The 56,653-nt window shown below is 62.4% G+C and carries 55 protein-coding genes, 1 tRNA gene and 3 riboswitches (2 of these 59 only partly in view); of the genes, 33 read left to right on the top strand and 23 right to left on the bottom strand.

The window, feature by feature from the left end; translation table 11 throughout:
• Nucleotides 1–880, bottom strand: partial view of an Atu2307/SP_0267 family LLM class monooxygenase gene (locus tag OK351_RS13455; protein WP_265159822.1) — the 5' portion only. Its footprint begins 176 nt before the window's first position; only the first 880 of its 1,056 coding nucleotides appear in the window; the start codon lies at nucleotides 878–880; the stop codon falls past the left edge of the window.
• 201 nt (nucleotides 881–1,081) lie between these two features.
• On the opposite strand from OK351_RS13455, the gene OK351_RS13450 reads away from it, so the two are divergent.
• The gene (locus OK351_RS13450; protein ID WP_265159820.1) at nucleotides 1,082–2,767 is read left to right on the top strand and encodes a threonine/serine exporter family protein; all 1,686 of its coding nucleotides are present in this window, start codon (nucleotides 1,082–1,084) and stop codon (nucleotides 2,765–2,767) included.
• Here the strand turns inward: OK351_RS13450 and OK351_RS13445 are convergent.
• The gene (locus OK351_RS13445) at nucleotides 2,764–3,537 is read right to left on the bottom strand and encodes a uracil-DNA glycosylase (protein ID WP_265159818.1); all 774 of its coding nucleotides are present in this window, start codon (nucleotides 3,535–3,537) and stop codon (nucleotides 2,764–2,766) included. The genes OK351_RS13450 and OK351_RS13445 overlap by 4 nt on opposite strands.
• Nucleotides 3,538–3,688: 151 nt before the next feature.
• On the opposite strand from OK351_RS13445, the gene OK351_RS13440 reads away from it, so the two are divergent.
• The 3 genes from OK351_RS13440 (at nucleotide 3,689) to groL (ending at nucleotide 6,566) form a co-directional block, all read left to right on the top strand.
• Entirely contained in the window at nucleotides 3,689–3,988 is a 300-nt protein-coding gene (locus tag OK351_RS13440) for a DUF3263 domain-containing protein (RefSeq protein WP_371931449.1), read from the top strand.
• A gap of 45 nt (nucleotides 3,989–4,033) precedes the next feature.
• A complete protein-coding gene (locus OK351_RS13435; protein WP_265159816.1) occupies nucleotides 4,034–4,633 on the top strand; it encodes a LytR C-terminal domain-containing protein in 600 nt (199 codons plus the stop codon).
• Nucleotides 4,634–4,928: 295 nt separating this feature from the next.
• Nucleotides 4,929–6,566 carry a chaperonin GroEL gene (groL, locus tag OK351_RS13430; protein ID WP_265159813.1) on the top strand — a complete coding sequence of 546 codons (1,638 nt, stop codon included), beginning with the start codon at nucleotides 4,929–4,931 and terminating at the stop codon, nucleotides 6,564–6,566.
• Nucleotides 6,567–6,654: 88 nt separating this feature from the next.
• On the opposite strand, the gene OK351_RS13425 is transcribed toward groL, so the two are convergent.
• The 5 genes from OK351_RS13425 to OK351_RS13405 form a co-directional block, all read right to left on the bottom strand.
• Nucleotides 6,655–7,551: a DUF4031 domain-containing protein gene (locus tag OK351_RS13425; RefSeq protein WP_265159811.1), complete on the bottom strand. Its 897-nt coding sequence runs from the start codon at nucleotides 7,549–7,551 to the stop codon at nucleotides 6,655–6,657.
• A 33-nt stretch (nucleotides 7,552–7,584) separates the two neighbouring features.
• Entirely contained in the window at nucleotides 7,585–7,875 is a 291-nt protein-coding gene (locus OK351_RS13420; RefSeq protein WP_265159809.1) for a WXG100 family type VII secretion target, read from the bottom strand.
• Nucleotides 7,876–7,979: 104 nt separating this feature from the next.
• The gene (locus tag OK351_RS13415; protein ID WP_265159807.1) at nucleotides 7,980–9,485 is read right to left on the bottom strand and encodes a sensor histidine kinase; all 1,506 of its coding nucleotides are present in this window, start codon (nucleotides 9,483–9,485) and stop codon (nucleotides 7,980–7,982) included.
• A gap of 36 nt (nucleotides 9,486–9,521) precedes the next feature.
• The gene (locus tag OK351_RS13410; protein WP_265159805.1) at nucleotides 9,522–10,229 is read right to left on the bottom strand and encodes a response regulator transcription factor; all 708 of its coding nucleotides are present in this window, start codon (nucleotides 10,227–10,229) and stop codon (nucleotides 9,522–9,524) included.
• A gap of 66 nt (nucleotides 10,230–10,295) precedes the next feature.
• Nucleotides 10,296–10,514, bottom strand: a complete 219-nt coding sequence (locus OK351_RS13405; RefSeq protein WP_265159803.1) for a hypothetical protein — start codon at nucleotides 10,512–10,514, stop codon at nucleotides 10,296–10,298.
• 240 nt (nucleotides 10,515–10,754) lie between these two features.
• Here OK351_RS13405 and OK351_RS13400 point away from each other — a divergent pair, with 240 nt between their 5' ends.
• Complete coding sequence (locus OK351_RS13400) at nucleotides 10,755–11,138, top strand: cold-shock protein (protein ID WP_265159801.1); 384 nt, start codon at nucleotides 10,755–10,757, stop codon at nucleotides 11,136–11,138.
• Between the two features lie 3 nt (nucleotides 11,139–11,141).
• Nucleotides 11,142–11,729 carry a DUF3027 domain-containing protein gene (locus OK351_RS13395; RefSeq protein WP_265159799.1) on the top strand — a complete coding sequence of 196 codons (588 nt, stop codon included), beginning with the start codon at nucleotides 11,142–11,144 and terminating at the stop codon, nucleotides 11,727–11,729.
• Nucleotides 11,730–11,807: 78 nt separating this feature from the next.
• Here the strand turns inward: OK351_RS13395 and serC are convergent, their stop codons facing one another.
• A complete protein-coding gene (gene serC, locus OK351_RS13390) occupies nucleotides 11,808–12,929 on the bottom strand; it encodes a phosphoserine transaminase (protein WP_265159797.1) in 1,122 nt (373 codons plus the stop codon).
• 261 nt (nucleotides 12,930–13,190) lie between these two features.
• Here serC and OK351_RS13385 point away from each other — a divergent pair, with 261 nt between their 5' ends.
• The 4 genes from OK351_RS13385 to OK351_RS13370 all read left to right on the top strand — a co-directional run bounded on the left by OK351_RS13385 (nucleotide 13,191) and on the right by OK351_RS13370 (nucleotide 17,036).
• Nucleotides 13,191–13,889: an iron-dependent transcriptional repressor DtxR gene (locus OK351_RS13385; RefSeq protein WP_265159794.1), complete on the top strand. Its 699-nt coding sequence runs from the start codon at nucleotides 13,191–13,193 to the stop codon at nucleotides 13,887–13,889.
• Nucleotides 13,890–13,961: 72 nt separating this feature from the next.
• A riboswitch (cyclic di-AMP (ydaO/yuaA leader) is annotated at nucleotides 13,962–14,152 on the top strand.
• A gap of 5 nt (nucleotides 14,153–14,157) precedes the next feature.
• A complete protein-coding gene (locus OK351_RS13380; protein ID WP_265159792.1) occupies nucleotides 14,158–15,162 on the top strand; it encodes a M23 family metallopeptidase in 1,005 nt (334 codons plus the stop codon).
• 125 nt (nucleotides 15,163–15,287) lie between these two features.
• Nucleotides 15,288–15,459: riboswitch (cyclic di-AMP (ydaO/yuaA leader) on the top strand.
• 4 nt (nucleotides 15,460–15,463) lie between these two features.
• Nucleotides 15,464–16,312, top strand: coding sequence for a C40 family peptidase (locus OK351_RS13375; protein WP_265159790.1), 849 nt, complete (start codon nucleotides 15,464–15,466; stop codon nucleotides 16,310–16,312).
• Nucleotides 16,313–16,541: 229 nt separating this feature from the next.
• Complete coding sequence (locus OK351_RS13370) at nucleotides 16,542–17,036, top strand: HNH endonuclease (protein WP_265159787.1); 495 nt, start codon at nucleotides 16,542–16,544, stop codon at nucleotides 17,034–17,036.
• 142 nt (nucleotides 17,037–17,178) lie between these two features.
• Here the strand turns inward: OK351_RS13370 and OK351_RS13365 are convergent, their stop codons facing one another.
• A complete protein-coding gene (locus OK351_RS13365; RefSeq protein WP_265159785.1) occupies nucleotides 17,179–17,595 on the bottom strand; it encodes an NUDIX hydrolase in 417 nt (138 codons plus the stop codon).
• Between the two features lie 185 nt (nucleotides 17,596–17,780).
• Between OK351_RS13365 and OK351_RS13360 the strand changes: the two genes are divergently transcribed.
• Nucleotides 17,781–19,010, top strand: a complete 1,230-nt coding sequence (locus OK351_RS13360) for an ROK family transcriptional regulator (protein WP_265159784.1) — start codon at nucleotides 17,781–17,783, stop codon at nucleotides 19,008–19,010.
• A gap of 72 nt (nucleotides 19,011–19,082) precedes the next feature.
• Here the strand turns inward: OK351_RS13360 and OK351_RS13355 are convergent.
• Nucleotides 19,083–19,156, bottom strand: a tRNA-Arg gene (locus tag OK351_RS13355).
• 83 nt (nucleotides 19,157–19,239) lie between these two features.
• Complete coding sequence (locus OK351_RS13350) at nucleotides 19,240–19,890, bottom strand: hypothetical protein (RefSeq protein WP_265159782.1); 651 nt, start codon at nucleotides 19,888–19,890, stop codon at nucleotides 19,240–19,242.
• A 62-nt stretch (nucleotides 19,891–19,952) separates the two neighbouring features.
• Here OK351_RS13350 and pcrA point away from each other — a divergent pair, with 62 nt between their 5' ends.
• From pcrA to sucD, 3 genes are all read left to right on the top strand, one after another.
• Entirely contained in the window at nucleotides 19,953–22,325 is a 2,373-nt protein-coding gene (gene pcrA, locus OK351_RS13345) for a DNA helicase PcrA (protein WP_265159780.1), read from the top strand.
• Between the two features lie 232 nt (nucleotides 22,326–22,557).
• Nucleotides 22,558–23,730 (top strand): ADP-forming succinate--CoA ligase subunit beta, encoded by a 1,173-nt coding sequence (gene sucC / locus OK351_RS13340; RefSeq protein ID WP_265159778.1) that lies wholly within the window; start codon nucleotides 22,558–22,560, stop codon nucleotides 23,728–23,730.
• Nucleotides 23,731–23,746: 16 nt separating this feature from the next.
• Nucleotides 23,747–24,649 carry a succinate--CoA ligase subunit alpha gene (sucD, locus tag OK351_RS13335; RefSeq protein ID WP_265159775.1) on the top strand — a complete coding sequence of 301 codons (903 nt, stop codon included), beginning with the start codon at nucleotides 23,747–23,749 and terminating at the stop codon, nucleotides 24,647–24,649.
• 101 nt (nucleotides 24,650–24,750) lie between these two features.
• Here sucD and OK351_RS13330 read toward each other — a convergent pair whose 3' ends face one another.
• The 6 genes from OK351_RS13330 to OK351_RS13305 all read right to left on the bottom strand — a co-directional run bounded on the left by OK351_RS13330 (nucleotide 24,751) and on the right by OK351_RS13305 (nucleotide 32,490).
• A complete protein-coding gene (locus OK351_RS13330) occupies nucleotides 24,751–25,035 on the bottom strand; it encodes a hypothetical protein (protein WP_265159773.1) in 285 nt (94 codons plus the stop codon).
• Nucleotides 25,036–25,205: 170 nt separating this feature from the next.
• Entirely contained in the window at nucleotides 25,206–28,538 is a 3,333-nt protein-coding gene (locus tag OK351_RS13325; protein WP_265159771.1) for a DEAD/DEAH box helicase, read from the bottom strand.
• Between the two features lie 126 nt (nucleotides 28,539–28,664).
• Nucleotides 28,665–29,768 (bottom strand): VIT1/CCC1 transporter family protein, encoded by a 1,104-nt coding sequence (locus OK351_RS13320; protein WP_265159848.1) that lies wholly within the window; start codon nucleotides 29,766–29,768, stop codon nucleotides 28,665–28,667.
• A 38-nt stretch (nucleotides 29,769–29,806) separates the two neighbouring features.
• Entirely contained in the window at nucleotides 29,807–30,121 is a 315-nt protein-coding gene (locus OK351_RS13315; RefSeq protein WP_265159769.1) for a hypothetical protein, read from the bottom strand.
• 18 nt (nucleotides 30,122–30,139) lie between these two features.
• Nucleotides 30,140–30,253, bottom strand: a riboswitch (SAM riboswitch).
• A 14-nt stretch (nucleotides 30,254–30,267) separates the two neighbouring features.
• Nucleotides 30,268–30,855 carry a DinB family protein gene (locus OK351_RS13310; RefSeq protein ID WP_265159767.1) on the bottom strand — a complete coding sequence of 196 codons (588 nt, stop codon included), beginning with the start codon at nucleotides 30,853–30,855 and terminating at the stop codon, nucleotides 30,268–30,270.
• 111 nt (nucleotides 30,856–30,966) lie between these two features.
• Nucleotides 30,967–32,490, bottom strand: coding sequence for a sodium:solute symporter family protein (locus tag OK351_RS13305; protein WP_265159765.1), 1,524 nt, complete (start codon nucleotides 32,488–32,490; stop codon nucleotides 30,967–30,969).
• 178 nt (nucleotides 32,491–32,668) lie between these two features.
• Between OK351_RS13305 and OK351_RS13300 the strand changes: the two genes are divergently transcribed.
• The 3 genes from OK351_RS13300 (at nucleotide 32,669) to OK351_RS13290 (ending at nucleotide 35,374) form a co-directional block, all read left to right on the top strand.
• On the top strand, nucleotides 32,669–33,232 hold the full coding sequence (locus OK351_RS13300) for a helix-turn-helix domain-containing protein (protein ID WP_265159763.1): 564 nt from the start codon (nucleotides 32,669–32,671) through the stop codon (nucleotides 33,230–33,232).
• 78 nt (nucleotides 33,233–33,310) lie between these two features.
• Nucleotides 33,311–33,727, top strand: coding sequence for a hypothetical protein (locus OK351_RS13295; protein WP_265159761.1), 417 nt, complete (start codon nucleotides 33,311–33,313; stop codon nucleotides 33,725–33,727).
• 105 nt (nucleotides 33,728–33,832) lie between these two features.
• Nucleotides 33,833–35,374: an APC family permease gene (locus OK351_RS13290; RefSeq protein WP_265159759.1), complete on the top strand. Its 1,542-nt coding sequence runs from the start codon at nucleotides 33,833–33,835 to the stop codon at nucleotides 35,372–35,374.
• Nucleotides 35,375–35,455: 81 nt separating this feature from the next.
• Here the strand turns inward: OK351_RS13290 and OK351_RS13285 are convergent, their stop codons facing one another.
• Nucleotides 35,456–36,946, bottom strand: coding sequence for a PucR family transcriptional regulator (locus OK351_RS13285; RefSeq protein WP_265159756.1), 1,491 nt, complete (start codon nucleotides 36,944–36,946; stop codon nucleotides 35,456–35,458).
• Nucleotides 36,947–37,027: 81 nt separating this feature from the next.
• On the opposite strand from OK351_RS13285, the gene OK351_RS13280 reads away from it, so the two are divergent.
• The 3 genes from OK351_RS13280 to OK351_RS13270 all read left to right on the top strand — a co-directional run bounded on the left by OK351_RS13280 (nucleotide 37,028) and on the right by OK351_RS13270 (nucleotide 41,209).
• The gene (locus OK351_RS13280) at nucleotides 37,028–38,377 is read left to right on the top strand and encodes an aminotransferase class III-fold pyridoxal phosphate-dependent enzyme (protein ID WP_265159754.1); all 1,350 of its coding nucleotides are present in this window, start codon (nucleotides 37,028–37,030) and stop codon (nucleotides 38,375–38,377) included.
• A 175-nt stretch (nucleotides 38,378–38,552) separates the two neighbouring features.
• A complete protein-coding gene (gene speB, locus OK351_RS13275) occupies nucleotides 38,553–39,536 on the top strand; it encodes an agmatinase (protein ID WP_265159751.1) in 984 nt (327 codons plus the stop codon).
• A gap of 2 nt (nucleotides 39,537–39,538) precedes the next feature.
• Nucleotides 39,539–41,209, top strand: a complete 1,671-nt coding sequence (locus tag OK351_RS13270) for a thiamine pyrophosphate-binding protein (protein WP_265159748.1) — start codon at nucleotides 39,539–39,541, stop codon at nucleotides 41,207–41,209.
• A gap of 84 nt (nucleotides 41,210–41,293) precedes the next feature.
• Here the strand turns inward: OK351_RS13270 and OK351_RS13265 are convergent, their stop codons facing one another.
• Both OK351_RS13265 and OK351_RS13260 read right to left on the bottom strand, forming a co-directional pair.
• Nucleotides 41,294–41,521, bottom strand: coding sequence for a hypothetical protein (locus tag OK351_RS13265; RefSeq protein WP_265159746.1), 228 nt, complete (start codon nucleotides 41,519–41,521; stop codon nucleotides 41,294–41,296).
• A 46-nt stretch (nucleotides 41,522–41,567) separates the two neighbouring features.
• Entirely contained in the window at nucleotides 41,568–42,452 is an 885-nt protein-coding gene (locus tag OK351_RS13260) for an inositol monophosphatase family protein (protein ID WP_265159744.1), read from the bottom strand.
• A 117-nt stretch (nucleotides 42,453–42,569) separates the two neighbouring features.
• Between OK351_RS13260 and OK351_RS13255 the strand changes: the two genes are divergently transcribed.
• The 7 genes from OK351_RS13255 to OK351_RS13225 all read left to right on the top strand — a co-directional run bounded on the left by OK351_RS13255 (nucleotide 42,570) and on the right by OK351_RS13225 (nucleotide 50,205).
• Nucleotides 42,570–43,055 (top strand): MarR family winged helix-turn-helix transcriptional regulator, encoded by a 486-nt coding sequence (locus OK351_RS13255; protein ID WP_265159742.1) that lies wholly within the window; start codon nucleotides 42,570–42,572, stop codon nucleotides 43,053–43,055.
• Between the two features lie 11 nt (nucleotides 43,056–43,066).
• On the top strand, nucleotides 43,067–44,605 hold the full coding sequence (locus OK351_RS13250) for an MFS transporter (protein ID WP_265159740.1): 1,539 nt from the start codon (nucleotides 43,067–43,069) through the stop codon (nucleotides 44,603–44,605).
• A gap of 47 nt (nucleotides 44,606–44,652) precedes the next feature.
• Entirely contained in the window at nucleotides 44,653–45,387 is a 735-nt protein-coding gene (locus tag OK351_RS13245) for a GntR family transcriptional regulator (RefSeq protein ID WP_265159738.1), read from the top strand.
• 95 nt (nucleotides 45,388–45,482) lie between these two features.
• Complete coding sequence (locus OK351_RS13240) at nucleotides 45,483–46,628, top strand: CaiB/BaiF CoA transferase family protein (RefSeq protein ID WP_265159736.1); 1,146 nt, start codon at nucleotides 45,483–45,485, stop codon at nucleotides 46,626–46,628.
• A gap of 41 nt (nucleotides 46,629–46,669) precedes the next feature.
• Entirely contained in the window at nucleotides 46,670–47,851 is a 1,182-nt protein-coding gene (locus OK351_RS13235) for an acyl-CoA dehydrogenase family protein (RefSeq protein ID WP_265159734.1), read from the top strand.
• Between the two features lie 25 nt (nucleotides 47,852–47,876).
• On the top strand, nucleotides 47,877–49,334 hold the full coding sequence (locus OK351_RS13230) for an aldehyde dehydrogenase family protein (protein ID WP_265159731.1): 1,458 nt from the start codon (nucleotides 47,877–47,879) through the stop codon (nucleotides 49,332–49,334).
• A 16-nt stretch (nucleotides 49,335–49,350) separates the two neighbouring features.
• Entirely contained in the window at nucleotides 49,351–50,205 is an 855-nt protein-coding gene (locus OK351_RS13225; protein WP_265159729.1) for a 3-hydroxyacyl-CoA dehydrogenase family protein, read from the top strand.
• A 106-nt stretch (nucleotides 50,206–50,311) separates the two neighbouring features.
• Here OK351_RS13225 and OK351_RS13220 read toward each other — a convergent pair whose 3' ends face one another.
• Complete coding sequence (locus OK351_RS13220) at nucleotides 50,312–50,746, bottom strand: pyridoxamine 5'-phosphate oxidase family protein (RefSeq protein WP_265159727.1); 435 nt, start codon at nucleotides 50,744–50,746, stop codon at nucleotides 50,312–50,314.
• 98 nt (nucleotides 50,747–50,844) lie between these two features.
• Between OK351_RS13220 and OK351_RS13215 the strand changes: the two genes are divergently transcribed.
• The 3 genes from OK351_RS13215 to OK351_RS13205 all read left to right on the top strand — a co-directional run bounded on the left by OK351_RS13215 (nucleotide 50,845) and on the right by OK351_RS13205 (nucleotide 53,317).
• On the top strand, nucleotides 50,845–51,921 hold the full coding sequence (locus OK351_RS13215) for an App1 family protein (protein WP_265159724.1): 1,077 nt from the start codon (nucleotides 50,845–50,847) through the stop codon (nucleotides 51,919–51,921).
• Nucleotides 51,922–51,924: 3 nt separating this feature from the next.
• Nucleotides 51,925–52,395: an acyl-CoA thioesterase gene (locus OK351_RS13210; RefSeq protein ID WP_265159722.1), complete on the top strand. Its 471-nt coding sequence runs from the start codon at nucleotides 51,925–51,927 to the stop codon at nucleotides 52,393–52,395.
• A gap of 67 nt (nucleotides 52,396–52,462) precedes the next feature.
• Entirely contained in the window at nucleotides 52,463–53,317 is an 855-nt protein-coding gene (locus tag OK351_RS13205) for a siderophore-interacting protein (protein WP_265159719.1), read from the top strand.
• Nucleotides 53,318–53,711: 394 nt separating this feature from the next.
• Here the strand turns inward: OK351_RS13205 and OK351_RS13200 are convergent, their stop codons facing one another.
• Both OK351_RS13200 and OK351_RS13195 read right to left on the bottom strand, forming a co-directional pair.
• Entirely contained in the window at nucleotides 53,712–54,524 is an 813-nt protein-coding gene (locus OK351_RS13200) for a DNA-3-methyladenine glycosylase family protein (RefSeq protein ID WP_265159716.1), read from the bottom strand.
• Between the two features lie 38 nt (nucleotides 54,525–54,562).
• On the bottom strand, nucleotides 54,563–55,156 hold the full coding sequence (locus OK351_RS13195) for a DNA-3-methyladenine glycosylase I (protein WP_265159713.1): 594 nt from the start codon (nucleotides 55,154–55,156) through the stop codon (nucleotides 54,563–54,565).
• A gap of 81 nt (nucleotides 55,157–55,237) precedes the next feature.
• Between OK351_RS13195 and OK351_RS13190 the strand changes: the two genes are divergently transcribed.
• The 3 genes from OK351_RS13190 to OK351_RS13180 all read left to right on the top strand — a co-directional run.
• On the top strand, nucleotides 55,238–55,612 hold the full coding sequence (locus OK351_RS13190) for an ArsR/SmtB family transcription factor (protein ID WP_265159711.1): 375 nt from the start codon (nucleotides 55,238–55,240) through the stop codon (nucleotides 55,610–55,612).
• Nucleotides 55,613–55,614: 2 nt separating this feature from the next.
• Nucleotides 55,615–56,535 (top strand): cation diffusion facilitator family transporter, encoded by a 921-nt coding sequence (locus OK351_RS13185; RefSeq protein WP_265159709.1) that lies wholly within the window; start codon nucleotides 55,615–55,617, stop codon nucleotides 56,533–56,535.
• A 114-nt stretch (nucleotides 56,536–56,649) separates the two neighbouring features.
• A protein-coding gene (locus OK351_RS13180) for an ABC transporter ATP-binding protein (protein WP_265159707.1) crosses the window boundary here: on the top strand, nucleotides 56,650–56,653 show its 5' end (the start). It continues 746 nt past the right edge of the window; the window shows 4 of its 750 coding nt (coding positions 1–4); it begins with the start codon at nucleotides 56,650–56,652; its stop codon lies beyond the right edge, outside the window.

The following is a 56,653-nucleotide window of genomic DNA, read 5'->3' as shown; positions in this document are numbered from 1 at the left end:
CCATCATGGCACCTTCCGGGCCCATGGAGGCCTGCAAACGCATTTTGGACGCTGCCGGCCAGCCGCGTTCGGCACCGAGCCTGTTCATGGTGCGTTGGTAGTGCGGCCACAACAGTTCCAGCGCCTCCTCATCGGACTCGGACACCAACCCATGGAAATGCGCGCCCACCGGCTGGGGATCATTGCCGAAGGAAGCCATGGCCTTGTGGTAGAGCGTCACCAGGGACTTGAAGGCTGAAGGCTGCCCGCCGATGATCGCCAAGAACAGCGGCAGCCCGTGCCGGGCCGCACGAATCACCGATTCCGGGCTGCCACCCACACCGACCCAGGTGCGCAGCTCGGAGGTTTCCAAGGTGGGGTAGACCTGTTGGTTTCGCAACGCCGGACGCAATTCCCCTGACCAGGTCACCGGCGTCCCATGGCGGAGCCGAGCCAAGAGCTCGAGCTTTTCCTCGAACAGTTCCTCGTAGTCACTCAGGTTGAATCCGAACAGCGGGAAGGACTCGACGAATGATCCCCGCCCGGCAATGATTTCAGCGCGCCCATTGGAGATGGCTTGCAGGGTGGCAAAGCGTTGGTATACGCGGACCGGGTCATCACTGGAAAGCACGGTCACCGCAGTGCCCAGCTTGATTCGTTCGGTTGCCTGGGCCAAGGCGCCCAAGGCCACTTCAGGTGCGCTGATGGCGTAGTCATCTCGATGGTGTTCGCCGAGCCCGAAAAAATCCAGGCCCGAGGTCTCGGCATGTTGGCCTTCGGTAATCACGTTACGGATCACCTGGGCCTGGGTGAGGAGTTTGCCATGGGCGTCCTCGGTGATGTCACCGAAAGTTTCCACCCCGATTTCCAAGGGAGCCGCGCCGGGAAGCTGCGTTGTCATCCGTTCCACCTTTCCAAAAGGAATAAATGCATTTACATCTAACTACCTCAACTTCGGGGCGCTGCCGATTCATTCCCCGCGCCGTGTTCGGGATATCACAGCAACGCCGGAAAATCCCGATCATGGATCCAGCCTAAGCCCGGATCAGGGGTATATCGTGAAGTCATAGCAATGAATCTTCGCGCGAAGGAGGATGGATCGGTGGTTCAGCAGGACCCGGACGCCCAGCCGCGGCAAGACGCCAACCCTGGGCTTGATCCAGATCCCAAGGTTTCCAGCCTTCCGCGCATCACCACCAACGAAATCCGTCTGGGGACCGCGCTGGAGGCCAGTGAGCCTAGCCAGGCCCTGACGTCATCGTGGCCGCTACCTGATGCGCCTGTGGTTGAAGACTCGGCGGTCCACACGGTGGCCGCAGCCGAGGTGGGCGATCTGGAATCACGTACCGGACAGGTCGTGACCGAGGACGGGCTGACGGTGGTGCCCACGCGCGCCAACCCGGTGGCGCGCCGACTGCTGGCCAAGATGTGGGTTTCCGACGCCCCGCCAACGCAGGCCCTGCCCGTGGTGGACCGGCTGCGGGGCACCCCCTACGCCAATCCGAGGGTCAACCAGGATACCGAACTGCTGGCACGGCCGACCCTGGAATTCGCCCTCGACCTGGCTGAAACACTCTTTCGATACGGTGCCGGGGCGTTGGAAGCCGAAACCAGCGTCATCGCCGTCACTGCGGCCCTGGGACTGAACCACGTGGATGTCGACGTCACCAACCAGTCGATCCACCTGAATTACAACCCGCGCGAAGGCGAGGGGGTTTCGGTGCTACGTGTGGTGCGTTCCTCGACAGCGAACTTTGCCGGGTTGGCCCTGGTACATGAACTGGTCTCGGACATCATCTCCGGCGGGGTGAACACCACCCAGGCCTCAACGAGACTGAAGGCCATCATGCGCAAGCCCAGGCCGTTCCCGCGGTGGTTCGTGGCTACCGCCCGTGGCGTGTTCGCCGCGGCGTTCGTGCTGTTCATCGGAGGCTCGGCGCTGGGTGCACTGATTGCCTTCGGGTCTTCCTGGCTGGTATCACAAATCATGAAATTCGGTAGCCGCTGGCGGGTCCCGGAATTCTTCACCGTGGCCGCCTCGACCTGTGTGGTCACCGCGGTGGCATTGCTGGGCTTTGCCGCCCAGACGCCGATCGATCCGGCGTTGGTGGTGGCCGGCGGCATCCTGCTGCTACTGCCTTCGGTCAGGTTCGTTTCCGCACTGCAGGACGCGATCAACGGGTTCCCGGTGACCGCGGTAGGCCGGATCTTCTCCGCCGGCTTGATATACGTGGCGATCCTTTCCGGGATCTCCGTGGCGCTGGTGGCCAGTTCCTTGCTGGGCGGCACCGAAGTGGATGTGCAGCAGATCCAGCAGATCGGTTACCCGCAGTGGTTCATGATCCTGCTGGTGGCAGTGGCGATCGCAGCCGGTGCCGTCTCGGAGCAAACCGCCAAGAAGCTGGTTTTGCCTACCGTGCTGATCGCGGTCGTCGGCTATCTGGTGATGCTCGGGTGCCAGCAATTGGGGCTGGGGGAGCGGGGTACCCCAGCGGTGGTGGCCACGGTCATCGGATTCGCTGCGCGGTTCACTGCCGAGAAGTTCCGCTCGCCGCAGTTGGTGATCGCCTCGCCGGCGGTCTACTTCATGCTCCCGGGCCTGATGGTTTTCCGCTCAATGTACGGGATCGTCCTGGAAACCGACACCATGGCCCTGGCCTTGGTGGAGATGTTCAACGCCTTTGCCATCATGTTCTCAATCGCCGGGGGTGTGGTACTCGGGGATACGCTGTGCCGCCCGTTGATCGCCAGCGCCCGGCGCGAACGCAAGCGGATCCGCCGTCGTTAGGCGGAGGGCAACCGCCAGCGCACCCTGTCGCGGCCCAAGGCCTCCAGCTCATGATTGATGGTGCTGAACGGCCGGGACCCGAAGAACCCCCGGGAGGCCGACAGCGGCGAGGGGTGGGCACTGCGCAGGATTACCATATTCGACATTGCTCCGACCAGCTTTTGTGCCTGGTTCCCCCACAGCAGCGCCACCACCGGCGGGGTGCTGCGGTTTAGCCGGTCGATTACCGCCGTGCTGATAGCGGTCCAGCCGATTTTCTGGTGTGACCCGGGCAACCCGGCGCTCACCGAGAACACCTGGTTGAGCAGCATCACACCCTGATCCTGCCAAGAACCCAGATCGCCGTGCTCGGCTGGGGGGATTCCCGTATCGCCGTGCAGTTCCCGATAGATATTGCCCAGGCTGCGCGGCAACGGGCGCACCTGTGCTCCGGTGGCGAAACTCAGGCCAATGGCATGTCCCGGGGTGGGGTACGGATCCTGGCCGATGATCAACACTTTGACCTGGTCCACCGGCAGTTGCAGGGCCCGTAGCATCAGGGCGGGATCGGGAAGGATCCGTTCACCGCCGAGCGAGCGCGCTGACAGGTCCCGGGCGATCTGCTGCAACGTGGAGCTGAGCGGGAGCAACGTGGCAACCCAGCTCGGGTCGATCAATCCGGCATCGGCCATGGACCGCGGACCGTGGAAAAAAGGGAAGTCCTCGGGCGAGTAGCCGGGAACGGCAGCTTCGGGCATCGGGTCGAAGAGGGCAGGCTGTTCGGTGCTCATATCACCCATTGTTCCGGTTCTCACTGCGGGACGCGATGCAGCAGCACGAATCGAGGCCGGAAAATGGTTAGAATTACCTTTGGTGTACTGCCCCGGACTTGCCGCACGGCATGAACCGGGCATGTCGTTCAAGTAGCGGGAATTGAGGTGGATGGGCGTGGCAGAGCAGGGAATACTGGCGGATTTCGTAATGAACCCGGACAGTGAACTGGACGAGCGTTCACAACAGATCCTGGCCATGGAACGGCTGTGGTGGAAGTACGCCGGGGCCAAGGAACAGGCGATTACCAAGCAGTTTTCGGTTTCACCGGCAAACTACTACCAGTTGCTGAACCAGCTGATCGAAACCGATGCGGCGTTGGCCTACGATCCCATGCTGGTCAAGCGGTTGCGTAGACTACGGACTACCAAACGTCGTGTCCGCACCGGTAACGACAGTGCCAAGTACTGACTGGTACGTTGCCGGCGACCGGTAAGACATCGAACAAGGACGAGAATGACCAACTACCCACGTGACGAATTCGATCGCGTTCCGGAGTTCAATACCCGCGTCGGCTCACACCACGCAAACGGCTGGGCGCAGGCTGCTGCCTCCGAGGGCAAGGGTGGAAAATTCCGTTGGGTTGCCATGGCGGCCGTACTGGTGCTCTTGGTTGGTGCCGTGTCCTACTTCTTCTTCGGCCCGAATGGCCAGATTCAGCTCCTGGGGTCCTCCCCGAGCGAGGCGGTTGCGGTCAGCGAAAGTGCCGAATCCGCGTCCCCGACCCCGACCGTGTCGCCTACGCCGTCGAGCACCATCGACGATGCCGAGGTGCTATTCGGTCAACTGGTCGGTGTCTACAACGGGGCCGGTATTGCCGGTATTGCCAGCCAAACCCAGGAAGTGCTCCTGGAGAACGATTTCGTCAACAGCTACACCGACGACTGGGTGCGCATGGAACAGGTTTCAGCGGTCTATTTCACGGCTGAAACCTACCGTACTACGGCGGAAAAAGTCGCCGAGGTGTTGAATATCGACGAGGTCTACCAGACCAGCAACATTCCCAACCGCATTACCGTGGTCTTGGGCGCCGACGACCCGCTGGCAGCCGAATAGGAATCTTCGGAAAAACTTCTTCGCTCACAGCCAACCGGCTTGCACTCGAGGTGCGAGAGTGCCAATATTTGTATTAGCACTCTAACGCGTCGACTGCTAACGACGGCTGGCCGGAACTATTGGTCCCGGCAACAGTGAATTAGCGAATCGCCGCGTGGCAGAGTAAGAAACACCTCAGATAGCGAGAGCAAGTACATACTGCGGCCCGATGCCGCCGGTGGAACCCTCGTCCGTCGCGGGCGCTGTCTGGCGGTTGCATTTTCGCAAGATAGTCCCGAAAGGACCATTAGCCACTATGGCCAAGATGATTGCATTTGACGAGGAAGCACGCCGCGGACTCGAGCGCGGCCTGAACACCCTGGCTGACGCCGTAAAGGTCACCCTGGGCCCGCGCGGTCGCAACGTTGTCCTGGAGAAGAAGTGGGGTGCCCCCACCATCACCAACGACGGTGTCTCGATCGCCAAGGAAATCGAACTCGAGGATCCGTACGAGAAGATCGGCGCCGAGCTGGTCAAGGAAGTCGCCAAGAAGACCGATGACGTCGCCGGTGACGGTACCACCACCGCAACCGTGTTGGCACAGGCCCTGGTGAAGGAGGGCCTGCGCAACGTTGCCGCTGGCGCCGACCCGATCGCCTTGCGCCGTGGCATCGACAAGGCAGTTGAAGCTGTTACCGCTGAGCTGTTCGCGGCTGCCAAGAAGGTCGAGTCCAAGGAGCAGATCGCTGCGACCGCCTCGATCTCCGCGGGTGACAACGAGATCGGTGCACTGATCGCCGAAGCCCTGGACAAGGTTGGCGAGCAGGGTGTCATCACCGTCGAGGAATCCAACACCTTTGGCCTGGAGCTGGAGCTGGCCGAGGGTATGCGCTTTGACAAGGGATACATCTCCGCTTACTTCGTTACTGACGCCGAGCGCCAGGAAACCGTCCTGGAAGACCCGTACATCCTGGTCGTGAACTCCAAGATCTCCAATGTCAAGGACATGGTTGGTCTGCTGGAGAAGGTCATGCAGTCGAACAAGCCGCTGCTGATCATCGCCGAAGATGTCGAGGGCGAGGCCCTGGCCACCCTGATCCTGAACAAGATCCGTGGCCTGTTCAAGTCCGTGGCCGTCAAGGCCCCGGGGTTCGGTGACCGCCGCAAGGCCATGCTGGCCGATATCGCCATCCTCACCGGTGGACAGGTTGTCTCCGAGGAAGTTGGCCTGTCGCTGGACAACGTAGGCCTGGAAGTCCTGGGTACCGCCCGCAAGGTGGTTATCACCAAGGACGAGACCACCATCGTCGAAGGCGGCGGCGAAGCCGACGCCATCGAGGGTCGCAAGAACCAGATCGCAGCCGAGATCAAGAACACCGACTCGGACTACGACCGCGAGAAGCTGCAGGAGCGCCACGCCAAGCTCTCCGGCGGTGTCGCCGTGCTGAAGGCCGGCGCCGCCACCGAGGTGGAGCTCAAGGAGCGCAAGCACCGCATCGAGGATGCCGTGCGTAACGCCAAGGCCGCCGTGGAGGAAGGCATCGTCGCCGGTGGCGGCGTGGCCCTGATCCAGGCCGGTGCCGCCGCATTCGCCAAGCTGGAATTGGCAGGCGACGAGGCCACCGGTGCGAACATCGTTCGTGTTGGCATCGAAGCCCCACTGAAGCAGATCGCACTGAACGCCGGCATGGAGCCAGGCGTTGTCGCCGACAAGGTCAAGGGACTGGCCGCCGGCCACGGCCTGAACGCCGCCACCGGTGAGTACGTCGACCTGCTGGAAGCCGGCGTCAACGACCCGGTGAAGGTGACCCGTTCGGCACTGCAGAATGCCGCATCGATCGCCGGCCTGTTCCTGACCACCGAGGCCGTTGTGGCAGACAAGCCGGCTCCAGCCGGTGCTGCCCCGGCCGGTGGCGATGACATGGGCGGCATGGGGGGCATGGGCGGCTTCTAGCCTTCCCGGTCTTCCACCGCATACGGCGGGCCCGCACCACCCCTTCCCGGAGGTGGTGTGGGCCCGCCGCACGTTTTAAGTGCGCGGTCTAAGCCCGCTGCAGCCAGTTGGCCAGCTGCTCCAATTCACGTTGCACATTGCCCCTGGCCGCGTCTTCCCAGCTCTGCTGGCCGGCTGTCGTGGCATAGATCCGGTCCTTGGCGACCAAGCCCTCGAGTATCCGTATACGCCCTCGGGCGAAGTCGCCGCGAGGCACATGGGAGTATTCCTCGGCGATGGCCTGGGCATAGCGTTGGTAGGCCGGGGCCGGGCGGGCCAGCACTTCCAGATCGGCATCGGAGAACAACTGACCCAACCGGTCGTCGACCGCCGGATCGTGGTGTCTGGTCATCAGTACCAGCCGGCTGACTTCCTCGCGCATCCCAGCGCTCGTATTCCCGTAGAGACGATGGCGGGCCAGACGAGCCGAGTCCTCCTCGTCGGTGGCGGTGCCCCGGTAAACCGCATCATGGAACCACGCCGTCAATTCCAGGATGCGGCGCTCATCGGGATCGAAGTCCTTGCCGGTGAGAAGATCCAGCGCTTCAAGCACCGAGAGCAGATGCACCCTGTCATGGTACTTGCGGTGCGGTTCACTCCAGGCGTTCAGCAGCTCCTTGCCCAGTTCGGGCACCGGCAGGGTGCGGGCAAAGCGGCGTCGTAGGATCCCGTCCAGTTTTTCCGGCCGGAACCGGCCAGGGATCCGGAGCCCCGAGGCAATCAGCCGGCGCACCAGTTCCCCGGCAGACACCGGTTGGGCGCCGGCGGCCAGCAATTGCTGGTAACGGGCCTGCGGGACATCGTAGTGGTCCCGGTCGAAGGCGCGCTCGGGCAACTCCTGGTGCCGGGCGAAAGCGTGCAATTCCTCTAGCGAACTGTCCGAAACCACATGCGAGAACAGGGTCCCGCGGGCTGGCCACAGCGGTGGGTCGATCAGGATGCTCATCTACCCAGCGTACCGAAACGTGCCGGCCGGGCCTCAGTAACGGAACATCGAGGCATTCACGTTCTCCACTTCCTCGTACTGTGCCGAGGCGTGCTGCAGCGCCGCGGCAATCGAGGACAACGATTCCTCGATACGGACATGGGTGGTGCGCCATTCGGCCACGATGCTCTGGAAGGAGGCCGCGGCGGTGCCTTGCCAAGTACCTTCCAGCTGGCTCAGGTTCGCGGCCATGGCGGTCACCTCGCTACGCAACCGGTCGATGGTTCCCATCACCGCTTGGGCCTTGACCTGCATATCACCGGTGTCGGTGGAAAAGGTGCTCATGATCTTCCTTGGCCTTTCACTTGGTACGGGTGGTAGGACCAAGCTAGGACACGGACGGTGTTGCCGGGACGTGACAGCCACAGACTGTGGAAAGCCCGTTACCTTCAGTCGTGTTGTTCCTGCAACGGGATGTAGGGCAGGTGCACCGCCAGCGTGGCACCGCCTCCGGGGGTGTCACGCAACTGCACATCACCATCGTGCTGGGCCACGATCGCGGCCACAATTGCCAGCCCCAAGCCGGAACCGCCCGTTTCACGCTGCCGGGAACTGTCCGAACGGTAAAAGCGCTCAAAAATCCGTTTGGCGTCTTCTTCGGGGATTCCCGGTCCGTGATCACGGATTTCTATGACCGCATCGATCTTGTCGCCGACCAGGGACTTGACTCCTACGGCGACTTCCAGATCTGAATCCTCCGGGGTGTAGCGCAAGGCGTTGGTCAGCAAATTGGCGATCACCTGGCGGATGCGCGCATCATCGCCGCGGGTACTCGCCGGGGAAGGGACCGAGGAATGCAGCCCAACCAACGTGACGTTGCGTTCGGGAGCACGTACCCGGGTATCTTCCACCGCATCCTGCCCCAACACCAGCAGGTCCACCGGTGCCATCTCCAGTGGACGTTGCTCATCGAGCCGGGCCAGCATCAGCAGATCCTCGACCAGCTGCGCCATCCGCTTGGATTCAGCCTCGATCCGTCCCATGGCGGAGTCAAGGGCATCGGGGTCGGCCAACCCGCCGTAGCGGTAGAACTCGGAGTAGCCCTGGATGGTGACCAGCGGGGTACGCAATTCGTGGGAGGCATCCTGGACAAACCGGCGCATCTTGCGTTCGGAACGTTCCCGGTCCTTGAACGCCGCCTCGATCTGGGCGAGCATCGCATTGAGCGAACGAGACAGCCGGCCCACTTCGGTTTCGGGAGGATAGTCGGCCACACGCTGGGTCAAATCCCCTTCGGCGATCTTCGCCGCCGTACGCTCCACCCGGACCAGCGGCAGGAAGGCGCGGGTAGTGACACCATAGGCGATGATCGACATCAGCAGGGTTGCCAGCATCCCAGTGGACAGCACCAGCACCGTGGATTGGGAGACGGTGTTCTGCACCGTATCCAGGGGGAGGGCAAGGAACAAGTTGGTTTCGGAGCGGGGCATCGGGACCACCATGGCCCGCCAGCCGATGCTCGTCGGATACTGTCCCGGGACGGTGATTGGCTGCCACGGGGTCTGGCTCAGTTCGTCCATTTCCACCGGGGAGAGCAACGGGAAATCGGTTCCCGCCGGGGCCGCACGGCCGCGCGGCATGATGAAAACGATCTTGCCATTCTTGTCACGGATATCGGCATAGGCTCGGTTCATCCCCAGCAGGGTCGTATCCAGGCCTTCATCGGAAGTCGTTTCCTGGTGCAATGAATACCGGTAGGCTTCATTTAGCCCATAGGACAAGGTAGGGGCGGCGGCCCGCAACTGCTCATCGGTCTGTTTGGTCAGCGACAGGCGCAAGGACTGCGCCGAACCCACCGCAGTGGCCACCACGCCCAGCATCATCAGTCCGCACATGAGCATGACAAGTTTGGTGCGCAACGACGTACGCCGCCAAGTAAGTCTCAGTGCCCGCATAGATCGACTCTACCGTTCCAAGCAATTGGCGACAGGTTAGCGACGCTCGGGGGTGCGCATCAGGTAACCCACACCACGTTTGGTTTGGATTAGTGCCGGCCATTCGGGACGGTCAACCTTTCGGCGCAGGTAGGAGATGTAGGATTCCACGATCGAGGCGTCCCCGTTGAAGTCGTATTCCCAGACATGGTCCAGGATCTGTGACTTGGAAAGTACTCGGTTCGGGTTCATCATCAGGTAACGCAGCAGCTTGAACTCGGTCGGGGAGAGATCGATGATCTCACCGGCACGGCGGACCTCATGGGCATCGTCGTCCAGCTCCAGATCGGCTACCACGATAGTGGCATTCTCGTCCTCGCCGGAGTGGGTGCGACGTAACACCGCGCGGATCCGGGCCACCACTTCATCCAGGCTAAAGGGCTTGGTGACGTAGTCATCGCCGCCGACAGTCAGTCCGGCTACCTTGTCGCTGGTGTCATCTCGGGCGGTCAGGAACAGGACCGGGAAGTGGCGTCCGGCTGCGCGCAACTTGCGCGTAATCGTAAAACCGTCCATATCCGGCAGCATCACATCCAGGACGGCGAGGTCCGGTTCACCGGCTTCCACAGCGGCCAGGGCTTCTCGACCATTGGCTGCGGCAACGACCTCAAACCCGGCAAAACGCAGGGAGGTCGAAAGCAGTTCGCGGATATTCGGTTCGTCGTCGACAACCAGCAATTTGGCTTCTGGGGTTTTTGCGTTCATGGGCACCAGTCTGCACAGCTTGTCTGGGAGTTAGCTGGAAGTCAACTGCAAGGCATGAAGTCTTGCTCAGTCGCGGCGGCGCTGCCTGATGTTGTAGGTCACCACGACTCCACCGAGGATAAAGGCCGCCGGCAGACCGTACAGGCTCACGGCCATGACAAGGGTCGGGATGGTGATCTCCTGGAAATACATCACCAGCATGGTGATCAGCGCAACGGACGAGATGGCGGCGACTGTGATGGCGATTCGGGAAATCCAGGACACGGCAATGGAAGTGGTACTCACGGAGAACAACGATACCGTGTACACCTTCGGATGGCTGTGGAGGGTTAAAAGATGAAGTAGGACCCCAGACAATGACATAATCTAGGTAATTCGACTTGAATCGCATCCGCCGATTGAGCGCCCGGTAGAACAACGGTCTTTCCCGGTCAGATGCTCCGCGGTGCGAAAAGGCAGGACACGAACGCCGCCAACGGTTGTTGGGGGCGTATAGGCTGAGTAAAAAGAACGAGGTAAATGATCGTGCCTAGTGGCAAGGTTAAGTGGTACGAAAAGTCCAAGGGCTTTGGCTTCATCACCGCCGATGACGGCAAGGAGATCTACGTTAACGCCTCGGCGTTGCCGGAAGGCGTGTTCGATCTGCGCCCGGGGACACGGCTTGAATTCGGGATTGCCGAAGGCCGGCGTGGTCCGCAGGCGCTGAGCCTGCGTGTAGTGGATGAAGCCCCGTCGGTGGCCCGGGCGAAGCGTAAAAAGCCCGAGGCCCAGGCGGTCTTAATTGAGGATCTGATCAAGCTCTTGGATCAGGTTTCCAATTCCTTGCGCAATGGGCGCTATCCTGAACAGGCATACGGCAAGAAGGTTGCCACTGTGCTTCGCGCAGTGGCCGATGATCTGGACGCATAACATATGGCTCGTAAACCAAAGCTCGACACGGTGCTCGCCGAGGCCGTTGACACCGCACGGCAGGCCCTGGCCGAAATTGCCGTGGACTCGGAGATCGGTGACTATTGCGGCGCTTCGGTTGAAGGTGAGCGACTTGTCACCCACCGATTTATCTCCCACCGTGACGGATACCGCGGCTGGACCTGGTTTGTCACCTTGGCCCGTATTCCGCGGGCCAAGGCCAAGGACGCAACGGTTTGCGAGCTGGGGATCATCCCCGGTGAGGATGCCCTGCTGGCCCCCGCTTGGGTTCCGTGGGCCGACCGATTGGCGCAGGATGAAATCGACGCGGCGCAACGTGAAGGCGAGCAAACGGATACTGCCAGCGATTCGCCGGCCGTAACCGAGGACGCCTTGGCTGCGGACGAACCAGCGGGTACCGAGCAACCCACGGGAAGCGAACCGGCCCCGGCAGCTGCGGAAGAGGATGTTGACTCGCAGGAACCTGAGGAGAACCCCCGACGGCCGGTGCGCCGTCGCCGTACGGCCCAGCGCACTGCTGCCCGCCGGCGGGCAGCAGCCCGGAATCGTGGCGGCGGCTCCAAGGAATGACCATCCACGTCTCGTGGGCGTATTAAATGACTGCGGGGAAGCGCTTGGCGCTTCCCCGCAGTCATTTAACCTTGTGGACTACAGTTGGTCGATCACGTAGTCGATGCAGTTCAGCAGGGCCTGGACATCCTCGGGATCAATCGCCACGAAGGTGGCGATACGTAGCTGGTTGCGTCCGAGCTTGCGGTACGGTTCGACATCCACCACGCCGTTTGCGCGCAGGGCCTTGGCGATGGCCGAGGCATCGATCTGCTCTGCGAAATCGATGGTGGCAATGACATTGGAACGGTGTTCGGGACTGACCACGTATGGCGTGGTGATGTCCTTGGCCTCGGCCCAGCTGTAGACCTTTCCGGCACTTTTCGCGGTACGCTCGGCAGCCCAGTTCAGTCCGCCGTTAGCGTTCAGCCACTTGATCTGTTCGTCAAACAGGACCAAGGTGGACAGCGCAGGGGTGTTGTAGGTCTGGTTCTTCAGCGAATTGTCCAGTGCCGTCTTCAGGTTTAGGAAGTCCGGGATCCAGCGATCACTTGCCGCAATCTCCTCGATGCGGGCAATGGCTGCGGGGGAGACCATGGCAATCCACAGGCCACCGTCGGCGGCGAAATTCTTCTGTGGAGCGAAGTAGTAGACGTCCACCTCGTTCAGGTCCACGTCCAAGCCGCCGGCGGCACTTGTGGCGTCGATGACGAGCAACGCATCGTCGTTGGCCCCAGGCACCCGCTTGACCGGTGCTGCCACACCGGTGGAGGTTTCGTTCTGTGCCCAGGCGTATACATCGACATCCGTCTCGGCCACCGGCTGCGGCAGTGAGCCTGGCTCGGCGGAGATGATCGAAGACGGTGCCAGGAATGGTGCCTTGTCGGTGGCCTTTGCGAACTTCGAGCTGAATTCGCCGAAGGACAGATGCTGGGCCTTATTGCGGACCAGACCGAAGGCCGCTGCATCCCAGAATGCGGTGGAGCCGCCCACGCCAAGCAGGACTTCGTAGCCGTCCGGAGCATTGAACAGGTCCTTCAAGCCGTTCTGGACCGACGCGACCAGGTTCTTCACCGGCGCCTGGCGGTGCGACGTGCCCAGGAGCTTCGGACCGGCGTCAACCAGAGCCTGGATCTGTTCGGGGCGGACCTTGGAAGGTCCGGCGCCGAAACGGCCGTCTACGGGCAGAATGGACTGTGGGATGGTGATGCCGGTGCTCATCGCGCTCCTTTTGTAGCGTTTGAATTGAAAGCGCATTCGGCGACGGCCCATCACGGGCTGTACAGGAATAAAAAGGCGTGCCGAAGACGTTCACTTATTATCTTCGCAAACCCACCGGCGAAGAAGGAAAACCGTGTCATCAGTTACGGGGCACAGATAAAAGTGTTGTGCGCTAGTTGTGGGCCGTACACAGTAGAGTGGGTAATTGACGTCTCGTAATTTGCTAGTGATTAATATTTGTTACTTTCAGGAGTGGCTAACGTGTCTGACCTTATCGATACAACTGAGATGTACCTGCGCACCATTCTTGAATTGCAAGAAGAGGAAATTGTTGCGCTGCGTGCGCGCATCGCAGAACGGCTGGGGCACTCGGGCCCAACGGTTTCGCAGACCGTGGCACGTATGGAACGTGATGGCCTCGTTGTGGTCTCCACCGACCGCCATCTCGCGTTGACCGAGAAAGGTCACGAGCTGGCCACGGGCGTGATGCGCAAGCACCGCCTGGCCGAGCGCCTGCTGTCCGACATGATTGGTCTGGACTGGGAATATGTTCACGAGGAAGCCTGCCGCTGGGAACACGTGATGAGCGAGCGTGTCGAGCAGCGCCTGTACGAACTGCTGGGCAAGCCAACCGTCTCACCGTACGGCAACCCGATCCCCGGGTTGGAGGTTCTGGGCGGACCGACTGTGGCCGAGATCTCATATGACGTAGAAAACCTTGACAATGCACTGGAGGCGGGCAACTCCGGCCCGATGGCCATTGAACGCCTGGCTGAGCCGATCCAGACTGACCCGATCCTCCTGGGGCAACTGAATGAAGGCGGAATCAAGCCCGGAGCAGTGGTTACTTTGGAACGAGCCGATGATTACATGGTGGTTCGTGTCGAAGGAATCGAGGGTGCATTGGAGCTTCCAGTCGAGGTTAGTAGCCATATTTTCGTACGCTCCGGCAGAAGATAACGAAATTGTAACTTTAACGTTTGACCTGTAGTGTGAACTGCTGGTGGTACCTAAATCGTGCCGCCAGCAGTTGCTGTTTAAACACCGAATATTGCCTACAGCGGCGCTGCTTCGGTAATCAGCTAGGGCAATAGCGGGGGACCCAGACTTTGGCGCATTGAGCGTCTTGGGGTGAAGTCGTGCCTCCTTGCAGTGGCGCGACCGGATATTTCTCAGGATCCGAACCCGACAGCTAACTCCGCAGGTGAATGACGTGAGAGGGAAAGATTTGGCAAACACCAAGCCAACCGGACGGCGTTGTGCCGAGGGCGTCGAGCTAGACCCGACTCTCGAGGTTCTACGCGATACCACCAGCCGCTCAGCTGGTCGTCGTGCCCGTCGTTCGGCACTCGAAACCGAGCAGGCTCCGATGGCCGAACGCCATCACGCGGGCCGTCGCTATGAAGAGATCCAGCGTTACGGTATCGCTCCGGAGCAGGCCGATCTGGCTGCGCGGTTCGCCGATAATGTCATCCCTCTCGCACCAAGCGCTGGCAGTGCAGCTCCCGAACAAGTCGAAGACAAGCTGTTCGAAGCCCTGCATGCACCCCGGCAGCCCAAGAGCCGATTGGGCTTCACCCATAAGGTGGCTGCCGTCGCCGCGGTCTCGGGACTCACCCTGGCCGCGATCACCCCGCACTTCTCCGGCGATGAGGTTGAATCCTTCGCCGCTGAAGCCCAGCGCACCGCCACCAGCGCGGTTGTGGACGTCAAAGCCCCGGGAAACGGCGAAGTGGAGGTCGTACGCGCGGCGCTGACCTCGGATCGCTCGGAACAGGTCGTGAAGGAAGAGCGCTTCTCGGAGGTGCTTACCGCCTCCGGTGGAGATATTTCCACGATTGCCTCCCCAGGCTTGCTGGATCGTCCGCTGGACTCGAACCGGATCACCTCCCCGTTCGGCCACCGTAAGAATCCGACCGGCGCGGGATACATGAACCACAGTGGCATTGATTACGGTGTTGCCTGCGGCACCCCGGTCAAGGCTGCCGCCTCGGGAACGGTGACTGTTTCGGGCTGGGCAGGGCACTCGGGCAAGCGTGTGACGATTTCGCACGGTAACGGACTCGAAACCGGATATAGTCACAATTCAAGTCTCATTGCCAAGGTTGGCCAGAAGGTTGAACGCGGCGAGGTAATCGCTCTCAGTGGCACTACCGGCAACTCAACCGGTTGTCACGTGCACTTTGAAGTGATCACCAACGGCCAGTTCCAGAACCCTGCTGGCTGGCTATAACGATCTTTGTCACCATATCGTGATCAAAATGTGACAATTGAAAAAAGTTCATGTAGGCTCGTCATCGTGCTTCAGGGCGATCTTGAAGTGCAATTGCGTGTAAACCGAACACTGCCAGCATGCAATGACTAGATATACACAACTCGTATGGCAGTGGCGGGGGAACCAAATATCGGGTGGTTGGCTTAGGCCAAAAACCCTTGGGGTGAAGTGTGAAGAGAAGGAAACTTCGAATCCACCGAGGTAACTCCACTTCGAACCCGACAGCTCACCTCGCAGGTATCAAGGAGAGGCAATAATTGTGACTAAGCGTCAATCGCAGGGGCGTCACCGCGCCCCATCGGCACGCACCAACCCGCTAGAAGCCATTTCGCAGGCCGTGTCCTCGAACGCCGGCTCTGTTGGCCGCCAGGCAGCAGTTGTTGCCGCCGCTTCCGGTTTGATCGTAACCCTGGGTGTACCGGGCCAGGCCAGCGCTCCACGTGACGTGTCCGCTGCACCGGTTGATGTCATCAACCCAGAACGCGTAGCCGTCCAGGCTGTTGCGGTTTCCGCGAAGAAGGCTGACAAGTTCGAAATCGAACGGGCAACCTTCACCGCCGAGCCCAAGCCGGAACCAGAGCCGGTTGTCATCGCAGTTTCCAATAACGTGACCCCGGTGTCCAATAATGCGCCCCAGGTGTCCAGCGATGACAACGCTCCGATGACTCGTGAGTCCCGTAACCAGACTCAGAGCAACACCACGCAGAGCACCAACACCACCGCACCGAAGACCACCAAGAAGGAAACCACCACCCAGGTCAAGGGGCTGTCCGGGATCGCCGCGACTGCAACCAAGTACCAGGGAACCCCATATGTATGGGGCGGCAACTCCCCATCCGGGTGGGACTGCTCAGGTTTCGTCCAGTACGTCTACAAGCAGCACGGCATCAACATCGCTCGCGGAACCTCGGCGATTCTCGGCTCCGGCCAGTTCGTGCGCACCAGCAACCCGCAGCCAGGTGACCTGGTGTTCCAGCGTGGCGGTAGCCACGTGGGGATCTACTTGGGCGGCGGCACCATGATCGGTGCCCAGAACCCTCGCACCGGCACCAACATCCACCCGGTGACCCAGAACCCGCTCTACGGGTACTACACCCTGGCTCGCTAAGACCCAGTCTTCCAATCGACCGTTGCCCTGCGTTTGCAGGGTAACGGTCGATTGACTTTTAAGCGGTAAACGACAGACGCAATTCGGGTGAAGAATCGACTAAGCGCCCAGAAAACCCTCCCCAATCAACATCTGATCGCATAGGCTTACCAGCAAGAGGACTGACCAACGGCAGTCCGCGGGGTATCAGGTACATACTGCGCGGGCGGCCCCGGGGGAAAGTGCATGAATGCGTACGTTGGTGTTAAACGCAGGATACGAGCCGCTATCGGTGGTGTCATTCCGCCGCGCGTTACTGCTGGTTCTGGCGGAGAAGGCCACGATCATTTCGGCAGACGACAACAAACCCGTACGAAGCGCACAGAACAGCCTGCCGCGTCCCACGGTGATCGTTCTCAACCGGTATGTGCGGCGTCCCCACCGTGTTTTGAACCATGTAACCCGACGTGGGGTCCTGCGCAGGGACTCCTACAGGTGCGCTTACTGCGACAAACCGGCTACCACAATTGACCATGTAGTTCCGCGCTGCAAGGGCGGCGAAAACAGCTGGGAAAACCTCGTCGCGGCTTGTTACCCTTGCAACAGCCGCAAGGCCGACAAGACGCTATCCCAGCTGGGATGGCGGCTGCGAGTCACCCCGCGGTGTCCGCGGACCAGTACACTCTTCCTGGCCGGGTTGGAACAGATGGAAGAAGACTGGGGCCAGTACCTGTACGCAGGATAATCCGGCAAGGCTACGACCTGGGAGCAGTTGGGAAACCGGTCCGCGCCGTGCGGGAAGCCCCGAGGCTGCCCGGAAACGGAACCCAATAATTCGCCAGCGATCGCCCGGCATACCTATCCATCGAATGGGGGATTGCCACGAACTAACTGCGTGCGGCGATCCGGTCAATAACACCGGGTAAGACGTGTTCGCGCAGTAGTGGGGCGATGTCATCGCGTTGCAGGGCGGCCTGCGGAGTGATCCACAACAGCTCCTCTAGCTCCGCTTTGGGACTCGGTGTCGTATTCAGCTGTCCGATAAACAGGTAAGCCAGCAAACCGGTCATTGGTTCATTGGCTGCCAGACCTTCCCAACTGCCTGCGGGAATGAGGTCGCCCGGCATATAGGAAATCCCCAATTCCTCCTCAATTTCGCGCACAATTGCTTGCTGTGGGCTTTCGCCAACCTCAATCTTTCCGCCCGGTTGCATGAAGCACGAAGTGCCCTGTTTGCGGACCAGTAGAATCTCGTCATTTTCGTTGGTGAGACACGCAGCAGCCACGGTTAAAAAGTTCCTCATGAAACGAGGATATCGCGTGAGAAAACGGTCCTGTGGTGGTAACGTGCATTTATGGATCTTCAACTACCTTATTCAAACTAACTGGTCACTTACGAACTCGCACTTTGTGTAGTGAATAGCATGTTTGGGAATTTGGCAGATTTGAAAGGGTCGATCCATCAACTTTATAGACCAATGGAGCGCAAATGCGACGGGGCACTAACTTAGGACGTTTGGGAGACTTCAACCAAGCAGTCATCCTTGAATCGATACGACGGGCACCGGATGGAATCAGTCGTGTCGAATTGGCAGGTTCTACCGGCCTGTCGCCACAAACAATTTCCAATGTTGTTCGCCGCTTGCTCGATGACGGTATTGTGCGCGAAGACCGCACCATCGTCTCGGGGCCGGGCAAGCCTCGTACCGTGTTGGAACTCGAGGGCAACCGACTGGTGTCCATAGGAATCCACTTGGATCCGAGCGTGCTGACCTTCGTGGTGATGAACCTGCGTGGCGAGGTAATCCGCGAACGAAGGATCGATGTCCCAAACCTCGAGGTGGCTGGGGAGACCATCGAGCTGATGGGCGCAACCGTCAAGGAACTCATCGCGGAAGTCCGGATTCCCAAGAAGCACATTGTCGGCATCGGCATTGCCGTGCCCGGGCCGGTCAACGTCGAAGACGGCGTGGTGCTCAACCCGCCCTTGCTTGACGGTTGGGCAGATGTGGATATCGTGGCACCTTTGCGCAAGATGTTGCGCCTGCAGGTGATCATCGAAAAGGACACCATCGCCTCGGCGATCGGCGAACTGTGGCAATCGAAGGAAGAAAAGACCGAGGACTTCGTCTTCGTCTACTGCGGCCATGGATTCGGTGCTGGCATCGTGCTGGACTCCGATGTGCATCGTGGATCGAGCAACAACGCCGGCGAAATCGGTCACTACTCCACCGGCCAGAAATCGATGTACTGCGAAGAATGCGGGACGGACGATTGCTTGGCTGCAGGCACCTCCTACGAGTTCGTGGCGAAGCAAGCCAAGGAACGCGGGCTGGATCTGCCATACAGCGATGACATGGGTCCAGAGCAGCGCTCCGAGGGCATGAACCACCTGACCTCACTGGCCAAGGACGGCAACGAGATCGCCGTGGGGCTGATCAAGGATTCGATGGGCAAGGTCGGCGAGGTTGTCGGTCAGCTGGCAAATTCCCTGGATATCGGCCAGATCGTGTTCGGCGGCCCGCAGTGGGAAGAGGTCAAGGAGATCAGCGAAGAAGCGATTACCGAGGCGATCAGCCGGCGTTTCGCATTGCGTGCCGTGCATGAGATCGAAACTCGCACCTCGGCACTGGGGTCAAAGGTCGGAGCCATCGGCGGTGCATGCGCGGTCATGGATGCGTCCTTGTCACCCAAGGCCACGGCCCTGCTGTTGCGCTAGCGGGAACCGGGACAAAGCACCCGATGAGCATGAAAAACCGCATCGGACTTGGTCCGATGCGGTTTTTTGATGTGCCCCTGGCCGGAATCGAACCGACGGCCTACCCTTTAGGAGAGGGTCGCTCTATCCTACTGAGCTACAGAGGCGAACCGCGCCATGCGCACAAACTAGACTATCGTATCCCTCCGGCTGTCCGTAAATTCCCGTGGTCGGGACATTCACGCTCAGGCTAGGCATCGTTCTGTTCCTGGGCTTCGGTCATTTTCCGCTTGAAGGTGCGGATGAACCGGCGCACCCCAATGACCAGGATACTCAGGGTCGTGATGGCCAGTAGTAGCCAGCGGATGACCGTCAACGTGGATGCCAACGCCACCGCTGACGCGTCGATATCCGTGCCGAAGAGCGCATCAATGGCCTGGTTGCTCCACAAATCAACGATGACAAAGAGCATCGGGGCGGTCCACGCGAGCCAACGATTCCTGCGCTTAGTCACCCACTGCCCCAGGGTCAACAGGCTGAAGAACCCGAACAGCAACGGGAAGAACAGGCCCACGGTACGGTGCACATAGGCCAGTTGGCCAGTCGCGTCCGCATCCATCGCCAAGCGTAGATCATTGACCTCTTCGAGAGTGAAACCGAAGGCGCGCTGATCGGGCATGGGCAGTCCGTTGGCCAGGTCCGCCAGTTGCCCCATGGTCCAGAAATGGTAGTAGACGAACAACAGGATCGAGGTGACCAAACCGGCTGACACCAGGATCATGGCGTTGGACTGGGCCTTGGCTTCGGTACGTTCTGTCGTCGGATTCACTGTCGGCGCAGGCCGCTGCCCGTATTGGGAGGGCTTGCGGTACTCTTTGGACTTCCTGATCTTCTTGGCCATACTCCCATTATGCCGGGCGCATCACGGCAAGTGTCCGGGTCGCGACGTAGACTGAAAAGACCATGGACTTCCTTTTCGATGACTTCACCCCCGAACCGGCGGCCAAAGTGCTGCCCAACGCTGATGAGCTGTTGACCGGAATGAACCCGCAACAGTCGCAGGCCGTGCAGTACCACGGCGGGCCGCTCTTGATCATAGCCGGGGCGGGCTCCGGCAAAACCCGGGTGCTGACCCACCGCATCGCCTACCTGCTGGCGACAGGACGTGCCCGGCCACATGAGATCCTGGCAATCACCTTCACCAACAAGGCCGCCGCCGAAATGCGTGAGCGCGCCGGAGAACTGATTGGCGAAGACCGGGCCAAGAAGATGTGGATCTCCACCTTCCACTCATCCTGCGTGCGGATTTTGCGCCGCGAAGCGGCGACCATCGGGCTGAAATCCAGTTTCTCCATCTACGACTCGGCCGACAGTCTTCGACTGATCACCATGATCGCCAAGGGCCTGGACCTTGACCCCAAGCGGTTCACCCCCAAGGCGATCGCACACAAGATCTCCTCGCTGAAGAACGAACTGATCGACGACGAGGATTTCGCCGCCACTGTCAGCTCCAACGACCCCTTCTCGCGGGCCGTGGCCGAGGTGTACCGCGGCTACACCCAACGGATGCGTTCGGCCAACGCCCTGGACTTTGACGACCTCATCGCCCAGGTGGTCTACATGTTCCGGGCCTTTCCCGCGGTGGCCGACAACTACCGCAGGCGCTTCCGGCATGTGTTGATTGACGAATACCAGGACACCAACCACGCCCAGTACTCGTTGGTGCGCGAACTGACGGGCCCGGACGGGTTGACACCGCCGGGCGAACTGACCGTCGTGGGCGATTCGGACCAATCGATCTACGCCTTCCGTGGCGCGGATATCCGCAATATCGTGGAATTCGAGAAGGACTACCCGGACGCGGCCACGATCAAGCTGGAACAGAACTACCGTTCCACGCAGAACATCCTTTCGGCGGCTAACGAAGTCATCAAGCGCAACCCGGACCGCAACGACAAGAGACTGTGGACGGCCAGCGGGGATGGCGAACTGATCACCGGTTACGTCGGTGAATCAGAATCGGATGAAGCCCGGTGGATTGCCGAGGAAATCCTCCGGCTGAACGACGAGGACAATGTGCGTCCCGGGGATGTGGCGATCTTCTACCGTACCAATGCCCAATCCCGTGCCTTGGAAGAGCAACTGATGCGGGTGGATCTGAAATACCGCGTGGTCGGCGGCACCCGCTTCTACGACCGCAAGGAAATCAAGGACGCACTGGCCTACCTGCGGGTGCTGGTCAACCCCGATGACGACATCAATGTCCGCCGGATCCTCAACGAACCCAAACGGGGTATCGGGGATCGGGCGGAAGGAGCGGTGGCCGCATTGGCGGACCGTGACCGAACCACCTTCATGGAGGCACTGCAGCGTGCCGATGAGGCCCCCGGGCTGGGGACCCGCGGTATCAAGATGATCGCGGCCTTCTGTTCGATGATGGACGACCTGAAAACTGTCGCCGAAGGGTCCGGTCCGGCCGAGGCACTGGAAGCGGTCCTGGAACAGACCGGTTACCTGGAGACCCTGCGTGCGTCGAACGACCCGCAAGACGAATCCCGGGTGGAGAACCTGGCCGAACTGGTGGCTGTGGTGCGTGACTACGTCAACGAGGAACCAGAGGGCGGCCTGGAAGGCTTTCTGGAACGGGTGGCGTTGGTGGCAGACGCCGACCAGATCCCCGAAGCCCCCAGCGACGAGGAAGGTGTGGCCATGGCCCAACGTGAGGGCATGGTCACCTTGATGACCCTGCACACCGCCAAGGGACTGGAATTCCCGGTGGTTTTCCTCACCGGCATGGAACACGGCATCTTCCCGCACCAGCGCTCACTGACCGACGACAAGGAACTGGCCGAGGAGCGCCGGTTGGCCTACGTCGGGCTCACCCGCGCCCGTGAGCGGTTATACCTGACCCGTTCGGAGCAGCGCAGCCTCTGGGGCCAGTCCCAGTACAACCCGGCCAGCCAGTTCCTTGATGAGGTTCCTGCCTCGCTGATCGAATGGAAACGCGAGGGCTCCGCATTCGGTGGCGGGTGGGGAACATCATCCGGTCCAGTGAACTTCGCCACCAGCAGGTACGACTCCGGTAGCCACTGGGGAGCGGGGGCAACCTCAACCCGTCCCGCTGCGAAACTCGCACCGGTAGCCAAACAGCGGGTCCAGCAGGATAAGGCGATTGTGGTCCCAGCCGTTGGGCAGCAGGTCAAGCACGCAAGTTTTGGGCAGGGGACCGTCGTCGCGCTGGAAGGTGCGGGGGATAAAACGGTGGCCAAGGTGGCCTTCGCGGATACCGAAAAGCGCCTTTTGTTACGCTATGCCCCGTTGGAGATCATTACCTAGGGATGTGCTTCTAACCTCACCCGTTAGCCGCTGGGCGCGAAATTCCGTCATTCACGGTTCTCTACAGCTTGTAAAACTGTGAACTATCGGAAAGTCGCGCTAGTCTGAGAGATGCGCACGGGCCAAGGCGCCGGAATTCACGCCGACGTGTTGCTCTGCGCTCTCCATTGGGCACGCTGCTGATGCATCGTGCCGCGAGTCAGCTTGAACTTCGAACGAAGGACACACACCCGTGGACCTGTATGAATACCAGGCGCGCGATCTTTTTGAGGCACACGGCGTTCCCGTGCTTGCCGGCATCGTCGCCTACACCCCGGAAGAAGCCAAGGCAGCCGCAGAGAAGATCGGCGGCGTCGTTGTAGTCAAGGCACAGGTCAAGGTCGGTGGCCGTGGCAAGGCCGGCGGCGTGAAGGTCGCGAAGAGTGCTGATGAGGCATTTGAGCACGCCAGCAACATCCTCGGCATGGACATCAAGGGCCACACCGTCAAGAAGGTCATGATCGCGCAGGGCGCGGACATCGCCGAAGAGTTCTACTTCTCGGTCCTGCTGGACCGTGCCAACCGCAACTACCTGGCCATGTGCTCGGTCGAAGGCGGCATGGAAATCGAGCAGCTCGCCGAAGAACGCCCCGAAGCGCTGGCCCGCATTGCCGTGGACCCGCTGGTCGGCATCGATGCAGCCAAGGCTGCCGAGATCGTTGACGCCGCAGGCTTCGCCGCCGAGGTGCGCGACAAGGTCATTTCGACCCTGCAGACCCTGTGGACCGTCTTCAAGGAAGAGGACGCCACCCTGGTCGAGGTCAACCCACTGGTGAAGACCGGTGCCGGTGACATCGTAGCCCTGGACGGCAAGGTGTCGCTGGACGACAACGCCTCCGAGGTCCGCCACCCGGCCCACGAAGAGCTGGAAGACAAGGATGCGGCCGATCCGCTGGAAGCCAAGGCCGCAGCAGCTGGCCTGAACTACGTCAAGCTGGACGGCGAAGTGGGCATCATCGGCAACGGTGCGGGCCTGGTCATGTCCACGCTCGACGTGGTGGCCTACGCAGGCGAAAACCACGGCAACGTGAAGCCAGCGAACTTCCTGGACATCGGTGGTGGCGCCTCGGCCGAGGTAATGGCCGCAGGTCTGGACGTCATCCTGAACGACCCGCAGGTCAACAGCGTGTTCGTCAACGTCTTCGGTGGCATCACCGCATGTGACGCGGTGGCCAACGGCATCGTCGGTGCGCTGAAGACCCTGGGCGACGCAGCCAACAAGCCGCTGGTGGTCCGTCTGGACGGCAACAGCGTCGAGGAAGGCCGCGCCATCCTGGCCGATTTCAACCACCCGCTGGTAACCCTGGCAGCCACCATGGACGAAGGCGCCGACAAGGCCGCCGAGCTGGCCAACGCAGCGAAGTAAGAGGGATAAGCGAAAAATGAGCATTTACCTGAACAAGGACTCGAAGGTCATCGTCCAGGGCATCACCGGTGGCGAGGGAACCAAGCACACCGCACTGATGCTCAAGGCAGGCACCAACATCGTTGGTGGCGTGAACGCCCGCAAGGCCGGCACCACCGTCACCCATGGTGACAAGGATATCAAGGTGTACGGTTCGGTTGCCGAGGCCAAGGCCGAGACCGGTGCCGACGTATCGATCGTCTTCGTGCCACCGAAGTTCACCAAGGACGCGGTTGTCGAAGCCATTGAGGCGGAGATCGGCCTGGTCGTTGTGATCACCGAGGGTATGCCGGTGCAGGACTCGGCCGAGTTCTGGGCCCTGGCCCAGTCCAAGGTCGACGCCAACGGCAAGCAGATCACCCGGATCATCGGCCCGAACTGCCCGGGCATTATCACCCCGGGTGAGGCACTGGTGGGTATCACCCCGGCCAACATCACCGGCAAGGGCCCGATCGGCCTGGTGTCCAAGTCCGGCACCCTGACCTACCAGATGATGTACGAACTGCGCGATCTGGGCTTCTCCACCGCCATCGGCATCGGTGGCGACCCGGTGATCGGCACCACCCACATCGACGCGCTGGAAGCCTTCGAAGCGGACCCGGAGACCAAGGCCATCGTCATGATCGGTGAAATCGGCGGCGACGCCGAGGAACGTGCCGCCGAGTTCATCAAGGCCAACGTCACCAAGCCGGTTGTCGGCTACGTGGCCGGCTTCACCGCACCGGAAGGCAAGACCATGGGCCATGCAGGTGCCATCGTCTCCGGTTCGGCCGGTACCGCCCAGGCCAAGAAGGAAGCCCTGGAGGCCGCTGGCGTCAAGGTCGGCAAGACCCCTTCGGAGACCGCACGCCTGCTGCGCGAGGTCTACGCAGCCCTCTAGGGTTGCTGTAGCGCCCACCGAGGCACAAGAGAACCCCACATCCGCTGACCTTTCGGTGAGCCGGGTGTGGGGTTTTTCCATGCCCGCCGCCGGATGCCCGGTTAGTCGCGCAAGCCGGCCGCCGCGTCGGTATCAACCCGGAGGAACGAGGAACCGACGACCACGAAGGCACCCGGGATCAACAGCATCCGGTGCTTCGGGTTGTAGAAGATCTCGGTGAGGGAAGCGGCAACCACCCTGCGGATCTTTTCCAAGAGGTGAACATTCTGCAGCACCAGCTGCTCCTGCTCGGTTTCGATGACCACACTATTTTGTTCGGTACTGACCTTTGCGCTGAACCAGTCATCGCTCGGTGCACCGATCGTCTCCGACCTAATCAGGGACACGGATATAACCGCCTTCAATTCTTCTCTCATGTTGCCGGACCTCGTTGTCGGCAATCCTGGTTGCATGTCCCGTTACCGGCTGTGTGGGGGATCGGAAACAGGGCACGCATAACGAATATAGCCGTCCCGGCAGTGAAACGGCTGGATTCATGACAAATTTTACCAACCCGTTATTCGAGTAGCTCCCGGATGTCCTGCGCGGTCAAGGCCTTGGCGAAGCCGTCGGCACCATCCATCACCGTGGAGATCAGTCGGCGCTTGCTCTCCTGCAGGGCCACCACCTTTTCCTCGATCGTTCCCTGGGATATCAGCCGGTAGACCATCACCTGGTTCTGCTGGCCGATACGGTGGGTGCGGTCAATGGCCTGGGCCTCGACCGCGGGGTTCCACCACGGGTCAAGCAGGAAGCAGTAGTCCGCCTCTGTCAGGTTCAATCCGAAGCCGCCGGCCTTCAGCGAGATCAGGAACAGCGGCGCGGTACCTTCCTTGAAGCCCTCGATGACCTCCGAACGGTGCCGGGTGGAACCGTCCAGGTACTCGAAAGCGATCCCGCGCTCGGTCAACTGGGCGGCAAAGACCTTGAGGAACGAGGTGAATTGCGAGAAGACCAGGGCCCGGTGGCCCTCGCTGACCACATCCTCCAGCTGTTCAAAGAGCGCGTCCAGCTTCGAGCTGGGGATATGCGAGAGCGACGGGTCGATGAGCGCCGGATCCAAGGCCAGCATCCGCAGGTGGGTCAGCGACTGGAAGATGGTGAAACGGTTGCGATCCATATCCTCCACCAGGTTCAGGATCTTCTGGCGTTCACGGTTCAGGTGCGTCTCGTACACATGCTGGTGCTCCTCGTTGAGGCTGACCAACACCTGCTGCTCCTGTTTGGCCGGTAGGTCCAGCACCACACTCTCCTTGGTGCGGCGCAACATGAACGGCTTGATCCGCCGATGCAGCAGCCGCAGTTTCTCCCGGTCACCGAGCACCTCGATGGGGCGGGCGAACTGGCGGTTGAAGACGGTGGGTCCGTGGAAAAGCGAGGGGGTCGTCAGCGAGAGCAGCGATCCGAGTTCGGCGAGGTTGTTCTCCATCGGGGTACCGGTGACCGCCAATTTGAACGGTGCCTGGATGTCCGCCGCGGCACGGTGTGCCTTGGTGGAGCGGTTCTTCACGAACTGGGCCTCATCCAGGATCAACCCTGCGAAGGTGGTTTCGGAGTACATTTCATCGTTCAGCCGCAACAGCGTGTAGGTGGTCAGGATGACATCGTGACCGACCGCCAGTTCCTGCAACTGTTCGGCCGAATCCAGGGTGCCCGCAACGCTGGTGACCCGCAGTTCCGGTGCGAACCGGCGAATTTCCATCTCCCAGTTCGACACCACGGAACTCGGAGCGACCACCAGGAATGGTGCTGGTTCGGCCTGCCCGGCGGTCCCAGCGCCCCGCGGGCTGTCGACGGCTCGCAGTTCACGGGCATGCAGGATCAGGGCGATGGTCTGCACGGTCTTGCCCAGACCCATGTCATCGGCGAGGATCCCGCCGAAACCGCCACGGTACAGCCGTGAGAGCCAGTTGAACCCGTCCACCTGGTAGGGACGCAGCTCGGCATCCAGGCCCCGCGGGATCGATGGTGCCGGGTGGTCGGTGATATCCAGCAGGGACCGCATCCGGCCGATAAACAGGTCGGCCCCGGTGACCCCCTGGGCAAGGTCGCTGAAGTCCTCGAAGAGCGAGACTTGGAAGACCGAGAGCTGGACATCGCCCTTTTTCGGCTTGTCATTGAGCGATTGGGCTTCGTCCACCAGCGCCTTGAGCTTGGCGAACAGCGGCTGGTCCAGCGAAAACCAGCTGTTGTCCGGGAGCTTGACCTTCATGGACCCGTTGCTCAGGGCCTCGACAATGGTGGAGAACGGGACCTCATGGGCGCCCACGGTGACCAGCAGCCCCAGGTCCAGCCAGTCGTTCTTCTCCGAATCCACCGCGTTGATCTTCAACTGCGGCAGTTCCGAGAGCTTGTGGTACACCGGGCGGATGCCGGTTTCGGTGATGCGGACCTGTTCCAGGGCGCGCAGCTCCGGCAGGATCTCCGAGACGAAGTCGATCAGGTCATCGTCGGGGAAGTACCGGGTCTCCAGGGTGTCGTTTTCGCGTCCGGTGTGCGCGAAGAGCACCCGGTTCAGCGCCGTCCGCAGCCCGGTTTCGGCCGGTTCGTCACGGACCAGTTGGTCATCGGGAACCCCCGGGTAGTGGATGGAGAATTCCACCCGGGCCAGTTCCTTGCCGTCCTCGCTGGTCGTGTAGTGGATATCGATCGACAGGTAGGGAGGCTCCAGCCCAGGAAGCTGCACGGCCCCGGATTCCGCGGTCATCGGGAAGCGGCGGGCCAGCCGCGGATAGGCCCGGGTGAAGAACGCCTGTTCCTCGGCTTGCGGGACCTTCAGCACCTGGCGACCCAGGAACCAACGGGCATATTGCGGTGCCACCGGTTCCCGGCTGGAGGCCAACCAAATCTGCTCGGTGTCCGGAAGCTGCAGGTAGTATCCGTGGTCGGCAATGGTTCCGGCCGAGCTGTCCTCGTCCAGGAGGTGATCGGCGCCGGCCAGATGCAGGTTGCCGGCCACAACCAAATCACCGTCGCTGCGGTCGGCTCGAAGCTCGAAGGTCGCATCGGCACCGAGATGGATGCTGGTCTCCGACCTGGTGCCGAGCAACTCGATACCCAGCTGCTGCGCCTCGGCCAGCATCGGCCACAACAGGTAGGAGGAATAGTTGTCCAGGAACAGCCAGTCCTCGTCGAGTTTGAACTGCAGCTGGGTGTTGCTACGGGCCAGCGCGGCGAAGCGGGTGAACCAGTGGTGCTGGCTGTGCAACAGGTTCCATCCGAAGGTTTTGAAGGCGATGGTGGTCCAGCGCAGCTGGCCGCGGACCCACCGGTTGTCCCCGCCACGCACCATCGGGCGCACCCCGAGCCGGAAACGCTGGTTGCGGTTGAGGAACTGTGTGGTACCCGAGGGTAGCCACTGCTGCTGCGCCTGGTTCTTCATGTCGAAGAGCAGGAACTGCAACGCCATCGGGTTCACCGGGTCGGTGGCCGAACGGGTGAGGCCCACCGGCCCGATGGGCTCCGTCTTCTCGAACCAGCTCTCGACATTGCGCTGCCAGTCGCCGGCGACGTCGTTGACGACCGGGGTGGCGGCCCGTGGACGGCTGGCGATCCTGTTGGCGGCCACGGCCAGCGCTGCCCCGTGTTCGCAATCCTGCTCGGCGGGGCAGGTGCAGTCGAAGTCCTTGATGAACCAACCGCGCCCCTGGTCCAGCAGCGTCAAACCGACGGTGAAGGCGTGCCCGTCCTTGGCCACCTGGCCGGTGAGCCTGCCCTCATCCTGGTTGAAGACCACCTCGGTGACGGCTTCAGGGTCCTTGGCCAGGGCCTGGCCGTAGAAGTACGGGCCGTTCCCGAAAAAGGAGAGCAGGACTCGGGCATCCAGGGTGGGCGGCACAGCATTGGTCATCCTCTCATCGTTTCACGTTCCGGGCCGTGGTGAAAGTTGAGGGAGTCCGATATGCCACTCCGAGTTCTTAAATGGGTTGTCGGCGGTGGATGGTGTGCTGTTTCCCACCATCGGCGGTCCCGGTGGCTAGACGGCCGTGGCACCGAAGAGCAGCCCCAGGCAGTAGGTCACCGCTGCGGCGCCCCAGCCGATCGCCAGCTGGCGCAGCCCGCGCTTGAGGGGCGAGGCACCGGAGAGCAGGCCCACGACACCGCCGGTGAACAGCAGCGCCACACCCACCAGGGCCGAGGCCAGCAGGATCGCGGGCAGTCCGGACAAGCCGAAGATGAAAGGAAGGATCGGGACCAGGGCACCGGAGGCGAAGAACAGGAAGGAGGAGATGGCCGCGCCGCCGGCCGAACCCAGTTCCTCGTGCTCCTGCTCGAGTTCCTCACCCTGGACCTCGGGGTGCAGCGACAACGACGGGTCGCAGTCGCAGGTGAACAGTCCCATGCGTTCGGCCGCGCGGTGCTCGGCCGCCTCGTCGCTCATGCCGCGTGCCTTGTAGACCAAGACCAGTTCGTTGGCCTCCAGATCCAGGTTGGGTGCCGCGGAGAGCGTGACCTGCGTGGGGCGCGAAGCGGTGAGCAGTTCGCGCTGGGAACGCACGGACACAAATTCCCCGGCAGCCATCGACAATGCGCCGGCCAGCAACCCGGCAATCCCGGAAAACAGGACAAAGGATGAGGCCACACCGGTGGCACCAATGCCCAACACCAGGGCGAAGTTCGAGACCAGTCCGTCATTGGCGCCGAAGACCGCGGCCCGGAAGTTCCCGGCCAGGCGGGAACGCCCCGCGGTGGCCAGGGCGCGCACCACTTCCTCGTGGACTTGTTCGTCCGCCACCATCTGCGCGGTGGCGTCGGTGTCCTTGGCATAGGGGGAATCGCCTTCCGCCCGCTGGGCCAAGGCCAGGACGAAGACGGAGCCGAAGTTGCGGGCCAGCAAACGCAGGATCATGCGCTGCACGGAAGGGCGGGTGTCCCTGGCATGTGCGCCGAGCAGTTCACGCCAGTGGGCCTCGTGCCGGGCTTCAGCATCGGCCAGCCCGAGCAGCACCTGGCGTTCCTGTCCGGTGCGGCGGGCGGCCAGCTCCCGATAGATCGCGCCCTCGGCGATCTCGTCCGCCAGGTATTTACGCCACCGCCGTATTTGCGCCGGTGTGGGGGAGGGGTGCGGATTGTCGGTCATCACGGTCGTGAATCTCCTCGAGCAAGCTTCCTACCGTGTCAGACACGGTAGGGGGCATCCGCCGATTGATCCGGCGTTCTGCCATCACCGTCCAGTGTAGACAGGGCGAATGGATCGGGGAATTTGGCAAGGCTAAAAGCCACCAGGGATCCGTGGGAGGTGCGGCGCCCGGCCACGGTGAGTACTAGCCGGTTGGTCTCCGGGGCAAAGGACGCCGGGGCGGTGCTCCGGGCCAGGACTCGCAGCAGTTCGCGGGGACGATCCGTGTAGTACACAACCCATTGCCCGTGGAGCCTGAATTGCAGGCGGCCGGTATTCAGGTCGATGATGGGCAGAACGCGGAGGGTGGACACGGTGGCCGAGGCCTTTCGAGGTAGCTCTTGCCCACGAGGGGATCGCCTCGCAGACCGCTTCGTCATCCGAACCACCCATGAACCTGGGGTTGGTGTGCGGCCAGTCGGAGCTTGGCGCCGCATCTCGTGAAGCAACAGTCCAGATACTACACCGAGTCGGCGATATCCTTCACCCTGTCGTAATGTTCCTGCCACTGTTCCGGGCTGTAGTCGGGCAGGTTGTCGTTCTGCCGGTACATTCCGGTCCGACCATCGAGCAATTCACGCAGCAGATCGAGGTGGCCGGCATGGCGGGCTGTCTCGGTACACATGTGCAGCATCAGGTGTTCCAGTGTGGTGTGCCCGTTCTCGCCCCACCATTCAACGTGCGCCGGTGCGTCCAGTGGCAGCTCGTCGAAGGCCGCGTCGGACGCGGTGATCGCCTCGCGGTAAAAGCGCAGGACCTCGGCACCGGAAAACCCGGCCTCGACAACAAAATCGGCCATCGGATCCTCGGAGGCGAAGAGCCGAGCCGCCCGGTCGTTGTCGACCGGGCGGCTCATGCAATAGGAAAAATAGCCGAACTCGGTAAAAGCCAGGTGGTTGATGACGCCGAGGATGCTGGTTCCGCTCGGGACCAGCGGGCGGCGCAGTTGGGCCTCGCCCAGGCCCTCGGCCTTCCAGAGAACCGCGTCCCGCGCCGAGTCCAGGTAACGCCGCAGTCGGGCCTTGCGGGAAGCCTCATCGTTGCTCATGCGGCCGAGTCTACTGCAGCGCTTTCCCCGGGAACAGGCCGCCGGGATGAAAGCCATGGCCCCCGGGGCCGGGTATCGTCCGGGCGTGGTATCCGCCGTGCCGGTGGCGCTTTAGCGTTTGCCCCGGGCGGCCACGCCTTCCTCGGTCCCCAGACCGGCCACCCGGCGGTCCCAGTTCTCCAGCACTCGGGATTCGGTGCGGCCACTGGCCAGCGAGACCACGATGTACACCACGGCGGAGGCGAGCAGCCCGAAGTAGATCGGCTCGTTGGCATAGACACCGCCGAAGGCGACGTCCGAACGGATTTCCAGCACGATCATGGTTCCGAGGGTGACCGCGGTGCCGGCGGCCATGGACCAGGCTGCGCCCAGGCCGTTGCCGCGGCGCCAGGCCAGGCCGCCGAGGATGGCGATCAGCAGCCCGCCGACCAGGATGCCGTAGGCAATGGTCAGTGCCGCGACCACGTCGTCGACCACAATGGCCAGACCCATGATGATCACGCCCAGGCCGAAAACCCACCAGCGGTTGGTCCGCACATCGTCTTCCGGATCCTTCGAATCGTCAATCGCGAGGTTGCGTCCGAACCAGCTGGCCACGAAGGGGGCCACATCGGTCCGGGCCACGGTGGCCGCGGCGATCAGGGCGCCGGATGCGGTGGACATCATGGCGGCCACGGCGGCGGCCAGGACGAACCCGCCGACGGCGACCGGCAGGATCTGGATCGCCACTTCGGCGTAGACCGCATCGGGGTTGGCCTCGGCTTCGGCCGCGATACCGGGCAGTGCCACCCGTGCACCCATGCCGATGATGGCGCCGGCGGCGCCATAGAGCACGCAGTAGATGCCGGCGGACAAACCGCCCCAGCGGGCCACCTTGTCCGAACGTGCGGTGAAGACGCGCTGCCAGATATCCTGGCCGATCAGCAGGCCGAGACCGTAGACCACGAAGTAGGTGATGATGGTCTGCACGCCGATGCCATCCCACTGGAAGAAGGATGCTTCCAGCCGGCCGCGCATCTCACCCCAGCCGCCACCGGCACCCAGGACGAAGGGCAGCATCAGGAAGAACACACCAACGGTCTTGATGAAGAACTGCACCTGGTCGGCCAGGGTGATGGACCACATGCCGCCGATCGAGGAATAGATCAGCACGATGCCGCCACCGACCAGGATGGCCAGCCAGCGTTCCCAGTCGTAGAGCACCACGAAAATGGTGGCATACGCGCCGGTGGACGTGGCGCAGAGCATCAGTGTGTAGGCCAGCATGACGATTCCTGAGGTATTCGTGGCCGGTTCCGACCCGTACCTCAGTGTGAGCATCTGCGAGACGGTGAAGATCTTCAAACGCTGGATCTTGGGGGCGAAGAACAGCGACAGCGCCGAGACCCCGACGCCGATGGCCACCACGAGCCACATGCCGGAGATTCCATAGCGGTATCCCAGCCCCACGCCGCCCACCGTGGAGGCGCCGCCCAGGACGACCGCCGCCATGGTTCCGGTATAGAGCATCGGGCCCAAGCGGCGCCCGGCCACCAGGTAATCGGTATTGGAGTGGGTGCGGGACTTGCCCCACCAGCCGAAGGCCAGCATGGCCAAAAGGTACAAGGCGACGATGCCACCGTTAATAAAATCCATGGGAACTTCCTTGGGATAGTGCGACTCACACAAGGATGTCAGTAAAAATAAAAGATGTCTATAGGTAAACGAGATGTGTCTCACAGGCAACTTTTATCTGGGTTGTCCCGGGTGGCCGGAATCCCGGTGCGGCACACTAAGGTAAGAAGTGAAGATGCCCCAGAGCTGCGGAGGACAGATGAAAGCGTTGCCAGTGGAGCCCACCGGATCCGCCATCAGGATCGGCAGCAGACTGCGCGTGGCACGTCAGGGGCAACGGTTGACCATTGACCAGGTGGCCGAGATGTCCGGGCTGACCAAGGGCTTCCTTTCCCGGGTGGAGCGCGATCTGACCAGCCCCTCGGTGGCTACGCTGCTTACATTATGCGAGGTGCTTTCCATCGAGGTGGGGGAGCTGTTCACGGTTCCCGAAACCAAGATGGTCGCGTTGAGCGAGGCGCCGCGAATCTCGCTGGGCGGCGAGGGGATCGTCGAGCAGCTGCTGACCCCGCGCACCGAGCGCCGCGTACAGGTAATCCGCGCGGAGATCGCACCGCACGGAGCAGGGGAATCCGAGCTGTACTCGATGGACTGCCAGGTGGAAATCCTGCATGTGATTTCGGGCCGGTTCACCCTGATCCTGCCCGAGGAGCGCATGGAACTGCGCGCCGGGGATACCGTGACCTTCCCCGGGCGCGAACCCCATAGCTGGGTCAATCCCTCGGACGACCCTGCCGTGGTGACGTGGACCTTAGTCCTCTAGGGGGCGTGAGGCGAGTATTCTGGACAGGGCGGAGAATCCGCCGGGCATCTGTCTGCCTATCGTGACGAAGGGATCTTGGTGAACGCTGCTGAGTCTCAGGCAAACGCCGCCCCTGCTCCGGTTATCAGTTGGTGGCTTTCGGCCATCCTGGGCGTCGCGGTGGGAGTGACTGTCAGCCTGATCCGGACCGAGCGCTATTTCTTCATCATGGGTGCCGGAATCCTGGCCCTGGTGATCCTGCTCCTGGGTCTGCTGACCATCCGGCGACGGCAACGCTACCCGCAGCTGATGTCCAGCAAGGCGTCGCGCGGTTACGTGCTCTGGTCGTTACTGATCATCTTCATGGTCGGTCCGGTGCAGGTCATCTTCCCCGCCGATGAACCGGACGAGCTATGGCTCAAATCCATTCTGCTGTCCCTCGTGTTCACCGTGGCCATCCGCGGGGCCGACCATGGTCTGGTGCGTGGCCGGTCCGGGACGAAGGGGAGTTCCTGAAGCACGTCCTGTGCAAAGTATCCAGTACCAGGATGAACCATCCATAGTGTGTTGGGCACGCCTTTCATAGTGTGATCTGCAGCATACTAAGTGGAAGGAAGTGCGATGGCGACTCCAAGCGCAGCATCCGGGGATGCGGGAACTGGTTTGAAAAAGGTCCTGGGGAAGTGGGACATCCTGGCTATTGGAGTCGGGGCCATGATCGGCTTCGGCTGGGTGGTGCTCACCGGCGGCTGGATCACCACGGCAGGACCGCTGGGTGCTGCCCTGGCCATGGCCGTCGGCGGATCCATCATGGCAATCGTCGGCCTGACCTACGCCGAGCTGGTGGCCGCCATGCCCAAGGCCGGAGGTGAGCACAACTACCTGTTGCGGGCGATGGGAGCCCGTTGGTCCTTCGCTGGTTCCTGGGCGATCGTGGGAGGGTATATCACCATCGTGGCCTTTGAGGCCGTGGCCCTGCCCAAATCCGTGGCGTACATCTTCCCCCGGATCAACAGCATCAAGCTCTGGGATATCGCCGGTTCGGAAGTGTTCCTCATCTGGGCACTGGTGGGCGTGGCCGGGGCGGTGGTGATCACCTGGATCAACATCCGGGGGATCAAGACCGCCGGTATCGTCCAGACGTTTGTCGTGATCTTCCTCTTCCTGATCGGCGCGATGCTGTTGACCGGGTCCTTCGCCAACGGGGATTCGGCGAATATGGAGCCGTTCTTCCTCAACGGGGTCTCCGGATTCTTTGGTGTGATGATCATCGTGCCGTTCATGTTTGTCGGATTCGACGTAATCCCGCAATCGGCCGAGGAATGCAATATCGCCCCACGTAAAATCGGGCGGTATGTGGTGATCTCGGTTCTGGTCGCCACCGCCTGGTACGTCATGGTGATCCTGGCCACCTCGTCCGGGATCGGGCCGGCGGCGCTGGCCGGTTCCGATTTGGCTACAGCGGACGCCATGGGCGCGCTGTTCAATTCGGAGGGTATGGCGAAACTGCTGATTGCCGGGGGTATTGCCGGCATCCTGACTTCCTGGAACTCGCTGCTCATGGGGGCATCGCGATTGCTCTATGCGATGGCGCACTCGGGAATGCTACCGAGCTGGTTCGCGCGGTTACATCCCAAGTACCGGACGCCGGCCAACGCGTTGATGTTCATCGGTGCGCTCTCGTTGCTCGCACCCTTCTTCGGCTCGGCAATGCTCGGCTGGTTGGTTGACTCCGGCTCCCCCTCGATCGTGATCGCCTACCTGCTGGTGGGCGTGGCCTTCCTGATCCTGCGCCGCCGCGAACCGCTCATGAACCGCCCGCTGCGCGTGGGTGGCCGCGGGAACTTCGGGCAGGGAATCGGTGCGCTGTCGGTGCTGTTGTGCGCCGGGCTGATCACCTTGTACCTGCCGGGCATGCCGGCGGCCATCGCCTGGCAACCCTGGCTGCTCTTCGGCGGATGGTGGCTGCTGGGCACACTGTTCATCCTGCGTATCCCCCGTGGCATCGCCCCCGGCGAACGCGCCGAACTGGAACTGTTGCACAGGCTGAGCATACGGCAGCAGGCGAAGCTGGGCGCTGCGGGGCCGGATCTGCTGGACGGCCAACCTTCCGCCGTAACGGAAGCGGGCCGGAAACTGCCGCGGAAGTATGGTGCGTCGTAGCCCATGATCCCCAGGGTCCCCAGGCCGGTCGGGTCACCCAGCACGGGTGGCCCGACCGGTCTGGCCCGTGCCCCCGGGGTATCAGGACTCGGCTTGCCGTATGGCCAGCCAGAGTTCGGCTGCGACATCCGGGTCGTCCAGATCCACCTGCAGCAGCTCACTGGCGGTAGCGATGCGCAAGCGCAACGAGTTGCGGTGAATCCCCAGGGAACGTGCTGCCTCTTCCCAGGTCCCCCGTGCGGCGAGGTAGGCGCGCACCGTCGACAGCAGGTCGCTGCGCCGGTAGTCGCGCAATGTGCGTACCCAACCGGAGGCACGCTGGCCGGTTCCGGGATCCGCCGGGGCCAGGATTCCGGGGGTTGCCTGCGCCAGCATCCTTCGCAGGGCGGGAAGCTGACCCGGGATCTCGGGAAGCTGCAACGGCTCGCTGAGCACGGCGCGCAGGTGGCAATCCCCGCTGGTTCCGTGCGCAGTACCGGATCGCTCCGCGGGCCCAGCACTCCGGGCTTCGAGAACCAGATACCAGATCCCCTCATGGGCGTACGCCAAGGTGTAGTCCGGCAGTCCGGTGCCGGACGGGCTGTCGCCGATTGACCCGATCAGTTCCGGCAGGCCGGGTGGAATGGCGGTGGTATCGGCGGAGGCGGCCAACAGCACTCGCACCGGCCGGTCCAGGGTGCTGCTCATCCCCAGGTCCCGGGCAACCAAGCGCGCAGCGTGGTGTTCGCCGTGGAGCAACAATTTTGTCACCGCCGCACCCAGGGCCCGGGTCGTGGCGCCCTCGGCCTGGCGTTGCCGGGCACGGAGACTGAGCAATGTAGCCACGGTCATCATGACCTGCCGGTCGGCCTTGGTTACCTGGCCTCCGGCGCAGATGGCCAGGAACCCGTCCAGGCGGTGGCCGGCCAGTACCGGATAGGCCACCACCGGCTGGCCCTGGAGTTCGAAAGTAGCGGCCGAGGGCATATCGACCCCGTGGAAGCGTTCGCATTCCCGGCGGATTCGTGGAAGCAAAGCGGCAGTCGATGGCGGCCAGTAGGCGTCGGGTTGGCCTCCCAGCGGCAGGTAGGCGGACCAGCCGCCCAGGGCCCGCGCCAGTCGTTCGATCACGGCCGTGTCGGCATCGGGACGATTCGCTGCCCGTGCCAGGGCCGTTTGGGTTCCCAGTGTCCCCATCAGTTCGCTGGTGGCACTGTGCGCGGAAAGCCTCCAGTAGGCGCGGGAGACATGCTGGAACGGTACCGAATCCGGAACCACTCCCAAGTGGATGCCCAGTCGCTGGGATTCGTCGATGACGTAGTCCGGGACCGTTTCCAGCCATGGGCCGAGCCCCAAACCCAGGGCGGTAATCCCGTGGGCGGCCAGCCGCGACAGGTAGGCGACTGTTGCCGCCGCCGAGGAGGCGAAGGGCATCCCCGTGGTCAGAAGCAGTTCGCTGCCTTCCAGATACGGGGTGGGGTCCTCCAGCTCGGAGATGTGCACACCGCTGACCGGGACGGCGGGGAATCCCGCGGCGGCGGTGGCATGGAAACTGCGACCCAACTCGGCACCCAGCTGCAAAAGTGTAATCACTGGGTAGATTATCCAGCATGTGCGAGCCGAAAGGATGGAATGCCCAGTGACGCGTGTCACCGGCGAACCTAATCTGGAGGCATGACTGAAACCCTGATTAATGCCACGGACCGCAGCCTGCTCCAGACGCGCCACCTGCTCACCGACATCCCCGGCCCGCGCTCGCTTGAGCTGCATGCCGAACGCGCGGAGCAGGTGAGCAGCGGCTTCGGCATCGCGCTGCCGGTATTCGTTGAACGTGCGGAGGGCGGGATCGTCCGGGACGTTGACGGGAACCGGCTGATCGACTTCGCTTCCGGTATCGCGGTCACCTCATTGGGTGCATCGAATTCGCGGGTCGCCGAACGAGTGGCGGCCCAGTTGGAGAAGTTCACCCACACCTGTTTCATGGTGACCGAGTACGAGGCCTTCACCAAGGTCTGTTCCTGGCTCAACCGGAACACCCCGGGGGATTTCGCCAAGCGCACCGCGCTGTTCACCACCGGGGCCGAAGCGGTGGAGAATGCGGTGAAGATTTCCCGGGCGGCAACCGGGCGGCCCAACGTCCTGGTATTCGATGAGGCCTACCATGGGCGTTCGTTGCTGACGATGGCCATGACGGCCAAGGTGAACCCCTACAAGAAGAACTTCGGGCCGATGCCCGATCACATCGTGCGGGCCGCATCCGCCAACCCTTTGCGCAATGCCGGGGTGCGTGTCGAGCAGGTTTTGGAATCGGTGGAGTCCACCTTGCGCGAACACGATCCCTTCAGCTTCGCCGCCATGGTGATCGAACCCATCCAGGGCGAAGGTGGGTTCGTGGTGCCAATGGCCGGATTCATTCCGGGGCTGCGCAAGCTGGCCGACAAGTACGGCATCGTTCTGGTGCTGGATGAGATCCAGGCCGGCATCGGAAGGACGGGGACCCTGTTCGCCTCGGAACACGAACAGGTGGCCGGGGACCTGGTGCTCACTGCCAAGGCGTTGGCCAATGGCGTACCGCTTTCGGCGGTCACCGGACGGGCGGAATTGCTCAATGCCCCGCATGCGGGAGGGCTGGGTGGCACCTATGCCGGCAACCCCCTGGCCTGTGAAGCCGCCCTGGCGGTGTTTGAGCAGCTGGAGGACGGGGTGTTGTTGGCCAATGCGCGCCGTATCGAGCAGGTGGTGCGCGAGGTGCTGGAACCGTTGCTGGATTCCACCTCCATTGTCGCCCAGGTCCGCGGGCGGGGTGCGATGCTCGCCGTGGAGTTCGCCGATCGTGGCACCCTGGTGCCGCGTCCGGATCTGGCCGCGAAGGTGTCCCGGGACTGCCACTCCCAGGGTGTGATCACCTTGACCTGTGGCACGCACGGGAACGTGCTCCGGCTGTTGCCGCCATTGGTCATCGGTGAGGACCTGTTGCGCGATGGCCTGGAGGTGCTGTCCCGGGCCATTGCGTCCGCGGCATAGTGCCATCTGCCGGCGCCGGGGCTGCCATGGTGGGGTTTCGCCTGGAAGGGCGGGACACGCCGTGGCAGCCCTTTTTTGTGCCCGGGCCCTTGACGTATGTCACATGAATAAATAGCATATTGGAAAACGAGTGTTTCCTATAAGAAAACTCATTGACCGTCTGAAGGGACCAGTTGTGGAAGAAATTCGTATCGAGGAAAATGGCAAGCTCGGACCCATCAACGCCGCGGTGACACCGCGCTATGCCGGGTTCGGGACCTACGCGCGACTTCCGCGACTGGACCAGGTCGAGAAGGCGGATATCAAGATCGTCGGCGTGCCCTTCGACAGCGGTGTGTCCTACCGGCCGGGCGCCCGCTTCGGCTCCACCCACGTGCGTGAATCCTCTCGCCTGATCCGCCCCTATAACCCGGCCGTTGACGTTTCACCCTTTGCGCTGAGCCAGGTTGCCGATGCCGGGGACATGGCGGTGAACCCCTTCAACATCAACGAGGCCATCGAGACCATCGAGCACAACGCGCTGGAGCTCACCGCCGACGGGGCCTCGCTGGTCACCATCGGCGGGGACCACACCATTGCATTGCCGTTGTTGCGTGCCGCGGCCAAGCGTGCCGGTGGCCCGGTGGCCTTGCTGCACTTCGACGCCCACCTGGACACCTGGGACACCTATTTCGGCGCCGAGTACACCCACGGAACCCCCTTCCGCCGGGCCGTGGAGGAAGGCATCCTGGACACCGAGGCGATCAGCCATGTGGGAACCCGCGGTCCGCTCTACGGCAAGAAGGACCTGGAAGACGACAAGCGCTTCGGCTTCGGCATCGTCACCAGCTCCGATGTCTACTGCCAGGGCGTGCGGGAGATCGTGGACAAGTTGCGCGACAGGATCGGCAGCCGCCCCTTGTACATTTCCGTGGATATCGACGTGCTCGATCCCGCCCATGCACCGGGAACCGGGACCCCCGAAGCCGGCGGCATCACCAGCCGCGAACTGCTCGAGATCCTGCGCGGGCTGCGTGGCCTGGATATCGTGGGAGCCGATATCGTGGAGGTCGCCCCGGCCTATGACCATGCCGAAATCACCGGGGTGGCCGCCTCGCATGTCACCTACGACCTGATCAGCCTGATCAGCGAGCTGCGCAGCCGGAACGGAAGGAACTGAGAATGGGGCACAGCGTGCAACGAAACGGGGGAGACCTGGTCATCGAGACGCTGAGTGCGCTCGGTGCCAAGACGGTGTTCGGAATCCCCGGACAGCATGCCCTGGGACTGTTCGATGCCTTGTCCCGCTCCGAGCTGCAGTTCGTTTCCTCCCGGGTGGAGAACAACTCCGCCTTCGCGGCCGATGGCTACAGCAGGGCCACCGGGGAAGTGGGTGTCCTGTTCCTGTCCACCGGTCCCGGCGCCTTGACGTCATTGGCCGGGCTGCAGGAAGCCTACGCCACCGGGGTGCCGATGGTGGTTGTCGCCAGCCAGATCCCGCTGGACGGACTCGGCGCCCGACGCAAGGGCATGCTGCACCAGCTCGATGACCAGAAAGCCTCGGCCGCCAACGTCACCAAATTCCAGCGCACCGTGCACCACGCCTCCTCCATTCCCTCGGCCATCCAGGACGCCTGGGCGGAGGCGATCACCGTTCCCATGGGGCCGGTCTGGGTGGAGGTACCACAGGACGTGCTGCTGGCCCCGGTCATGGTGCCACCGGTTCGTGACGCGCTCGCCGAAGCCTACGACCATCCCCCTCGGGTGGAACTGGTCGAGGAATCCGTGCGTTGGCTGGGCCAGGCCGACCGCCCGGTGATCGTGGCCGGTGGCGGGGTGCGGCGTTCCGGGGCCGAAGAGGCCCTGGCACAGGTCGCCCGGCTACTGCAGGCCCCGGTGTTGTGCACCCCGGGCGGCAACGGCGCCTTCGCCTGGGACGATGAGCTCTCACTTCAATCCTGGGTGGAAGACCGCCACGTCACCGAGGTGCTGGAGGATGCCGATGTGCTCATTGTCGTCGGTTCGTCCCTCGGTGAGGTCAGCAGCAACTACTTCTCCCTGGCACCGCGCGGGAAGATGATCCAGATCGACGCGGAGCCGCGGGTGCTGGAATCGAACACCCCCGCCTTGGGACTCCGCGCGGATGCGAAGGCGGCCCTGGAGCAGCTGGTTGGAGAACTCCAACGCAGCGGGCACCGGGCCCGGGCCGACTGGCATGGACGCAGCCCGCAACAGGTGGTGGCCGGCACCCTGGCCAAGGTGCAGGCGCGGCTGGATGCCCAGGACCTGGCCAAGGAACGCACGTTCATGGCCGATATCCGCGCTGCGGTACCGGACTCGATGCAGACCTTCTGGGATATGACCATTGCGGCCTACTGGGGCTGGAGCTGCTGGGATTCGAAGGACGGGCAGTTCCACTCGGCGCAGGGAGCCGGCGGCCTGGGCTACGGGTACCCTTCGGCCATCGGTGGTGCGATTGGCTTGGAGGTCCAGGGGCGGGATCATGCCCGGGCGCGGGTGCTGGCGGTATCGGGGGATGGCTCGGCCATGTACTCGATCGCCGAACTGGCCACTGCCAAGCAGCACAATGCGCCGGTCACCTGGCTCATCGTCGACGATGGCGGGTACGGGATCCTGCGCGAATACATGGAAGGCGCTTTCGGCAAGGCGACGGCTACCGAACTGGCCCGGCCGGACTTCGTGGCATTGGCGCAGTCCTTCGGGGTTCCCGCCCGTCAGGTGGATGTCACCGAGGTGGGGCCGGCCTTGGCCGAGGCCTTCGCTTCCGAGGGACCCAACGTGATTGTCGTGCAGACGCTGCTGAAGATGTTCGCACCGACCCACCTGGAGTGACGGTACCGGATCTCCGGTGCAGCTGACGGGGCCCGGGCGGTGGCATATGCCACCGCCCGGGCCCCGTTTCGGGTGGCCTGCGGGCTACCGGGAATCCTTGTAGTGGGTGAAGTGGTACACCGTACCGAAAAGAATCGTTGATACGCCAAAACTGATGCCGATCAACAGTGGCTGCCAGTCCAGGGACATGGCTGCCAACATCACTGCGAAGGCTCCGAACAGGAGAACCAGTCCGATGCCTCCGAGGATCACTCCTCCGCCACCGTGGTGCTGCACGGCGGAGTGTGCAGTTCGATGGAATAGTGGTGCCATGTATTCAGGGTACGACTGTAGACCCGAAAACTGTAGGGGGCGATGCCTAGTGCTGGGGCCGGGTGGAGGGTTCCGGGTGCTTAGCCGCCCGATGGGCCGCAAGACGTTCGGCGGCCGCATCAAGTGACGGGAAGTGTGCCGCTGGTCCCGTGGCCTTGAATCCACGCGCGAGGTGTTCCGCCGTCGGGGCGGGTGCCAGCGGAAGTCCCCGGTAACTACCTCCGCTCATTCGGACCAGATGGGCCCCGGCCGCCACATCCCAGGGTTTGGTGTCGAAACCGATGGTCGCATCGCACCATCCCGCGGCCACATGTGCCAAGGCCAGGGCGGCGGACACCTTGCGCCGCACCGTCGCGAAATCCTGGACCCACTGGCCGAAGATCTCCAAGGCCAGGGTGCCATCGGTGGCAATGGCTTCGGCCGCGGGATAGTCGGTCATCAGGTTGGCGCGGGCCTGCTCCGGGCGGGGGCCGGGTTCGAGTACCCGGCCGTTGAGGTACGCCGCGGCCAGATTGGCGCTGAACTCATCCCCACTGATCGGGTCGATCACCACGGCGGCAACGAGCCGGTCGTTGATGGCGGCGGCAATGGAAACGCAGAAGAACGCCACCCCGTGGACAAAATTGCTGGTTCCATCCAGCGGATCCACGATCCACTGGACCTGCGTCCCCGCCCGGGGCCCGGAGGGGAGGTCGAGATGCTCCTCGCCGAGTACCCAGGAGTCCGGGTATCCGGACATCAACCGATCGGTCAGCAGCAACTGGCTGCGCCGGTCCACATCGGTCACCAGGTCATGGGGATTGGTCTTGTGCTCGGCACGTATGCCGGTGCGGAAGTTCTCGCGCAGGATCTGTGCCGCCTGCCTCCCGGATTCCAGGGCGATGAGGCGCAGGTTTTCGGCAAGATGTTCAATAGCTGCAGGGTTCTCCACGGTTCCAGCGTAGCGGCTGGAGATCCCGTCACCTCGAATACCGTTGACTAGGGCAACGAATTAAAATATTGTTGACCAAGGCAACAGTTTTATGATGCAACTTTATGGAGTGGTTGAATGCCGGCGGACAAGGCACGGATTGAGGATTTGCTGGACGAACTGGCCCGCGGATCACGTACCCTGCGGATCTTCTCCCAGCTGGGGTCCGAGGACTTCCCGGTATCCAATGCCTCGCATCATGTGTTGAAGGTTGTCCTGCGTCAGCAGCCCATCCACGCCGCGGCAGTGGCCTGCTACCTGGGGATCGGTCCCGGCGCCATGAGCCGCCATGTGGCCGAGCTGGAAGCGGCGGACCTGCTTGACCGGGTCAACTGCGCGTCGGATGCCAGACGGCAGCTGTTGACGGTCACCGAATCAGGCCGGGAACTGGTGCGGGAACGGGACCGGGTCCGCGGTGAGCGCCTGGCCGGGCTGCTGCCCGGCTGGACCGGGCAACGCCTGGACGATGCCATCGCGACGCTGGGTGAGCTGAATGAGGCCATGGCGCGCGGGGTCGAGGAAACCAGGAGCGCGAATGGGCCGGCCAAAGGCGGGGCCTGCTGATGAAGGATGAAATGGAAGCCTCAGAGGCGCAGCAGTTACGAAGCGACCTGCCGGTGATGAGTTACCACGAGACCCTGCGCTCGATTGCCGGCGTGCTGGCCTCCTTCTTCGCCGCCATGTTGGCAGCCACCATCGTCTCGATTGCCCTGCCGACCATGATGGATTCCCTGGGAGGTTCGCAAACGGACTTCAACTGGGTGCTGACTTCCGCCTTGCTGGCCAATGCGGCCACCACCCCGATCTGGGGCAAGATGGCGGATCTGTTCGACAAGAAGAAACTGCTGCAAGCCGGGATCCTGGTGTTCGTTGGCGGTTCGCTGTTGGCCGGCTTTTCCACCTCGATCCCCATGCTGCTCGGGGCCCGGGTCATCCAGGGGGTGGGCATGGGTGGGCTGACCGCCATGGGCATGGCGGTCATCGGCACGGTCATCGCACCGCGCGAGCGCGGCAAGTATTCCGGCTATTTCGGTTCGGTCATGGCCGTGGCCACAGCGGCCGGGCCGCTGCTCGGTGGCCTGATCGTCGACTCCCCGCTGGGCTGGCGGTGGACCTTTTTCCTGGGGATTCCCATCAGCCTGCTGTCCATGGTCCTGATCCACAAGACGCTGCATATCGTGCATATCAAGCGACCGGTGTACATCGACTGGGGCGGGGCCGTTCTGCTTACCAGCGCTGTGAGCCTGTTGTTGATCTGGGTGTCCTATGTGGGCAAGCCCGAGTTCTTCGCCTGGCATTCCTGGCAGACCTATTCCATGGTCGGCGGGGCCCTGCTGCTGACGGCGATCCTGCTCTGGGTTGAAAGCATTGTTCCCGACCCGATCGTTCCCTTGCGGATCATCGCGACCCGCACCACGTCCTTGGCCATCATCGCTTCCATCGCCATTGGTGTGGGCATGTTCGGCACCGGCGCCTTCATCGGCCAGTACTTCCAGATTGCCCGGGAAGCCTCACCGACCATGGCGGGCCTGATGACCCTGCCGTTGATTGCCGGGAACTTTGCCGGTTCGGTATTCTCCGGGCAGATGATTACCCGGTTTGGACGCTGGAAGATCTACCTGGTGCTCGGGTCGCTGTTCAACGTGGCCGGATTGCTGTTGCTCAGTTTCATGCAGCACGACACCGAGTACTGGCTCCTGGGGGTGGGGATGTTCCTCAACGGCCTGGGCATGGGCTTCATGCTCCAGAACCTGGTCCTGTCCGTGCAGAATACCGTCAAGGTCACCGATATCGGATCGGCCAGTTCCGCGGTGGCTTTCTTCCGCTCGGTGGGCGGTTCGGCCGGGGTGGCCGTGCTCGGCGCGATGCTGTCCAACCGGGTGTCGGATCTGGTGAATACCGGAGTATCCAAGCTGGGTGCGGAATTCATGGTGGGTGTGGACGCCGGGGATTCGCTGAACCTCTCGGCGATGCCCGCCCCGGTGCGGTTGGTTGTTGAGGCCGCGTACGGGGAGGCGACCGGGATCGTGTTCCTGGTCTCGGCGATCGTGGCCGCTGTTGCCGTGGTTTGCGTGGCGCTGATCAGGGAAGTCCCGTTGCGCCGGACCATCTAGGGTTGTTGCGAATCCGCAGTGAAGTCGGGGCAGGATATGCTTCACATATGAGTAGCATGCAACCGATCGTCCCCAAGATGTCGCTGACCGAACAGGTGACCACCAGGATTCGTGCCGCCATCGTGGCTGGTGAGATGGTGCCGGACGAGCACTACTCGGCGATCGCGATTGCCGAGAAGCTGGGGGTGTCGCGCACTCCGGTGCGCGAGGCGTTGCAGTTGCTGGAGAAGGAAGGCATTCTCACGGTTGCGAAGAACCGCGGGGTGCGCGTAAACCAGATTTCCCTGGAGGACATTGTTGAGGTCTTCCAGGTTCGACTTGCCGTGGAGCCGCCCGCGGCCGCCCGCGGCGTACTGAATGCCAGTGAGCAGGACATCGCGCGGTTGGCCGAACTGCACCGCGAATTGCTGGAGGTCGGGCAGACGGGGGATGGGCGAGCCACGCTGGAAGCCGACAAGAAGTTCCACCTCTACCTGCTGGGGTTGGCCGGTAACGCCAAGCTTGACGGGATCATCAGCGAATTGCGTAACCTGGTCCTGGCCCACGGGCAGATCACCATTCCCCAGGCCCGGACCAGCCAGGAGCTGGCCGGGGACCGTAATGAGCTGATGCAGGCCATTATCGACAGGGACCCCATGGCCGCCGCGATCGCCATGCGCAGCCACGTGATGCGCACAGCCCAAATGCTGATCCGCGCGGTGTGCGCGCGGACTCCGGGGTTGGAAGCGGAGGGTTTCCTTCAGCGCCTGGATGCGCTGGTCCTGGGGGACACCTTCAGCTGATTCCCGTTTCACCTCTTGCCTGGCAGGCTCTTCTGAACTAGTGTTGCATGCAACATGTAACAGAGTCGTTCTTGAGCGTGAAAGCAGGTTCGAAGATGAGCCAACCACTGGAGGGGATCCGGGTCGTGGACTTGTCCCGTATCCTTGCCGGACCGCTATGCACCATGACCTTGGCCGATTTCGGCGCCGAGGTCATCAAGGTGGAGAGCCCTGCAGGAGACGAGACCCGTAGCTGGAAACCACCGGTCACCGCGGGAGGAATCAGCACCTACTACTGGTCGGTGAACCGCAACAAGCAGGCCATCGTGGCCGACTTCGCCGATCCGGAGCAGCTACAGGCCCTGCGCGAGCTGATACGCGACGCCGATGTGCTGGTGGAGAATTTCCGTCCCGGTGTGCTGGACAAATTCGGCCTCGACTACGAGTCCCTGCAGGCCCTCAACCCGCGTCTGGTGTACTGCTCGATCTCCGGGTTTGGGGACAAACGGGGCGCTGCCCTTCCCGGATTCGACCTGCTGGTCCAGGCAGTCGGCGGACTGATGAGCATCACCGGGGAACCCGAAGGGACACCAAGCAAGGTAGGGGTCGCCCTGGTTGACGTGCTCGCCGCGCAGAATGCGGTCAGCGGTATCCTGCTGGCGCTGCGCGAACGGGATGCCAGCGGACAAGGACAACGCCTTTCGATCAACCTGATGACCTCCCTGTTGGCCGGACTGACCAACCAGTCCAGCAGCACCCTGGCCACCGGGAACTGCCCGCCCCGGATGGGCAACGCCCATCCGAGCATCGCGCCGTACGAGACCTTTGCGGCGCAAGATGGGGTGGTGGTGATCGCCGTGGGCAACGACCGGCAATTTGCCGCACTGTGCCGGGAACTGTCCGCACCCGCACTGGCCACGGACCCAAGGTTCCTCACCAATTCCGCCAGGGTCGAGCACCGGCGCGAGCTGAAGGCACTGATCGAATCGGTCACCGCCGCGCAGCCAGCTGCCTACTGGGCACGAACTCTGATGGCCGCCGGGGTGCCCGCAGGCAAGGTCAACTCCATCGCCGAGGCGCTCGACTTCGCCACCGACCTCGGGCTCGACCCGGTGGCAGTCATCACCGACCAGCTCACCGGCGAGACCACCACGCACATTGCCAGCCCGATCGGGCTTTCGCGTACCGGCGCCCAATACCGCAGCGTGCCGCCACGCCAGGGGCAGCACCAGGACGTCCTGATGAAAACCTCACGCACCTAAAATCGACACCCTAACCCACCGTATTCCCAAGGAGAACCACCATGAACAACTCCCTGCCCGCGACCCTGGATCCCGCCGACCTGATCAACTTCGAATCCCTGCTCAGTACCGAAGAGATCACCCTGCGCGACTCGGTGCGTGCCTTCGTGGACGAGACCATCAAACCGAACATTGCCAGCTGGTACGAAAATGCCGTATTCCCCCTGGAGATCGTGCCCGAGATGGCAAAACTGGGCCTGCTGGGCATGCACCTGGAAGGCTACGGCTGCGCCGGACGATCCGCGGTGGAATACGGGCTGGCCGGGACCGAACTGGAAGCAGGGGACTCGGGTTTGCGCACCTTCGTTTCAGTGCAGGGCTCCCTGGCCATGAGCGCCATTCACAAGCACGGATCCGAGGAACAGAAACTGCAGTGGCTGCCGCAAATGGCCGCCGGTGAAGCCATCGGCTGCTTCGGCTTGACCGAGCCCACGGCCGGGTCCGATCCGTCCAGCATGCAGACTTTTGCCCGTCGTGAAGGAAGCGATTGGATCCTCAACGGAACCAAACGCTGGATCGGCTTGGCCAACGTGGCCAAGGTGGCGGTGATCTGGGCACAAACCGAGCAAGGCATCCGTGGATTCGTGGTGCCCACCGACACCCCGGGTTTCCAGGCAACCCCGATCGAACCCAAACTCTCCATGCGCGCGTCCATCCAGTGCGAAATCGAACTGGTCGACGTGCGCCTGCCCGCGGAGGCGGTGCTGCCCAACGTGGTTGGACTCAAGGGACCATTCTCCTGCCTGAATGAGGCACGCTATGGCATCATCTGGGGTTCCATGGGTGCTGCCCGGGACTCCTTCGAGGTGGCGCTGAAGTATTCGCAGGAGCGTATGCAGTTCGACAAGCCGCTGGCCGGATACCAGTTGACCCAACAGAAACTCGTGGACATGGCCCTGGAAATCAACAAGGGGTACCTGCTGGCCCTGCACATCGGCCGGATGAAAGATGCCGGAACCCTGGACCTCCACCAGATTTCGGTGGGCAAGCTGAACAACTGCCGCGAGGCGATCGAAATCTGTCGTGAGGCACGCACCATCCTGGGCGGGAACGGCATCACCTTGGACTATTCGCCGTTGCGCCATGCCAACAACCTCGAATCGGTGCGCACCTATGAGGGCACCGACGAGGTGCACACCCTGATCCTGGGCAACAAGCTCACCGGCGTCCCGGCCTTCCGCTAAAACCCTACCGAGGAGAAGACTGTTGATGAAACAGCACTGCAATCCCGTCGCGTTGCGCCAGTACCTGGCCGGGCAATGGGAAACGGGCAACGGCGCACCGATCGCCTCCTTCGCCGCGGCCCATCCCGGTCAGACGGTGGCCAACGGAACCGCCGCCGATGCCGGGCAGGTTGACCAGGCCTTTGCCGCGGCCGCCGCGGCTCGGGGAGACTGGGCGCGAACCCCGATGGCAACCCGGGCTGGCTACCTGAAACGGGCCGCCAGCTGGTTGCATGAACGCAGCGGGGACATTGGTGCGGAACTGTCCAGGGAGGAGGGCAAGACCCTGGCCGAAGGGATCGGCGAGGTCAGCCGTGCTGCCCAGATCCTGGACTACTATGCCGGGGAATCCGAACGCCAGGCCGGAACCGTGTTCCATTCGCCGCGGCCTGGCGAGCAAATCCTGGTTTCACACAAACCACTGGGGGTTCTCGGAATCATTACCCCGTTCAATTTCCCGATTGCGATTCCCGCATGGAAGATCGCGCCGGCATTGATCTATGGCAACACCGTGGTGTTCAAGCCGGCCAGCCTTGTCCCGCTGCTGGCCCAGCGCCTGGTGGAGGCATTCGACGCGGCGGAACTGCCCGCGGGGGTGCTGAACCTGGTTATCGGGCCAGGTCGGCTGGGCGATGCCCTCATGAGGCATCCCCAACTGGCAGGGGTCTCCTTCACCGGATCCACCGCCGTAGGCCGTTCGCTCTGCGCCACTGCCGCGAACCGCGGTATTCCGGTTCAGGCGGAAATGGGCGGAAAGAACGCCGCGGTCGTATTGGCTGACGCGGACCTGGAACTGGCGGTGGAACAGGTGCTCAATGGCGCATTCCGGTCTACCGGGCAGAAATGCACCGCGACCTCCCGGTTGATACTTGACCAGTCGATTGCCGAGGATTTCCTGGCCAGGCTTCGCGATCGATTGGACCGCTGGGTGACCGGCGACCCGCTGGATCCCCGGGTGCATATGGGCCCACTGGTGGATGAGAAATCCCGGATCTTAGTCGACAAGGGAATCCAGGCGGCGCTGGCCGCAGGAGCCACCGAAACCTATCGGGGAAAGGCACCGGAAGGGCCGGGGTACATGGGCCCGGTCATTCTTGAACTGCCCGCATCCCACAAGCCGGAGGACAACCCGGCTTGGCGCGAGGAATTCTTCGCCCCGGTACTCACGGTAGTGCGGGTCGCAGGGACCGACGCGGCATTCGCATCGGCCGAGGACAGCGAATTCGGCCTCAGCCTGGCCTTATTCACTCGCGACCTGGCCACGGCAATTCGCGCCCAGGAGCAGCTTGATGTCGGCATCCTGCATGTGAATTCCGAATCCGCTGGTGCCGATCCACACGTTCCCTTCGGCGGAGCCAAGGCCTCCGGTTACGGTCCGAACGAACAAGGGGCTGCGGCGCGGGAGTTCTACACGCATACCACCACAACCTACCTGCGGGGATAGGGAAAGGGGAACCACAATGGGCATCAACCGGATTCTGGTCATTGGCGCCGGGACCATGGGGCGGCAAATCGCCATGAGTGCCGCGCTTGCCGGCTACACCACGACACTGAACGACATTTCCGAGGCCGCGCTGGCAGCCGCGCACGAAGATCTTGAACAGTGGGCAGCCACCCGGGTGGCCAAGGGCAAAATGGAACAGCAAACAGCGGATGCCGCATTGGAACGTTTGGCATCCACTACTGATCTGGATGCCTCGGCCAGGCACGCCGACCTGGTCATTGAAGCGGCCGTGGAGAAACTGGAAATCAAGCGTTCGATCTTTGGAAAACTGGGGAAAGTCGCACCGGTGCACGCCGTTCTGGCCACCAACTCGTCCACGCTGGCCTCATCCCAGGTTGCCGCGGCAACGGGCCGTCCCGGGCAGGTATGCAACATGCACTTCTTCAATCCCGCGCTGGTGATGAAATGCGTGGAAGTGGTACGCAACGAACACACCACTGACACCACGGTGAACACCGTTATGGAGGTGGCCCGGCGCATGGGCAAGGAACCGGTCCTGGTGCAACGCGAGATCCCCGGTTTCATCGCCAACCGGATGATGGGTGCCATCCAACGCGAGGCGCTGGAGTTGCTCTCGGGAGGAGTGGCAAGTATCAAGGACATCGACACCACCGCGCGCACCGCCTTGGGCCATCCGATGGGGCCGTTCGAGCTGATGGACCTGGTGGGCCTGGACGTCATCGACTTCATCGCGCAGGCGACCCATGCCGAAACCGGTGCTGACGCCGACAAGCCCCATGAACTGGTCATGCAAAAGGTCGCTGAGGGGCGGCTGGGGCGCAAGACCGGCTCAGGATTCTACGACTACTGACCCGGCAGTCGAATCGAAGCCCGAGGAACACTGCCGGTTCCGCGCCCGGGCGGGTGCACCCCGGCGCGGAACCGTCAATCATGCGCGGCAAACCGCCAGGTGGCGCCTAGTCGACAACCTCGGGCTGCACGCCAAGCAGGAAATGGCGACCGGCGATCCGGTCCACCTTGATCCGGATCCAGGCATCCTTTAACGTCGGGATCCACGGGGTGACGCCTGACTGGCGGGCTTCGGCAATCTCGTCCTCATGCTCCAGGACTGTGGCGGTACCGTGAACCACAACACTCCAGGCCTCATCGGAGAGGATCCCGTCGGCTTCAAAGGCCACCGAATGGTTGACGGTCATCGCTGCGAGCTTGTTGCCCGGTGCGGTACGCAGGAAGACATGCCCGTTGTGAACCGCGTAATTCACCGGGACAATATCGATAATGCCTGCGGCCGCCGTGGCGATACGACCATGGGCACTGTGTGTCAGCAGTTCCCAACACTGCTCATCGGTCAGATGAAGTACCGGGGAGTCGTTGTCGTGTTCATATCTCATATTCTTAGTTTTCTACGTAATGTAGAAAAAGTCCAGCCTTTCGACACATAATCTTGGCCTTTGCCATCGCACGCACGTGCTCGTGAAAGACTGGAAACATGACTCATGCTGCTACCGACGGCACCGCGCGCCATATTGCCTCGCGGTTGGAGGATCACTTCCACCAATCCCGTGCGCGCCGGGCTGTCGCCCGGGGACTCAGCCCGCTGATCATGCCGTATCTGGGGTACGGATACAGCAGTCCGGACGGCGGCTGGATTCGCGTATTCGCCCGGGCGGTCCTGGCCACGCCGGATGCCTTCGAAAACGGTCGCCACAAGGCGCAGATGATCGAAGACGGGATCCGTGGTTTCAAGAACTTCACCTCGCCGATCCTGCCTTTCGGCAAGGTCGCCGTCCATGTGGACGGCCATCGCTTCGAAGTGCAAGCCGATCGTGGTGGAGTCGTCGACGTCAAGCTGGCAGTGCACCTGGAACCGGGTTGGCGGCGTATTGACCTATGCCCCGACGGTGGGGAGAGTGTCTCTTCCGAGGTCCTGGTTATCGACCACACCCAACGTACCGGGGTGATCTGCGACGTTGACGATACCGTGGTGGTCACCGCGCTGCCCCGCCCCTTGCTGGCTGCCTGGAATTCCTTTGTTCTTTCCGAGCATGCCCGGGTTCCGACGCCGGGCATGGCGGTGATGATGGAACGGCTGGTCTCCTCCGGGGGCGATACCCCGACCATCTACCTGTCCACCGGTGCCTGGAATGTGGCCCAAACACTGACCCGCTTCCTGACCCGAAACCTGTATCCCCGTGGCCCGCTGTTGCTGACCGACTGGGGCCCGACACCCAGTTCCTGGTTCCGCAGTGGGGTCCAGCACAAGGTTGACCAGCTGCGTCGGCTGGCCGAGGAATTCCCCGAAATCGCCTGGGTCCTCATTGGCGATGACGGGCAGCATGATCCGAGCATCTACGCCGAATTCGCCCGCCGGTATCCGGAGCATGTGCGGGCCATCGTGATTCGCCAGCTCACCCCATCCGAAGCCGTGCTGGCCGGGGGACGTTCGGATGAACTACAACTGGCTACGCCGGAAACAGACTGGGTCTACGAGGCCGATGGGTCCCGCATTGCCGCCAGGCTCCGAGAGCTGGGTGTGGTGGGAGAGAACTCGCAGGAAGGACAGTGAGCGATGACTGAGCGTCCCGGTCTGCGCGTTGAAGTACCCATGCGGTGGGGGGATATGGATGCCTATGGCCATGTGAACAACGTCAACCTGATCCGGCTCATGGAGGAAGCACGCATCGCAGGCTTTGGTGTGCCCGGAGGAACCGGTGCACCCGGGATCAAACCGCGTGTTGACATCTTTTCCGCGGTTCCCGCCGGGGTTCAAATCCTCGTGGTTGAGCACCGGGTCAGGTACTCCCGGCCCTTGGAGTACCGCAATGTCCCGGTTAATGTGGACTTGTGGATCGCCAGTGTGAAGCCGGCAAGTTTTGATATTTGTTACGAGTTCAGGGACCCGGTGGAAGACTACGTGTGTGTTCGCGCCAGCACCACGCTGGCCTTTTTTGACACCTTGACATCGCGGGTCACGCGGCTGAGTGCCGCCGAGCGTGCAGGATTGGCACCCTATGAATTCAAGTCGGTCTTCCCCCGTTAGGTCTTACCACCCGCAAAAATGAATTAGGCTCGATGTATCTGTCTTATTACCCCTAGGAGTGGTTAGTGTGGCCAGAAATGAAGGCGGGCGTCCGGTGCGCCCCCAAGTGGTGTTGGAAGTCGTGGGGCGCAAGCAGATCTCTGCGCATCTGGTGCGGCTGACCCTGGGTGGCGAAGGATTCGCCAATTTCCAGGACAAGGATGCCACGGATCGCTATATCAAGATCCTCTTCGCCAAACCCGAACTGGGTTTACAGCCCCCCTATGACCTGGAAACCCTGCGTCAGACCCTACCTGGCGAGGACTTGCCGGTGCGTCGCACTTATACGGTGCGAAGTGCCGACCCCGAGGCGCAAACCATCGATGTGGACTTTGTGGTCCACGGGGACGAAGGCCTGGCCGGCCCCTGGGCCCGTGACGCGCAGATCGGGGACACCATCTACTTCAGCGGTCCCGGTGGCATGTACAAGCCCAATCCAGAATTCGACTTCCACTTCCTGGTGGGGGATGAAACGGCAATCCCGGCCATCGCCGCCTCGCTGGAGTCGATGGACCCGACGATGGTTGGCCGGGTCATGATCGAGGTCAACGACAGCGATGATGAAATCGACCTGCAGGCTCCCGCCGGAGTCACCATCCAGTGGTTGCACCGCAACGCGCCCTTTGCCCCGGACGTTACCATTCTCGAAGAAGCCGTACGTCAGGCACCATGGCCGGAGGGGCGGGTGCAGGTCTTCTGCCATGGCGAACGTGAAGTCGTGAAGAACCTGCGGGTCTACTTCCATGGCGAACGCGCAGTGGACCGGCGAGATCTGTCATTGTCCGCCTATTGGGCCTATGGGCGGGTCGAGGATGAATTCCAGGCCGAGAAGCGAACCGCAGTTGGTCAGATCTTTGATGAGGAGCCGGCGACCCGGCGGTAGCAAACAATACGGCCCGTGACACGAAAACACCCGAAACGACATCCGTTTCGGGTGATTTTTCTTAGATAAGACTCACCTAATAAAATTTTTCGTAAATTAGACCAGATTGACTTGACCTTATTATGGGTGGTTGTCGTATGCTTATTCCAGAGCCTTCCCCGTGTGTGGTCGGGGAAGGCGCTGACTTTGGTCGATGTGAATCGGCCAATACACTGCCAGACGGGCATGCTCGGCCCATGGTGGTGGTCGGCTTAGCCGGCGTGAAGTAAAGGGAAAGGGAGCGGCTAACCTGCTCAGTTAGCCGAGTCGCATGAAGAGGCGCATCAAGTTCGCACACCTTGATGTGCCTCTTCTGTTTTAATCGTGTTCGACCTGGCCGGCTGCAGGGGCGGGTTCAGGGGTTGAGTGTGTGCGCAAACCTCCAGAGCAGCACCGTGGCCATGGAATTGTCCCGACCCCAATCCAGGTTCTTCGGGTTTCTCGAGTATCCCAAACGTTCAAGACCGCGGCGCACGACCAGATCGCTTCCCAAGAAGATCGTCGGGTCACGTAGCCCGCGCAGTGCCACGTAGTCGGCAGTCCAGGGGCCGACGCCCTTGATCCGCAGCAGGCTCCTCCTGATTTCCTGCCGATCACCGCCCAGCAGGGGGTGCTCGTTGATGAACCAGTCGGCGACCCGGTGCATGGTTAGGGCGCGCGAGGCCGGGCACCCGATAATTTCGGCCAGTCTCCCGGGTCCTGCGGCCGCAGTGGTGGCGGCGTCCGGGAACGCCGTGAGGCCGCAGGGGTGCGGCCTTCCCAGGGCGCCGGTGTATCGCCGGGATAGGGTGCGAGCTGCCCGGGTGGAAATCTGTTGGCCCAGGATGGCGGTCATCAGCGCCTCGAAGAAATCCGGATAGCCGATCAGGCGCAGGTGCGGGAAACGGGTTGCGACGGGGCCGAGCAGGGGATCGAGGGCCAATCGTTGGAGTGACGGGAAGCCGGGTTGCGCAAGTCCCAGCCACTGGTCCAGGACCCCGGAAAGTCTGGGTTGCACCGAGGCCAAGGCCTCGGCATCCACGTCGATCCCTTTGGGGAGGAAAGTGAGCCGGGTCTTGCAGTGAACTCCGTCAACCTGGACCAGTCGCGTCACCGAGCGCTGCGGCACATCGAGTTCTTCCTGGATGGGTAGCGAATGGACCTGGAGTACCTGCATCAGATGCTCCACATCCAGGATCCCTCGGGCCTGGAGCGTGAACCGCCCCATCACATGGGCCAGATGCCGGAACTGCCCCTGCGGTGTGAACCCATGAGGTGGGTATCCACCATGCCGATGGCCTCCATCAGCGCGTACATGGTAGTGGGTCCCACAAACGAGAATCCTCGACGTTTCAGTTCCCTGGATAGCGCGGTTGATTCCTCGCTCCGGGTGGGGATCTGGGCCGCGGACGCGGGGTACGGTGTCTGCGCGGGTTTGAAGGACCAGATCAACTCGGCCAATCCACCGAAGGGGCGCAGATTGATGGTGGCCTTGGCGTTGGTGATCGTGGCTTCGATCTTGCGTCGATTGCGCACGATGGAGGGATCCTGCAGCAAGCGTTCGACATCCGTGGGACTAAACGCCGCAACCCTGTCGGGGGCAAAGCCGGCAAAGGCCTGGCGGAAGGATTCACGTTTGGCCAGGATGATCGCCCAGGAAAGACCCGACTGGAAGGCCTCGAGGCTCAACCGTTCAAACAGGCCGACCTCATCGGTGATGGGCATGCCCCATTCGGTGTCATAGTAGTTGCGCAGCATCTCGGAGGATGTTGCCCAGGCGGGGCGGAAGAGCCCGTCGGGGCCCGAAATCAAATCATCCATGGGACCATCCTTGCACCTTGCGGTGTCCCTGTGCGACAGGACCGACTCGCCTTTCCTGCCAACCTGCCCTATCATCGTTATATGGCGATAATAGAGTCGAATATCGATGAAATGGTTGAGGTGGAACGCCGCCAGCGTGCTGCCGCGCTCTTTCACTGCCTGGCCGACCCAATGCGGCTGATGATCCTGGAGCACCTGCGGACAGGGGAGCACAAGGTACGTGAGCTGACCGAGCACCTGGGCCTGGCCCAAAGCACGGTCAGTGCTCATCTGGCGTGCCTGCGTGAGGGCAACCTCGTCAAGGTCCGGGCTGCGGGACGTTCCAGCTTTTACTCGCTGTGTGACGAACGGACCCTGGATCAGATTCTCCGCAGTGCCCAACCGCTGTTCGCGGTACGAAATGTCGACCATCAATGGCATGACGAGCATGTCCCCAACCTGGAAGGACGGAGCTGAGCGTGTCCCACGATCATTCCCATGACCACGGGTTGGCCCACGCCAACCGAACCCGACTGGCCTGGGCCTTCGGTATCACCGCAACCATCCTGATCGCCGAGGTCATCGGTGCGATCCTGACCAATTCGTTGGCCCTGCTGGTGGATGCGGCGCACATGCTCACCGACACCCTGGGTTTGCTGATGGCCCTGACCGCCGCGAACCTGGTCATGCGCAAATCCACCAACCAGCGCACCTGGGGGTTCCGGCGGGCCGAAGTGCTCTCCGCGACCGTGCAGGCGGCCCTGCTGCTGGCGGTGGGGATCTACGCGGCGATCGATGCGATACGCCGGCTCTTCGAACCGGCGGAGATCCATTCCGCGGGGCTGCTGGCCTTCGGCATCATCGGCCTGGCCGGGAATCTCGTGGCCATGTGGATCATCTCCTCGGGCCGCAAGGACAACCTGAACATGCGCGCGGCCTTCCTCGAAGTGCTCAACGATGCCCTCGGATCGGTGGCCGTGATCGTGGCCGCCATCGTGATCTGGCTGACCGGATGGGGCACCGCGGATTCCATCGCCGCACTGGTCATCGCCGCGCTGATCGTGCCGCGGGCCGTGAAGCTTCTGGGGGAGACCACACATATCCTGCTTGAATCCACTCCCAAGGGGCTGGACCTGCAGGATGTGCGCTCGCACCTGGAAGCCCTGCCTGGGGTGATCTCGGTCCACGACCTGCATGCCAGCCAGATCGCATCGAACCTGCCGGTGCTTACGGCACATGTGGTGGTGGCCGATGAGATGTTTTCCTCGGACTCCACCGGGGAACTGCTGCGCGAGCTGCAGGAATGCGTGGCCGAACACTTCACCGTGAGCATCAGCCACTCCACCTTCCAGATCGAGCCCCTGTCGCACCGGAAGACCGAACACCAGATCAACTGCTGACCGGTGGGTGGGAACAAGGGACTGCTGAACTCCACCCAGGGTATGAGCCCGGCGGGACAAACACCGTACATTTGGCCGATCCTTTTCTGGCCTGCGTGTTTGTAACCTTGGAGTATGA

This window comes from Glutamicibacter sp. MNS18, from assembly GCF_026107515.2.
GTDB lineage: Bacteria > Actinomycetota > Actinomycetes > Actinomycetales > Micrococcaceae > Glutamicibacter.
This window is presented reverse-complemented; position numbering and strand designations above follow the sequence as displayed.

What these genes read in the sequence shown, in the direction of transcription:
- OK351_RS13245 (WP_265159738.1), top strand. Translation starts at nt 44,653, where the DNA reads ATGAGTAGCATGCAACCGATCGTCCCCAAGATGTCGCTGACCGAACAG.
- OK351_RS13410 (WP_265159805.1), bottom strand. Translation starts at nt 10,229, where the DNA reads ATGAACGCAAAAACCCCAGAAGCCAAATTGCTGGTTGTCGACGACGAA.
- OK351_RS13250 (WP_265159740.1), top strand. Translation starts at nt 43,067, where the DNA reads ATGGAAGCCTCAGAGGCGCAGCAGTTACGAAGCGACCTGCCGGTGATG.
- OK351_RS13365 (WP_265159785.1), bottom strand. Translation starts at nt 17,595, where the DNA reads ATGAGGAACTTTTTAACCGTGGCTGCTGCGTGTCTCACCAACGAAAAT.
- OK351_RS13255 (WP_265159742.1), top strand. Translation starts at nt 42,570, where the DNA reads ATGCCGGCGGACAAGGCACGGATTGAGGATTTGCTGGACGAACTGGCC.
- OK351_RS13350 (WP_265159782.1), bottom strand. Translation starts at nt 19,890, where the DNA reads ATGGCCAAGAAGATCAGGAAGTCCAAAGAGTACCGCAAGCCCTCCCAA.
- OK351_RS13195 (WP_265159713.1), bottom strand. Translation starts at nt 55,156, where the DNA reads ATGGATGATTTGATTTCGGGCCCCGACGGGCTCTTCCGCCCCGCCTGG.
- OK351_RS13440 (WP_371931449.1), top strand. Translation starts at nt 3,689, where the DNA reads ATGGGCGTGGCAGAGCAGGGAATACTGGCGGATTTCGTAATGAACCCG.
- OK351_RS13305 (WP_265159765.1), bottom strand. Translation starts at nt 32,490, where the DNA reads ATGGATTTTATTAACGGTGGCATCGTCGCCTTGTACCTTTTGGCCATG.
- serC (WP_265159797.1), bottom strand. Translation starts at nt 12,929, where the DNA reads ATGAGCACCGGCATCACCATCCCACAGTCCATTCTGCCCGTAGACGGC.
- sucD (WP_265159775.1), top strand. Translation starts at nt 23,747, where the DNA reads ATGAGCATTTACCTGAACAAGGACTCGAAGGTCATCGTCCAGGGCATC.
- OK351_RS13420 (WP_265159809.1), bottom strand. Translation starts at nt 7,875, where the DNA reads ATGAGCACCTTTTCCACCGACACCGGTGATATGCAGGTCAAGGCCCAA.
- OK351_RS13190 (WP_265159711.1), top strand. Translation starts at nt 55,238, where the DNA reads ATGGCGATAATAGAGTCGAATATCGATGAAATGGTTGAGGTGGAACGC.
- OK351_RS13445 (WP_265159818.1), bottom strand. Translation starts at nt 3,537, where the DNA reads ATGAGCACCGAACAGCCTGCCCTCTTCGACCCGATGCCCGAAGCTGCC.
- OK351_RS13280 (WP_265159754.1), top strand. Translation starts at nt 37,028, where the DNA reads ATGACTGAAACCCTGATTAATGCCACGGACCGCAGCCTGCTCCAGACG.
- OK351_RS13210 (WP_265159722.1), top strand. Translation starts at nt 51,925, where the DNA reads ATGACTGAGCGTCCCGGTCTGCGCGTTGAAGTACCCATGCGGTGGGGG.
- OK351_RS13320 (WP_265159848.1), bottom strand. Translation starts at nt 29,768, where the DNA reads ATGACCGACAATCCGCACCCCTCCCCCACACCGGCGCAAATACGGCGG.
- OK351_RS13215 (WP_265159724.1), top strand. Translation starts at nt 50,845, where the DNA reads ATGACTCATGCTGCTACCGACGGCACCGCGCGCCATATTGCCTCGCGG.
- OK351_RS13270 (WP_265159748.1), top strand. Translation starts at nt 39,539, where the DNA reads ATGGGGCACAGCGTGCAACGAAACGGGGGAGACCTGGTCATCGAGACG.
- OK351_RS13325 (WP_265159771.1), bottom strand. Translation starts at nt 28,538, where the DNA reads ATGACCAATGCTGTGCCGCCCACCCTGGATGCCCGAGTCCTGCTCTCC.
- OK351_RS13220 (WP_265159727.1), bottom strand. Translation starts at nt 50,746, where the DNA reads ATGAGATATGAACACGACAACGACTCCCCGGTACTTCATCTGACCGAT.
- OK351_RS13370 (WP_265159787.1), top strand. Translation starts at nt 16,542, where the DNA reads ATGCGTACGTTGGTGTTAAACGCAGGATACGAGCCGCTATCGGTGGTG.
- OK351_RS13235 (WP_265159734.1), top strand. Translation starts at nt 46,670, where the DNA reads ATGAACAACTCCCTGCCCGCGACCCTGGATCCCGCCGACCTGATCAAC.
- pcrA (WP_265159780.1), top strand. Translation starts at nt 19,953, where the DNA reads ATGGACTTCCTTTTCGATGACTTCACCCCCGAACCGGCGGCCAAAGTG.
- OK351_RS13310 (WP_265159767.1), bottom strand. Translation starts at nt 30,855, where the DNA reads ATGAGCAACGATGAGGCTTCCCGCAAGGCCCGACTGCGGCGTTACCTG.
- OK351_RS13290 (WP_265159759.1), top strand. Translation starts at nt 33,833, where the DNA reads ATGGCGACTCCAAGCGCAGCATCCGGGGATGCGGGAACTGGTTTGAAA.
- OK351_RS13395 (WP_265159799.1), top strand. Translation starts at nt 11,142, where the DNA reads ATGGCTCGTAAACCAAAGCTCGACACGGTGCTCGCCGAGGCCGTTGAC.
- OK351_RS13230 (WP_265159731.1), top strand. Translation starts at nt 47,877, where the DNA reads ATGAAACAGCACTGCAATCCCGTCGCGTTGCGCCAGTACCTGGCCGGG.
- OK351_RS13360 (WP_265159784.1), top strand. Translation starts at nt 17,781, where the DNA reads ATGCGACGGGGCACTAACTTAGGACGTTTGGGAGACTTCAACCAAGCA.
- OK351_RS13425 (WP_265159811.1), bottom strand. Translation starts at nt 7,551, where the DNA reads ATGAGCATCCTGATCGACCCACCGCTGTGGCCAGCCCGCGGGACCCTG.
- OK351_RS13300 (WP_265159763.1), top strand. Translation starts at nt 32,669, where the DNA reads ATGAAAGCGTTGCCAGTGGAGCCCACCGGATCCGCCATCAGGATCGGC.
- OK351_RS13265 (WP_265159746.1), bottom strand. Translation starts at nt 41,521, where the DNA reads ATGGCACCACTATTCCATCGAACTGCACACTCCGCCGTGCAGCACCAC.
- groL (WP_265159813.1), top strand. Translation starts at nt 4,929, where the DNA reads ATGGCCAAGATGATTGCATTTGACGAGGAAGCACGCCGCGGACTCGAG.
- OK351_RS13225 (WP_265159729.1), top strand. Translation starts at nt 49,351, where the DNA reads ATGGGCATCAACCGGATTCTGGTCATTGGCGCCGGGACCATGGGGCGG.
- OK351_RS13435 (WP_265159816.1), top strand. Translation starts at nt 4,034, where the DNA reads ATGACCAACTACCCACGTGACGAATTCGATCGCGTTCCGGAGTTCAAT.
- OK351_RS13415 (WP_265159807.1), bottom strand. Translation starts at nt 9,485, where the DNA reads ATGCGGGCACTGAGACTTACTTGGCGGCGTACGTCGTTGCGCACCAAA.
- OK351_RS13240 (WP_265159736.1), top strand. Translation starts at nt 45,483, where the DNA reads ATGAGCCAACCACTGGAGGGGATCCGGGTCGTGGACTTGTCCCGTATC.